Raw genomic sequence first — 53,823 nt, 5'->3', positions numbered from 1 at the left:
GTCAATCCTGTGCCAGAGCCAAGAAGGTGATTGTCTATCCTTACGGAGGCAGGACGGCAGAGGTTTGGTGGGACAAGATCAAAAACAGCACCACCCGTTTTGAAAATCTTGAGGTGACAAATCTTTCCGATAAAGCCACGAGCGACCTGGCAAAACTGGCAAGCCGCGCCATGAAGCTCCAGATCAATATTCAGGACGGCGATGTGATGGTCAGCGTCGGTGATGGTATCGTGAACTTTACCCCGCAAAAATGGAAAAGTGCTGCGTAATTCAAAAGCGCCGGCCTCAAAAGAAACCCACTCAGGGTGCTTCGTGGCGTCCTTCCTTCCTGGTCAGATGTAGACCGGGAAGCAGATATTTGCTGTGGTTCGGACCAAGGTCTACTATGCGGACCTTCGCGCCGTTGGCTGCGGATCGGTCAGTGTCAGCCTCGGAGTTCGACACGGCCGAGCGACCAGCCTGGAAGAACGGCCAGCTACAGCCCAAGTTGGCGTACCCCCACTTCAGGGGCGGGCACTTCAACTGACCTCGACATGTTGCAGGTATCTTGCATGCGCTGCCCGAGATGCAGCGCAAGACGCGGTCATGCGTTGCGCTTTGCCTGAAATGCGGATGTACGGGGCAGAACGGTCGTGGCCTCAGACACCTGAAATGCTGGATGCGCGATTGCTGCTGTGCCTCAGCGTTCACCCCGACGCTGCCGTCGGATCACGCTTCGGATCCACGTTGCCATCAGGAACAGGATATACCATGGCACTGCATAAGCCAAAGCGACCACCCACCCCATGAATGCCGCAAAGACAAGCGGGCCACTGTCCAAATATGCTTCTTCCAAGAGTTCCTGGCTTGGATTTTCCGTGCTCTCTACCAGCTCGTACAGCTCTTCGGCATGCTTGACGACGCCGAGAAAGTAAGTCGCCCAGCCCAGGATGATGATCAAGAGGATGATCACCCACCATGGCGGCCTTCGCCAAAAAAAGCGCGACGCCAGAAGCACCACGGGCAGCAGTGTGAACGTTCCGCCGTACAACAGGCTTTCAAACGACATCATGCTTTCTTCCATCCGCGGCCGCACATGCACTGGGGCGGTCTTTGCCTGATCCCGGCGGCTGTCGTCGCAGGGCCCGCAAGAACCGTGCTGTTTCTCTTCGCCAAGAAAATCACTCGGCAATCAGCGCTCCGCTCCCTCCCGACCTTTCAGGCATGTCGCGGTATTTCGGCAAACCGTCAGACAGCGCCATAACGCGTTCAGCATAGTTGATGTGGATCGTCGGCTGAAAGTCAAAGGCCGTCAGGACACCTGCGAAAATGTCGAACAATCTGGCACCAGGTATAAACGTGCAGACCGCGCCGCCACACACGGCACAGCTGAACTTCCCTCCCTCCGGATGATCCGTGATGGAAAAACGATGAAGTTTCTCTTTGCCTTTTACAAAGCGAACCCGGTCTTCTGGCCACAAGATGCAGGCGGTCACAGGCTGTCCAGACCACCTGCGGCAACTGGTGCAATGACAAAAACACTGAATGACCGGATCACCCTCGGCGACAAGTGAAATCTGCCCGCAATAACACCGCGCATGATGTTCCATGTGTCGACCCTTCTTTGATTTGGACTTTGGAAATCGAGGCATGTCCTGTGAGGGAAACAGATGCGTTTCAAGTTCCCCAAGAGTTTATCGTCAATAGTTTAGCAGAGATTCCAGCGTGACGCAGCATTCAACAAGATGGCCTTGGCCCCGTCGTTCGCCGCGCGCTCGATGAACGTCCGCCCAGGGCAAGGGTGAGCGTGTTGCGCGGAATGTGGGGCCAAAGGGGCGAGCAACGCGGTTGCGCCCCCCCGCCCGGCCAGGGCAGTCGTGCGGCAAGGCTGACGGTCATCCCTGACAAGACAGGATGGGCTGCAAAGGCCCGAAATGATCCATGTCAAAGATATTTTGCGCGCACTGCGGCCGACTTCGAAGCGGCGCTGCCTGAGCGCGGCGTCAGGATGAAATGCATATCTAAGGGAGTTGGGCACATGGCGATTACCGCATGGGGCAAAGCTGTAGGAATGGGGTTTGTGATTGTCTTGGCCGGTTGTGCACAGCCGGCGCAACAAACCGAAATGGTGCCAGGGGCAATTGCACCCGTATCCGGCTCCAGCAAATATCAGCGCTCTGTACGCGATGTGATCGGCTTTGGGGGTGAGGAAACAAATCCGATGTGGACATCGGAGATTTCGAAAGAGGATTTTCAGGCAGCCTTGGAAATGTCTCTTCGTCAGGCCGGGATCTTCTCGGAGACGGGCCGCTATACGCTCAGGGCCGATATCTTGACCGTGGAACAACCGCTTGTCGGCATAGACCTGAAGGTTGTGATGACGGTTCGCTACAACCTCATTGATCGCGCTGGTCAGATCCGTTTCGACAAGACGATCAAGTCGGAATACACGGCGAAATTTTCCGAAGCCTTTGTCGCAATTGAAAGGCTGCAAAAGGCCAATGAAGGCGCGGCGCGGGCAAACATCGGGCTGCTTCTGCAATCGCTTGGGGCTGCGTCTTCCGGCGGTCGGATCGGGGCGGTTTCCTGACCGGGTATTGCGGTTTGCGTTCTGCTGTGACGGCATCCATCCTGTTCTGCCCCGGCGTGATCCGGCAGGGCGGCCATTGCAGCGGCACACGGGAGATGAACGCGCGGTCACCAACCAGGTTGCCCCCTGCCGAGCAAGGCAAATCCACTTTGGCCCCGGTATTGGGCCATTCCGGACAGGGCTGCTTGATGCAAGTCAATGTGTGCGCAAATCGGCGGCGTTAGCCTTGTCGCAGAAGCCAGACGACACCGGCTTCCAAGGGTGGAGGGTATTGCAATGAAAACGACTGTTCATATCGCGGCTGTTCTTGCCAGCATGGTGGGGGTGCATTCCGTCGCAGCGGATGACGCCGGCCAGAACGAGTACATGATCGCCTGCGCGGGATGCCATGGCGAAACGGCGAAAGGTGATGGGCCATTGGCCGGTCTTCTGAAGATCGCCACCCCGGACCTGACGGGTCTTGCGGCGCGCAATGGTGGGACGTTTCCACTGGAAAGCACGCTTTTCATGATCGACGGGCGCGACTTGCGGCCCGCGCATGGAAATGAAATGCCGGTCTGGGGCGAGCGGTATACGGCCTCGGCAACCAGTCAGCGCGGAGAGACGCCGGATATGGTGGCGCGTGGACGCATCCTGTCGCTTGTCTACTATCTGGAATCCATCCAGGAGTAGCCGCGAAAGGGCATTTTACGAAAGGACCGGCCGCGCGATCTGCCTGCCGGTCGCCCGGCCCATTCGGTTGGAACACGCCTGCCCGTCAGGGCGTGTGACGATCCGGGTTCAGGAGAAAAACCGGCCCTGCGCGCAAGTGTCGTGATGTCATGCGGGAATGTTGGAGCGGCGAACCGGGTTCGAACCGGCGACCTTCGGACTGGAAAACCGATGCTCTACCACCTGAGCTATCGCCGCCCATGGTGCTTCCGGCAGTTTTCGAACCTGCGATACCCGGGTAGAAACCGGATGCTCTGTCCACTGAGCCACGGAAGCTGACGTTAGCCCCGTCCTCGTCCTCGATATGATTGCGTCATCGCCATGTGCATGATCCGGACTGCATCCCCAGGATAGAGAATACCATCATAGGGCGAAATCCGGACGCCTGCAACGGAATTGTGCCAAGGCGCAGATGCCTGCGCCCCGGCCCTATGTGCCCTGGCCTTCCACCCTGTCAGGGGATCAGATCCGCGATCTGGTCCCGGCAATAGGTGTGGATCTTGCCCGCCGCGGTCAGCCATATGTCGTCGCGCCGCGCAGTGATATGCGCCAGCGCGCGCCGCAGGTGACGCAAGCGGTAGGGTTGGCCCACCAGGTAGGGATGCAGGGCGATCCCCATGACCAGCGGCTGGCTGCGGGACTGTTCAAGCATCTCGTCGAAATTGTCGATGATCATGTCCGCGAAATACCCGGCCCCATCCTTGCGCGCCACGATCGAGGGGATGTCGTTCACCTCTTGCGGATAGGGGATCGACAGGATGCGGCCGGTCCGCGTACGCATCCAGACGGGTTGATCGTCCATGCACCAGTTCAGCGTATAGCCATACCCCGCCTCGGCCAGAAGATCGGGGGTCACCCGGCTTTCCGCGATCCAGGGCGAAAGCCAGCCTTGCGGCGCGACCCCTTCAGCGCGGGTGATCGCATCCGTCGCCTCGGCGATCAGCGCGGCCTCGGCGGTCTCGTCCAGAATGCTTTGGCGTTCGGAATTGGTGCGCCCATGCCCCGCCACCTCGTCACCGCGCGCGCGGAAGGCCGCCATCAGTTCGGGCGCGTAATCATACATCGCCGCATTCGCCAGAACGCTGACGGGCATATCCAGCGCATCGAACATGTCGCGCATCCGCCAGGCGCCGACACGGTTGCCGTAATCGCGCCATGCGTAATTCAGCACATCAGGCTGCGGCCCGCCCGGCGCAAGCTCTGCCCCCAGCCCCTCGCCAAAGGCGAAATGTTCCAGGTTCAGCCCGATATAGACAGCCAGCCGCGCGCCACCCGGCCAGGTGTAATCGGCGCGCCGCGTGATCGGGACATAGTCGTAACGGCCATGATCCTTCAGCATGTGCTTAAAGCTCCGCCTCGGCCAGACCCGCCTTTGCCAGCAGGATTTCGGCGCTGTCATTCCAGACGTCGGTGCGGATCAGCTTGCCGTCGCGCACGATGAACTTGTCCATGTAGCGGTTCGTCTCGAAGGCGGTGCCGTCATGCCATTCGCCGTAAAGATAGCCGGTGTTGTAGACATGCACATCCCCGGTTTCAGGGTCCAGCGCGGCATCTGTGCGCAGAAAGCGCTTCTTGACCCAGGCATAGCGTTTCGCGTTGAAGGCCGCACTTTCGGCCGGGCCGGCAAAGCGGCGCGCGCCGGTAAAGACCAGTTCGAAATCGGGGGCCAGATAGGCGGATGCGCCTTCGGGATCGGGCACCATCGAGCGTTCGAGATAGGCCTCGACAATGGCTTTGGCGGCGGTGAGCGGATCGGTTCTCTGGTCCATGGTGGTCCTCCTTCAGGAACGGGATGCGGATGTGCAGGCCGCGTGACAAAAACTGCGCACGATGGTGGCGGCGGCCTCGGCCATCACGCGGGTCTCGGTGTTCGCGGCATCAAGCCATGCGGCGGCGGCGCGGGCGCGGGACGCCAGCGCGGCTTCGTCCAGCGTCAGCACGCGATTGTCCGAAAACACCATGCGGCCCGCGATCATCACCTCGCGCAGGGCGGCGCCGTTTTCGGCAAAGACGACCTGCGTCAGCACATCGCGCAGCGGGACATAGTGGCAATAGTCGCGGTCCAGAAACAACAGATCCGCCGCCCAGCCTGGTGCGATGCGACCGACGCGGGTCAGCCCGAGGATGCGCGCGCTGCCTTCGGTCGCCATGCGGAACGCCTCAAGCGCGGTGATCCATGTGCCGGGGTCATCGGCCTTGGCGCGGCTGAGGGTGCAGGCCAGGCGCAGCGCCTCGAACATGTTCTGCCCGTCCGACGTGTTGGAGGCATCGGTCCCCACGCCCAAGGTGACCCCCGCATCGGCCAGCGCCCGCAGGGGCGCGGTCCCGGACCCCAGGCGCAGGTTGCTCAGCGGGTTATGCACGATCCCGGCCCCCTGCCCGGCCAGACATGCGGCCTCATCCGCCGACAGCCAGACACCATGCGCCCCGCTGAAGCGCGCGGACAGCACGCCCAGACTGTCCAGATGCGCCGTCAGCGTGGTGCCATAGCGTTGCATCGCGGCCACCTGCTGCATCCGGGTTTCCGCCAGATGGGTTTGCAGCCGCAGATCCGACGCCTCGGCCAGTTGCGCGCAGGCTGTCAGGAAATCATCCGAGCAATGCAGCGGAATGGCCGGGCCGATGCCCGGCCTGACCCGGTCCATGGGCACCGGCCACGCGTCAAAGGCCGCCTTGCAGATCGCAAGGGTTTCGCGCCAGGGCGGCAGGGTCATCGCGGCCAGCGCACTGCGCGTATCGGGGGGAAACGCCGCAAGCAGGCCCGGCAGCGCCTGGTAGATCGTGCGATCCGAGATCATCGGCGCCACGACCGCCCGCATGCCTGCCGCATGATAGGCCTCGGCCACGGCATGTATGCCTGCAACGGACGGCCCCGGCAGTTCCACGCTGAGGTCGAAACAGGCGGTACAGCCCTTGCGGATCATCTCGGCCGCGGACAGTTCCGCCGACAGCCGCAGATCATCCGCGCTGCGCTGGCCGTTCAGCGCCGGGGAACCGGCCAGAAAGGTTTCAAGCGTCGCATCATCCGGCACCCCGCCCCGCCCCAGCGCACCATGGGAATGGGTGTGCCCGTTGACCAGACCGGGGATGATGATGCGGCCCGTGGCGTCGATCACCTGCACGCCCTCTGGGCCGTCGTCACCGTCAACAAGCTCTGTGATCCGCCCGTCCTGGATCAGCAACGACACAGGCGCGAAACGCGCATTGTCGACCAGGACAAGGCCACCGCTGATCAGGGTCCGAGGCGCGTTCATCGACATATCCGGGGTTGGTCATGCAGGTCAGACAGGAAAATGCGCCGGACGGATAAAGCCGCCCGGCGCATGGTGATCGCAGCCTGGATCAGTTCATGATCTCGACGGCAAAGGCACGCTCTGTCACCGGCGGCAGGAACGACCGGTCGAAGATCTCGGAGGCTTCGGGCAGACGCTCAAGCCCGTAACCCTTGGCCACGATCCCGATCGACCGGGTCAGACGCTCGTCCACCAGATCGCCCATGCCGATGGTGTCGACCTCGGGCGCGTTCATCAGGTTGGTCAGGGCAAAGTTCAGGCGCGCGCGTTCCAGTTCGGGGTTCACCAGGTTGTCGAAGGCCATGATCGCCTCCATCGCGGCATCCTGGTCCTTGGCGATTTCCAGCGTTGCGCGGTTCACGGCGCGGACCATGCCGGCAACCACCTCGGGCTTGTCGGTCAGCAATGCGCGCGACACCATCATGCCGTTGGAATAAAGGTCCATGCCGTATTCTTCGAACTGGAACCAGTTGTAGTCCTTGGCCGGGTCCTGGCGGTTGGCGATCAGGTTGAACCAGCTTGTGATCGTGAACACGAAGGCCCCGTCGATATCACCGCGGATCAGCATCGGCTCTTGCAGGTTGGGGGCCATGTTTTCCTGCTTGACGCTGGCCAGATCGATCCCGTTCAGCTCTGCGAAGACCGGAAACAGGCGCGTGGTCGGCGTGCCCTGTGCGCCACCCAGCGTACGGCCCGCGAAATCGGCGGGTGTCTCGATGCCGGATGTCTTGGGCGTCACGATGGCAAAGGGCGGGCGGTTCCACAGCTGATAGACCATCACCGGGGCTTCGCCGGGGCGCTGCGCCGCGTTCTGGATGATCGCGTTGATATCGCCGAAACCGGCATCATAGGCGCCACCCATGATCCGCGTCACGGTCGCGGCCGAACCTTCGCCCTGGTCGATGGTCACGTTCAGACCTTCCTCGGCGAAATATCCCTTGCTCAGCGCCAGCAGAAAGGGCGCGTCAGAGCCTTGGGTCTTCCAGCCAAGGGTAAAGCGGATATCGGTCATTTCGGCCCAGGCCGGGGACAGCCCGGCCGCAAGGGCAAGCACGGCACCAAAGACAGCGTTCTTCATTCTGTTGTTCCTTCTATCGCGGGTTTCAGGTGAGGGTTCAGGAGACGTCGTGACACAGGTATGTTTCAGGTGATGGCGATGTCGTTGCCGCGCGTGGCCCAGCCGGTCACGCGGGCCTCCAGGAAAGAGAAGAAGGCGTAAAGCGCGACCCCCATCAGCGCGAGGACGAACAACCCCGCAAAGACAAGTGACACCTGGAAGTTGGATGAGGCGGTCATCATCACATTGCCGATGCCCCGGTTGGACGCGACGGTTTCCGACAGCACCGCACCCACGAAGGACAGGGTGATCGCCACCTTCAGCGAGGCAAAGAAATAGGGCATGGTGCGCGGCAGACCGACATTCCACAGGATCTCTTTCTTCGACGCGCCCAGCGTTTTCAGCACGTCTTCCAGATCCGGTTCCGTCGTGGCCAGGCCCGTGGCGATGTTCACAACGATGGGGAAGACGCAGATCACCATGGCCGTCAGGATGGCGGGTGTCGTGCCCGATCCGAACCACAGCACGAAGATCGGCACCACGGCGACCTTGGGGATGGACGAAAAACCCACCAGCAGCGGATAGGCCACGCCATAAGCCACCCGCGAGGTGCCGATCAGCACGCCGATCGACACGCCGATGATCACCCCCAGCGTAAAGCCCGTCAGCGTCGCGTAGAGTGTCTGCAGGATATGCGGCCAGAGCACCGGGAACCGGGTCCAGAGCGTCACCGCGATTTCAGAGGGGCGCGGCAGGATCAGGTCCGACACGTTCAGCACGATGCACAGGACCTCCCACAACAGGAAGAACCCCAGGATGAACGAAAAGGACATGACCCTGATCCGGGTTGCGTCAGTCATGGCGGGATCTCCTTTGGGAAACCGGGGTCATTTACGCACCTGCGCGATCAATTCGCGCAGGCCTTGGGTCATCTCGACGAAGGCAGGCTCGTAGATGACGCCGATGTCACGCGGTTGCGGCAGGTTGACTTCGCGGTCCGAGATGACACGGCCGGGACGCGCGCTCATCACGCAGATGCGGCGCGCGAGGAAACCGGCCTCGCGCAGGTCATGCGTGACCAGCAGCACGGTCGGCTTGCGATCAAGGTAGAGATCCTGAAGGATCTGCCACAGCTCCTCGCGGGTGAACTGGTCCAGCGCGCCGAAAGGTTCGTCCAGCAGCAACAGGTCGGGGTCGTGGATCAGCGCGCGGCACAGGTTCGCACGCTGCAACATGCCCCCCGACAGCTGCCAGGGGTAATGGTTTGCGAAATCCTTCAGCCCCACCTGCGCCAGCAGCGCATGGACCCGGTCGCGATAGGCACCCTTGCGGTCCTGCTGAAACGTCCGCTTGAACGGCTCGACGATCTTGAGAGGCAGCATCACGTTCTTTTCGATGGTCAGCCAGGGCAGCATCGTCGGGTTCTGGAACGCCATCCCGATCCGCAGCTCCTTGGCGGCCACCTCGCGTCCGCCCAGCAGCACCAGCCCCGAGGAGGGCTGGATCAGGTTACTGGCCAGGCGCAGGATCGTCGATTTTCCGCAGCCGGACGGGCCGACCAGCGCCAGAAAGTCGCCCCGCTCCATACGCAGGGTCGTGGGCGACAGGGCCGTGACGCTTTGCGGCCCCTTGCCGAAGACGACCGAGGCTTCCTGCAGCTCGATCGCCGGGCGCGGATGCACCGGGTTGGTCCGTGAGGCCGGTTGCGTCGCGGGCACCGGCATCGCTGGGGCGGGGATGTCTGATGTCATGTTCATGCCGCCACGTGACAGCCAGCGCCGGAAACTGGGAAGTGGTCTAAGTAAGTATTTTATGAATTAACATCGAAAGCGATGAATTATTGGGCAGTCAGGCGGGCATGCGCGCGCAATAATGGCAGCTTTCGGAAAGAGTCCCGCAGCATCGGGCGGCTGAAAACCCCGGTTGCACCCCATGGACCAGGGTTGATCCCGGCGATGCGGGACCGGATCGCGGGGGAATCAGATCAGGATCAGCCGCGGGGCGATTCGTCGCCCGTCAGGGCGTTCAGCACCAGATCGACGGTATGCGCCCGTCTTGCACCACGCCAATCCCGGCTCAGCAGGTCGATCCCGAAGATCGCCGACAGCGTGTGCCCGTTGTTCAGGTGATGCGCGCTTAGCGCCACGATGGTGACATAGATCTGCAACGGATCGTAACGATGCCCGAAGACGCCCTGCGCCTGACCACGCGCCATGATCGCGCTGATCGCCTCAAGCAGGGGCTGCGAGCTTGTACGGATCGCCGCGATCTGCGCGATGAACCGCCCCTCCAGCAGGTTCTCGTTGCGCGTCAGCTTGACGAAAAGCGGATTGCCATCGAAGAAATCGAAGGTGAATTCCACCAGCCGGCGCATGGCCTGCAAGGGTTCCTGGCGGTCGAGGTCCAGTTCACGTTCCTGCGCGCGGATATCGGCGAAGATATGCTCCAGCGCGGCGATGTAGAGTTTTTCCTTGCTGCCGAAGTAATGATACAGAAGCCGCGGATTGCAGCCGACCGCGCGGGTGATCCGGTCAACCCGCGCACCGTGAAACCCGTGGTCGGCAAATTCATGCAGCGCCGCCTCGAGCAGTTGCGCCCTGGTGCGTTCCGGGTCGCGCCGACGCGACTTTTTCTGTTCTGCGGCCTCCGTCATCACCCGATCGCCCTGCCCTGTGTCCGGCCGTTGCTTATACGCCCGCCGCCCGCGTTGCCAGTCGGCTTGCACGCCCCGACTGCCTAAAAAAGCATCACTTGACCCTCACGGCACAGGCGCGGAGGTAAGTGAATATTTACTTGTATTCCCTGCCCGCCTAGCAGGTTTCAAGCCTTATTGTGGAACATTTTCCCAAGCCGGGCGCGAAACACCACCTGGGACGGCCCTGGAAGGAGACCTCATGTTCTTGATCAGCCCCTGCTGCACCGCCTGCTGCAACGCCGGGCGCGCGTCATGACCGGTGCGCTGACAACCCCGCATCCCCTGGCGACAGCGGCCGGCATGGCTGTGCTGCGCGCGGGCGGCACCGCCCCCGAGGCGCTGATTGCGGCCGGTGCGGCGCTTTGCGTGGTGATGCCGCATTTCTGCGGGCTTGGGGGCGACGCGGTCTGGCTGCTGGCGGATCGACAGGGGCGGCAACGCTGCGATCTGGCCATTGGACAGGGCATCGACCGCCCCATGCCGCGCGGCCCGATCCCCACCCGTGGCCCCGGTTCGATCCTGACCACTGCCGCCGTTGTCAGCGGCTGGCAGCAGGCTTTCGCGACGGCCCGGGACGATCTGGGCGGCCAGGCCAGATGGGACGCGTTGCTGGCCCCCGCCATCGCCCTGGCCGAGGAGGGTTTCGCCGTCTCGCCCTCGCAGGCATTCTGGGGCGCCTTTCGCAAGGACGAATGCCAGGACTGGCCCGGATTTGCAGCACTTTATACCCAAGGTAATCAGCCCCTGACCGCCGGTCAGATGCTGCGACAGCCACAACTGGCCCGCTCGCTGCGCCTGATCGCAGAGAAAGGCGGCGATGAATTCTACACCGGCGCACTGTCCCGCAGCATCCTTGCCGGATTGCGCGATGCAGGCGTGGTGATCGGGGCCGCGGACCTGTCCGCCACCCGCACCCGCCAGGTGCGCCCCCTCGCGCTGCCCTATCGCGGCCTGACATTGCTGGCCCCGCCACCGCCGACACAGGGCGTGACCACGTTGCAGATCATGGGCATCCTGTCACGGCTGGACCTGTCGGGGGTGCAACCCGGCAGCACCGACCACATCCATCTTTGCGTGGAAGCGGTCAAACGCGCCTTTCTGGGGCGCGACAGGCTGGCCGATCCGGATTTCGGACCGCCAGTCACGGATGACTGGTTGCAGCAAGACCGCCTGGCCGCCATGGCAGACGACATTTCGCACCAGAAGGCGCTGCCCTGGCCGCATCAATGGCAGCATGGCGATACGGTCTTTCTGGGCGCGATCGACGCGCAGGGGAATGCGGCCAGCGTCCTGCAAAGCACCTATTTCGACTGGGGCAGCGGCGTTGTGGCCGGGGATACCGGGATCATCTGGCAGAACCGCGGGGCCGCTTTCCGCGCCGATCCGGACCATCCGAACGCCTTCGCGCCGGGCAAGCTGCCGTTCTATACGTTGAACCCCGGCATCGCCCTGAAGGACGGACGCCCGCAAATCGTTTATGGCACGCAAGGGGCCGACGGGCAGCCGCAGACCCTGGCCATGCTGCTGACCCGCCTGATCGATTTCGGCCAATCCCCGCAAGAGGCGCTGGCCGGTCCGCGCTTCCTGCTGGGGCGCACATTTTCCGACAGCCGCGACAGCCTGAAGATCGAATCGAACGCCGGCGCGGAGGTTCTGCGCGATCTGGCCGCGCGCGGTCACGAGGTCAGCCCGATCCCCGCGCAAAGCCCGCTGGCCGGTCAGGCCGGGCTGGTTCTGGCGGCACCGGGTGGCGCAATCGCGCTGCACGATCCGCGCGGCTAGACCCGCCAGGCCAGGCAAGGGCCGCCCGTTGCCCGGGGGCATTGCCGCGATGACCGGATTGCTGGAACCTGTGGGCGGCGTGATCCGCGCGGCTGCCCCCCCTGGCACGGCCGATGGTGCCCTGGGGCCTGGCCTGCGCGCGCACGAAGGCGCGCGCCTTCAGACAAGCAGGCGCGACAGCACCCAGACAAGCGCGCCCTGCCCCAGCAGCAGCGCCAGATATTGCGCTGCACGATACCGGTCCTTGCGCCCGCCCAGCGCCCCGGCATAATCGAAACGCTCGTAGACGACATTGGCCATCGGCAGGCCCAGTGACAAAAGCTGATCCGACACGGCGCTGATCATCGGACCGGGGCCGCAGATCATGGCGACGCAGGTCCGGGGCGCCAACCCCTTGATCAGCCGGGCAAGGCGCGGCCGGTCCAGCAGGCCGATGTCCTGCTGCCAGTCTGGTGAAGCGGTCTCGCTGATCAGCATGACCTGAAGGTCCAGCACCGTCGCAGCCTGCGCGATCTCGTCCAGGCAGGCGAAATTCTCGGGGCGGCCCACCGCATAGGCCAATCGCACCGGGCGCGGGTCGCGCCGCGCCACAAGGTCGCGCAACAGCCCCATGATCGGCGCGATCCCGACACCGCCCGCGATCAGCACCACGCTGTCGCCAGGATGATCCGACAGGGTGAAGGTGCCAAAGGGTCCGTCGATCCCGACCGGTGTGCCGGGCGCCAGCGCGCCGACCGTCCGGGTAAAATCGCCCGCCTCCTTGATGATCAGCCGCAGGGTTGGCCGGGTCGGGCTGTCCGCGATCGAGAACGGGTGATCAAACAGCGGAAACCGGCGCGCGCCTGCGGTCATCCAGACGAACTGCCCGGCGCGATAGTTCAGGGCCGGGATATCAGCGGCAGGCGTGTCCGTTGCCGGGGCAACAGGACCGGGGGCGATATCCATCTCCCATATGCGGTCGGCCATTCGCTGCACATGGCGCAGAACGAAAGGGCGGCGATGCAGCCGCCACCACCGCCAGCCGTAAAGCACGCCGATCACCACGACCACCAGCACCGCATCCACCAGCCACATCGCGCGCAACGGCCCCATGGCGCTCAGCCGTCCGGCTGTCAGCGCATGGTGCAAGCCACCGCCCAGCGCCACCAGCGACAGGATCAGGTGCATGGCGCGCCAGGTCTCGTAATGCATCCAGTCGCGCAGAACCCCTGTCACCACCAGCAACAGCAACGCAACCAGCGCCACAACGCCGCTGCGATAGGCCGGCAGCAGGCCGTAGGCTATCAGCCGCTCTGCACCGCGCGCGGGGTCGTCCAGAAACGTGGGCAGGACATAGGCCAAAGGATGCACCAGCAGCGCCAGCAGCACCGCCATGGCCGCGATCTTGTGAAAGGCCATGATCCGGTCGATACCCATGCGCCCCGACACCAGCCGGAACCGCCCCGAGGTCAGCAGCTGCAAGACCAGGCTCGCCAGCCCCGACAGCCCCAGGCCCGCGCCAAACGCCTCCCACCCGTCCAGTGGGGCGGCCTGCGAAAACCCGGCCAGGACGATCGGAAACAGGCACAAGCCCAGGTAGATCACCGCCAGCCCACGCCCCGGAAGACGCAGGCTGACATGACGGCCCTTGCGGTCTGGTGTGCCTGACATGGCGGCAATCCCTTGTTGCTGCAGGCCGAAGGTGCCACCGGCACCAGGCGCCCCGCCTTGATCAGGCTCAAGGAACCTTCGGAAATTCTGGGGCAGAATGCCAGTGATTACGCCTCTCGATGATCTGAAGGATCCAGACATGCCCCACGCTTTCGCCGTTCCCGCGCGCATCACCGTTCTGGCCATGGCCATGCTGTTCGGCATCGCCTGCACGCAGGCTGTCGCGCAGCAGGGCCTTGCACAATATGACCGCGACGCGCTGGCGCGCCTTGTGCAGGACTGGCTGGACGCACCGCATGCCGATCATGACAGCCTGTCCTTCACCTACTGGAACAAGCAGGGCAGCGTGCCTGTGGAATGCGCCGCCTGTCATTCCCAGCCGGGCTTTCTGGATTACCTTGGCGCGGATGGCACCCCGGCCGGTGTTGTGGACCATCCCGCCGCCATCGGCGCGCCGATCGGTTGCGCCTCCTGCCACACGGACACCGCACATGCGCTGGATGCCGTGACCTATCCGTCAGGCATCACCGAAACTGGCCTTGGCGCCGCGGCGGTCTGTGTTGCCTGTCACCTCGGCCGGATGTCAGGCGACGATGTCGCGCAGGCCGCGGCAGGTCTGCCGGATGATGTGGTCGCCCCCGACCTAGGCTTCATGAACATCCACTACAGCGTGGCAGCCGCCACCCTGGGGGGCCGGGACACCGCCGGCGGGTATCAGTATCCCGGCCTGTCCTATGCCCGGCGCTTTGCCCATGTGCCCAGCGCCAGCACCTGCACCGCCTGCCACGATGCCCATACCACGGCCGTGGCCCCCGACAGTTGCGTCAGCTGCCACCGCGGCGTCGAGGACCTGCGCGACATCCGCATGCAGCATGGCGACTTCGACGGCGACGGCGCCATCGCCGGGGGCATCAGCGCCGAGATCGCGGGGCTTGAACAGCAACTTCTGGCGGCAATCCGCAGCTATGCCCTGCAGGTCTCGGGCCAGCCGATAGCCTATGCGCCGGGCCAGTACCCCTATTTCTTCAACGATCCCGATGCCGACGGCACGATCACCCCTGCCGAGGGCGGCTTTCCCAACCGCTACCAATCCTGGACGCCACGCCTGCTGAAGGCTGCCTACAATTATCAGATGTCCCGCAAGGACAGCGGCAATTACGCCCATAACCCGCGCTATGTGCTGCAACTGCTGCATGACAGCCTGGCCGATTTGGCGGGTGTGATTGATCTGGACCTTGGCCGGCGTCCGCGCCCCTAGACGGGCAGGATGCGATCAGGCAGCGATGGCGCGGTATCCGTCACCATCCACCCTGAGCCGGGCAAATTTCAACGGATCAACCGCGTGACCGCCGGTGAACACCAGATCGCGCGCCGCGATTTCGGCCAGTGCCGCCTTGCGGGTCCGGGTCGCGGTCTCGGGGTCGGTATCATAGATCGTCGCAGTGTCCGGCGCCGGCAGTTGCAAGGCCGCGGAATGGAAAATGTCGCCCACGATCACCAGCCTCGCCCCGACCCGCAACCCGATATGGCCGGGTGTATGCCCGGGCAGGTCCCAGACCGAGATGCCGGGTGCGACCGCGTCACCACCGGACACGGTCTCGATCCGCCCGGCACAGGCCAGGATCACCCGTGCGGCAGGCCCATCGCGATCCTGCCAATGGGCGCGCTCGGCCGCATGCATCAGAACGCGTGCCGCCGGATAGGCCGGAGTGTCACCGGCAAGCGCGCCACCGCAATGATCGCCATGCAGATGGGTGAAGACCAGGGTGCCGATCTGTGCAGGCATCACGCCAAGCGCTGCAAGCCGCGCGGGCAAGGCGCCACCCTTGTCACCCGCCAAGGCGCCATAGCCTGTGTCGACCAGCGTCAGCGCCTGCCCCTGCCGGATCAGGAACGCGTTGAAGGCGGTGCGGATCGTGCTGTCACCCGCCGCCGAAAGCCGCAGGGACAAGGTATCGGCATCAACCGAGGGAAAGACCTGGGCCCCGAAATCGGATGCGCCATCGGCAATGCAGAAGACCTCGGCCACATCCGTCTGGAAACGCGCGATCCCTTCCATCAGCCAACCCGGTAATTCGGGCTTTCGCGGGTGATCTGGACATCATGCACATGGCTTTCCTTCAGCCCGGCCCCGGTGATCTTGACGAAAGTGCAGTTCTTGCGCATCTCCTCGACCGTGGCGCAACCGGTATAGCCCATGGCGGCGCGCAGACCGCCCACCAGCTGATGCACCACCGCCGAGGCGGAGCCCTTGTAGGGCACCTGCCCCTCGACGCCCTCGGGCACCAGCTTGTCGCTGGCCGCATCCTTCTGGAAATACCGGTCGGCCGATCCGCGCGCCATGGCGCCCAGGCTGCCCATGCCACGATAGCTCTTGAAGCTGCGCCCCTGATACAGGATCACCTCGCCGGGGCTTTCATCGGTGCCCGCGATCATGCTGCCCACCATCGCGCAGGACGCGCCCGCCGCGATCGCCTTGGCGAAATCGCCCGAAAACTTGATGCCGCCATCGGCAATCACCGGAATGTCACCCGCCGCCGCCGCGCAATCCATGATAGCGGTCAGCTGCGGCACGCCCACGCCCGCCACCATCCGCGTGGTGCAGATCGAACCAGGCCCGATCCCCACCTTTACCGCATCGGCGCCGGCGCCGATCAGGGCGCGCGTGGCCTCGGCCGTGGCGATATTGCCGGCCACCACCTGCACTTCATTGGACAACGCCTTGATCCGCTCGACGGCGATGGCCACGCCCTCGGAATGCCCATGCGCGGTGTCGATCACCACCATGTCCACGCCCGCGTCGATCAGCGCCTGGCTCCGCTCGAACCCGGCATCCCCCACGGTCGAGGCTGCGGCCACCCGCAACCGGCCCAGCTGGTCCTTGCAGGCCGTGGGGTTCAGCACGGCGGTTTCGGTATCCTTCAGCGTCAGCAGACCGGTCAGGCGGCCCTTGCCGTCAGTGACCAGCAGCTTTTCGATCCGGCGCGCCTTCATCAGGCTTTTGGCCTCTTCCAGCTCGGCCGGTTCGGTCAGCATGGCCAGGTTGTCCGAGGTCATCATCACCTTGACGGGCGTGTCATCGGATGTGGCAAACCGCATGTCGCGGTTGGTCACTATCCCCACGACCAGACCCTTTTCGTTGACGACCGGGAAACCCGTCACGTTGTAGCGCGCCTGCAGCGCCTTGGCATCGGCCAGGGTCTGATCGGGGCGCAGCGTGATCGGGTTATAGACGATGCCGCTTTCGAAACGTTTCACGCGGCGCACCTCGTTGGCCTGTTCCTCGACCGTAAGGTTGCGATGGATCACCCCCATGCCGCCCGATTGCGCCATGGCGATGGCCATGCGCGATTCGGTCACCGTATCCATGGCCGAACTCAGCAGCGGGATATTCAGCGCGATCGACCGGGTCACACGTGTGCGTGTATCCGCTGTCGACGGCAGAACCGAGGACGCGGCGGGAACGAGCAGAACATCATCGAAGGTCAGGGCCTCACGAATCTCCATCGGGCATCTCCATGCTGGGATCGTTTGGCGCTTCCCTATTGCACGTCTGCCCTGCGGGGGAAACCCCCCTTTGTCCGCTTGACCGCGCAGCCGGGGTTTCTTCTTGCCGCAAATATCCCCGCCGGAGGCATCCGCCCGCGCAGCCCCTCGCGACAGCCGCAAAATGACGCAGCGGACCAACTTTCTGCCGCATCACGCCTTTCCCTTTCGCCCGCGCAGCATATGCTTGGCACCAACAGGCAACAGGACATGATCACCCCATGAGCAGCGCGACCACAGCTTCCGCAGCGACACCACAGACCGCGGCATCCCAGGACCCCCTCGTCGTCTTCACCCCATCCGGCAAGCGGGGACGCTTTCCGGTGGGCACGCCGGTCCTGACCGCCGCACGCCAGCTTGGCGTCGATCTGGACAGCGTCTGCGGCGGGCGCGGGATCTGTTCGAAATGCCAGATCACGCCGTCCTACGGTGAATTCTCCAAGTTCGGCGTCGTCTCGGAACCCGAAGCCCTGTCCGACTGGAACAGCGTCGAACAGCGCTACAAGGACAAGCGCGGGCTGATCGATGGCCGCCGTCTGGGCTGCCAGGCGACCGTGCAGGCCGATATCGTGATCGACGTGCCCCCCGAAAGCCAGGTGCACAAGCAGGTCGTGCGCAAGGCCGCCACGGCCCGTACCATCATCATGGATCCCGCCACCCGGCTCTATTTCATCGAGGTGGAAGAGCCCGACATGCACGAACCCACCGGCGATCTGGAACGCCTCGCCCGCGCGCTGCGCGAGCAATGGCAGATCGCCGACATCAGGGCGGATCTGTCGGTGCTGACAAAGCTGCAACCGGTGCTGCGCAAGGGCAACTGGCAGGTCACCGTGGCGCTGTACCGCGACCACCATGAAGGCCCGGCGCGTCTGCTGGACATCTGGCCAGGGCTCTATGAGGGCGGGCTTTACGGCCTGGCGATCGACCTTGGGTCGACCACGATCGCGGCGCATCTGTGCGACCTGGTCTCTGGCCAGGTGCTGTGCTCCTCGGGCGTGATGAACCCGCAGATCCGCTTTGGCGAGGATCTGATGAGCCGCGTGTCCTATGCGATGATGAACCCCGGCGGCGACAAGGACATGACCCGCGCCGTACGCACCGCGATCAACGGGCTGACCCAGAGCCTGAGCACCGAGGCCGGGATTGATCCCGCCACGATCTTCGAGGCGGTGATCGTGTGCAACCCGGTCATGCATCACCTGCTGCTGGGCATCGACCCGGTCGAACTGGGCCAGGCGCCTTTCGCACTGGCCACCTCCTCGTCGTTGTCGCTGCGCGCGAAGGATCTGGAGTTCACCACGCTCAATGACCGCGCGCAGGTCTATCTGCTGCCCTGCATCGCGGGCCACGTGGGGGCCGATGCCGCCGCCGTCGCCCTGTCCGAGGAGCCGGGCAAGTCCAAGGATCTGGTCCTGGTCGTCGATGTCGGCACCAATGCCGAGATCCTGCTGGGCAATACGACGCGCGTGCTGGCCTGCTCCTCGCCCACCGGCCCGGCCTTCGAGGGCGCGCAGATCAGCGCGGGCCAGCGCGCCGCCCCCGGCGCCATCGAACGGGTCGAGATCGATCCGGTGACGAAAGAGCCGCGCTTCCGCATCATCGGCACCGATCTGTGGTCGGACGAGCCCGGCTTCGCCGCCGCCGCCGCCGGTTCCGGCATCACCGGCATCTGCGGCTCCGGCATCATCGAGGCCGTGGCCGAGATGCGGATGGCGGGCCTGCTGGACGACTCGGGCCTGATCGGATCGGCCGACCAGACCGGCACCCCCCGCTGCATCCCCGAAGGGCGCACCCATGCCTATGTGATCCATGACGCCCGCGCCGACGGTGGCCCCTTGATCAGCGTGACCCAGGGCGACATCCGCGCCATCCAGCTGGCGAAATCCGCGCTTTACGCAGGCGCCCGGCTGCTGATGGACGAAATGGGCGTGGACAAGGTGGACCGCGTGGTACTGGCGGGGGCCTTCGGCGCCCATATCAGCCCCAAGCACGCCATGGTGCTGGGCATGATCCCCGATGTGCCGTTGGACAAGGTTTTCAGCGCGGGCAATGCCGCCGGCACCGGCGCGCGGATCGCGCTGTGCAACATCGCCAGCCGCGCCGAGATCGAGACGACCGTGGGCCAGATCACCAAGATCGAAACCGCGATCGAGCCGAAATTCCAGGAACATTTCGTCGCCGCCAACGCCATCCCGCACAAGACCGATCCCTTCCCGGAACTGGCCAAGGTGGTCAGCCTGCCCTCGCCCTCGTTCAACACGCGCGGCGAAGGCGGCAACGGCGACGACGGCGGACGGCGGCGGCGCAGAAGGGCTTGACGGTCGGCACGGCCTCACTTACCTGTCATGGCGTCGCGGGTGTAGCTCAATGGTAGAGCAGCAGCTTCCCAAGCTGAATACGAGGGTTCGATTCCCTTCACCCGCTCCATCCCGACCTGCACGGAAATACCAGGCAACCCGCCTTGCGGGTTGAGACCCTGTCGGTCTGCGCCTAGGCTTGCTGTCACAGACGGACACAACCCAAGGAAAGGACAGTCATGACATGGAACGTGTATCTCTCGGGTGAAATCCACACCGATTGGCGCGAACAGATCATCCGGGGCGCAAAAGGTCTTGATATTGCGTTCAATTCCCCGGTCACCGATCATGCGGCCAGCGACGATTGCGGCGTCACGATCCTTGGGGCGGAGCCGGACAAGTATTGGCACGACCACAAGGGCGCGATGGTCAACGCCATCCGCACACGCAAGGGCATCGCGGATGCCGATGTGGTCGTGGTCCGGTTCGGCGATCAGTACAAGCAATGGAACGCCGCCTTCGACGCAGGCTATGCGGCGGCCCTTGGCAAATCGCTGATCATCCTGCACGGGCCGGATCACCAGCATGCCCTCAAGGAAGTGGATGCCGCAGCCCTTGCCGTGGCGCAGACCCCCGATCAGGTCGTGGCCATCCTGCGCTATGTGATCGAGGGAAAGCTCTGACCCCATGCCCGCACCCGACCTTGCCTCGGCCAGCGCGTCCGAGATCATCGAACGCCTGCGCCTGATCCCGCATCCCGAAGGCGGCCATTATCGCCAGACCTGGATCGACGGTGCTGACGGTGCTGCGCGCGCCAGCGGCACCTGCATCTATTTCCTGCTGGCCGCGGGCGAGCGCAGCCATTGGCACAAGGTCGACGCGACCGAGATCTGGCATTTCTACGCAGGCGCGCCGCTGATCCTGTCGCTGGCCGCAACCGAAGCAGGCCCCGCGCGCGATCACCGTCTTGGCCCGGATCTTTTCGCGGGCGAGGCCCCCCAGATCATCGTGCCGCCCGAACACTGGCAGGCCGCACGCAGCACGGGCGACTGGACACTGGTCGGCTGCACCGTCAGCCCTGCCTTCAGCTTCGAGGGCTTCACCCTGGCCCCCGCGGGTTTCGACATCCCGCGCGCGGATTGATACGGATTGATGCGGATTGATGCGGATTGTTCCTGCGGCTCAACCCGACCCGGCTTGCGCGCGCAGATGCTCCAACGTCACCGCGCATGGTAGTCCGTCATAGAATGTCGTCAATATCGCGTCGAAGACCGCGCGCGTCTCGGGATCCTGCGCCGCTGCGCGAAACAGCGTTGCCGAGGATCTCAGCTTGAGCGCATCGACAGGCCCCATGATCTGCTCTGCGCTGCGATCGGGATGTGACAGCACGGCCCTGGCCGCCGCGATCAGCCCCGGCCCCAGATCGGCATCGGCCAGATAGGCGCGCGCCTCGTCCAGGTCCGCGATCCCGAAATGCCGCGCCGTGGCCGAACGCCCGAGCACCTTGAGCTGGGGAAAGATGAACCACATCCAGTGGCTTTGCTTGCGGCCCTCGATCAGCTCGGCCAGGGCCGTGTCATAGGTATCGAACTGGGCGATGTCGAAACGTGTCAGATCGCTCATGATCCCGCCCCTCGCTGTCGCTGTGCCGGCCATTGCGGGCGTGCCACCGCAGCTTGCCCAAGGGCCAGCATAGCCGCCAAGGACCCGCATCGGCAATGCACCCGTCACGCTGGCCGCGCCCGCCCTTGGCATCCCCGTTCGCCCGGCCTAAGAAGGGGCATCCCGACGCAGCGACGCAAGGCCCGAACCCTGACCCGCGCATTCATCCTGACCACGATCCTCGTGCTGGCCACCGGTGCCGCGGGCGGGCTGCTGGCCAGCTATACCCTGCTGCCCCTGCCCTACATGCTGGGCAGCCTGATCGCCACCGCGGTTCTGTCCAGCGTGACAGGGCGCCGCTTTCCCGAAGGCTACAAGTTCCCGCAAAGCATCCGCCTGATCTTTCTGGCCGTCATCGGTGTGATGATCGGCGCGCAGGTCACGCCCGACATGGTGGCGATGCTGCCCTCGCTCAGCGTCAGCTTCGCGGCGCTGACGCTATTCGTCGGATTGGCCCATGCGGGGAATTACGCGATATTCCGGCGGCTTGGCGGTTATGACCGCGCCACCGCCTTTTACAGCGGCACACCGGGCGGGCTGATGGAAAGCATCGCCATGGGCGAGGAGGCCGGCGCGAACCTGGCCATCCTGACGATGCAGCAATTCCTGCGGATCGTGCTGGTCATCACGGTCCTGCCGATCGGCCTGTCGCTTTGGCTGGGCGCGCCGGTGGGCAGCGCGGGTGGCATGACCCTGGCGCGCGCCGATGTCGATCTGACGCAACTGCCCGTGGTGATCGCGGTGGGCGCCCTTGGCCTGGGGGTCGGCAAATGGCTGCACCTGCCGGCCGGGCAACTGACCGGGCCGCTGTTCGTCGCGGCGGCTGTCAGCCTCAGCGGAATCGTGCCGCTGGACATGCCGCAATGGCTGATCAACGAGGCGCAGATCGTGATCGGCGCCAGCCTGGGGATGCGGTTTGGCGGGCTGAAAGGGCGCGCCCTGGCGCGGGGGATCGGGCTGGGCCTGATCTCGGTCTGCCTGATGATGGCGATCGCCGTCGTGCTGGTGGTGCTGGTTCATGACATCACCGGCGCGCCCTTCGACATGCTGCTGATCAGCTTCGCCCCCGGCGGCGTGACCGAGATGGCGCTGATCGCATTGAGCTTGCAGGCCAATCCCGCACTGGTGACAGCGCATCATATCTATCGCATCATCCTGACCGTGATCGAGATGTCGGTCATCGCCCGATGGAACCGGCGCCACGGCTAGGCTGGGCCGATGCGCTTTGACAAATACCGCAAGCTGGCAGTAACTGAACTGACGTTCAATTCAAAGGGAAGAGGGATCACATGCAGATGCAAGATACGGCTGCCGTCATCACGGGCGGCGCGTCTGGCCTGGGAGAGGCCACAGCGCGCCTGTTTCGCGCCTCGGGCGCACAGGTCACCATTCTGGATCGCGATGCCACGCGCGGTCAGGCCGTGGCCGAAGAGATCGGGGCGCATTTTGTCCAGACCGATGTGACAAGCGAGGATTCGGTCAAGGCCGCGATTGCCCATGCGATGGAAAAGATGGGCAAGATCAACGCCGCGATCAATTGCGCGGGCGTCGGCACCGCCGAAAAGACGCTGGGCCGTGACGGCCCGCACAGCCTTGACCATTACAACCGCGTGATCGGCATCAACCTTGTCGGCACCTTCAACGTGGCCCGCCTGGCCGCCGCCGAAATGGCCAGGAACGCGCCCACCGAAGACGGCCAGCGCGGCGTGATCGTCAACACCGCCTCGGTCGCGGCCTTCGACGGGCAGAAGGGTCAGGTGGCCTATGCCTCGTCCAAGGCGGGCATCGCGGGCATGTCCCTGCCGATGGCGCGCGATCTCTCGCGTGAGGGGATCCGCGTCATGGCAATCGCACCGGGTATCTTCCTGACGCCGATGCTGATGGGCCTGCCGCAAGAGGTGCAGGATCAGCTTGCCGCCGATGTGATCTGCCCGCGCCGCCTGGGACGCCCCGAGGAATACGCGTCGCTGGCCCGGTTCATCGTCGAAAACGGCTATCTGAACGGCGAGACGATCCGCATCGACGGTGCGCTCCGCATGCGTTGAGCTTTGGCGCGCAAGCCATTGCGACAAAAGGAAACGGCGGGCCGCAACCCGCCGTTTTTCATTCGTCCGACCGGGTATTGCGCCGCATCCGGGCGGCCATGGCATCAAGCCCGCGCGCCTCGAAGGACTGCACCACGCCCGCATGATCGACCGCCTCGCGGTTCTGGCTCAGCTTCGACTTGGCGGCGATCCCGGCGATGTCGATGCGGAAGGCCACGATGGCGGCCAGCATCCCGTCCATGAAATCGCGCGGCGCATCCGCCATGCGCCAGGCCGCGTCCCCGTTCATCCGGGTTTCGTGATCGCGCGTCAGGCGGCCAACCATGGCGCGCTTGGTCTTGTCGTCATGCTGAAAGCTGATCTGCCCCGCGACATGCACCACCTGGTAGTTCCAGGTCGGAACGTGCCGGTGATGGTCTTTCTTGGTCGGGTAAAGGTTGGGCGAGACATAGCCATCCTGCCCCCTGAAAATCGCCAGGACCGGCGTGTGATCCGTGATCACCCGGTGCATGTCATTGTTCAGCGCAATATGGCCGACAAGGGCGGTATCGCCCTCGCGCATCACGGGGATATGGTTGGCCACAAGCCCCTGGGCGGTCTGTGCCACGATACAGGCCAGCGGAAAGGCCGCGATCAGACCGGCCACTTCAGACGGGTCTGTTTCGTGAAAATGTTCAGGCATATACATCACGTTGCACGCCTTTCCTGATGTGTTGCGTCAGCCGGCGGCCCTGGCTTCCAGGGTCAGCCATTCCTCCTCGGCGGCGGCCAGCGCCTGCTGCCGTTCGACCAGCGCCTCGGTCCCCTTGCGGAATTTCACCGGGTCCTTGGTGAACAGATCGGGCGCGGACAGAAACGTTTCCAGCTTGGCGATCTCGGCCTCCAGCGTTTCGATAACGCCGGGCAGCGCGTCAAGGCGGTGCTTTTCGGTAAAGGAAAGCTTTGATTTCGCAGCGGTTTTGGCCGGGGTCGCGGATGCGGCCGTTGCGGCCGTTGCGGCCGTTGCAGCGGACGCATCCGGCGCCTTGCGCTTGCCGTCATAGCTGACCGAGTTCCAGCCCTGCGTCCCGCCCCCTTCGCCGCGCTGCGCCTGGTAGTCGGTCCAGCCGCCCGCATAGACCGTGGCGCGCCCGTCGCCTTCCATCGCGATGGTGGTGGCGGCGACCCGGTCCAGAAAATCGCGATCGTGGCTGACCAGCAGCACGGTGCCGTCGTAATCGTCCAGCAGTTCCTGCAACAGATCCAGCGTCTCGATATCCAGATCGTTGGTCGGTTCGTCCAGCACCAGCAGGTTGCTTTCCTTCGCCATCAGCTTGGCCAGCAGCAGACGCGCCTTTTCGCCCCCCGACAGGCTGCGCACCGGCGCGCGCGCCTGGCGTTCGTCGAACAGGAAATCCTTGAGATAGCCCACCACATGGCGGGGCTGGCCACGCACCAGCACCTGGTCCGCCTTGCCCGATACCCGCATTTCAGGATCGCCGGTCAGGCTGTCCCACAGGCTCATCTCGGGGTCCAGCTGCGCGCGGGACTGATCGAAGATCGCAGGCATCAGGTTGGTGCCCAGCCGGATCGTACCACTGTCCGGCGATTCCTGTCCCATCAACATCTTCAGCAGCGTGGTCTTGCCCACGCCATTGGGGCCGACAAAGGCCACGCGGTCGCCGCGCAGGATCTTGACCGAAAAATCGCGCAAGATCACCTTTCCATCATAAGCCTTTGAAATATTGTCAGCTTCCACGACCAGCTTGCCCGACTTGGCACCCGATTCCAGCGACATCGCCGCAGTGCCCTGGCGCCGGATCTGGCTGGAGCGTTCTTCGCGCAGGGCCGCCAGCGCCCTCAGACGCCCCTGGTTGCGCTTGCGCCGCGCACTGATGCCCTCGACCGCCCAACGCCCTTCGGCCTTGATCTTGCGGTCCATCTTGTGGCGCTGCATGTCCTCTTCATCCCAGACCTTGTCGCGCCATGCCTCGAACCCGTCGAAACCTGTTTCCTGCCGCCGCACCATGCCCCGGTCGATCCAGAAGGTCGCCCGCGTCAGCGCCCGCAGAAAGGCGCGGTCGTGGCTGATCAGCACGAAAGCCGCGCGTGTCGTCGACAGCTCGGCCTCAAGCCATGCGATTGCCTCGATGTCCAGATGGTTGGTCGGCTCGTCCAGCAGCATCAGCTCGGGCGCCTCGGCCATCAGCTTGGCCAGCGCCGCGCGGCGCCGTTCGCCGCCCGATGCGGTGCTGACGGGGCGCGCGGGATCGAATTTCAACCCTTCGCCCGCGATCTCGACCTTGTAGGCTTCGGACGGATCCAGCCCGCTGGCGGCATAATCGCCCAGCGTTGTGAAACCCTCCATCAGCGGGTCCTGCTCCATGTAGCCCACCGTCACGCCAGGGGTCACGACCCGGGTGCCCTGATCGGCCTCGACCAGCCCGGCCATCACCTTCATGAGGGTGGATTTTCCCGATCCGTTGCGCCCCACCAGCGCCAGCCGGTCACCCGGTTGCACCACAAGGGACAGATCTGCAAAGACAGGATCCCCGCCAAAGGTCAGGGAAATGTCGGATAGCTGAAGAAGGGGTGCGCGTGCCATGCCCGCCTGCTATCCGGGCCGCGCCGCGCCGTCAAGCGTCGCCAAAAACCGGCAGGTTCGGGCCAAAGTCCCGGCAAGACGCTTTGCAGGGCCGGGTCCGGCGGGGGCGGCGCGTTCAGGCCATGACCGCGCGCAGCAGTTTCTTGCGCGCCTCGGGGATCGCGCGGATTTCCAGCCCGGTGAACACATGCAGCGTGTCCATCTGCGGGTCGATCACAGCATGGTCGCTGACCCAGCCCCCCATCATCAGGTAGCTGCGCAGCAATGGCGGCATGGACAGCAGGGCGCGGCGCCTGTCGGGCGCGGGCTGGACCTGCGCGCCGAACGGAAAAACCAGCGGCGCCTTGATCCGCGGCGCAAGGTCGGGCGGGGCCAGGTGATTGTCCCTGAGCATGGCAAAGGCATCAAGGTAGCGGCTTTGATCGGTGCCGCGAAAAGATGAACAGCCGAACATCATCTCGATCCCGCGCGCATCCACATGGCAGGTCAGCGCGGCCCAGGCCAGGCGCAGGATGTCCGGGTCATGATGGTCGGGATGGATGCAGAAGCGGCCGATCTCGATCATCGGTCCGGCAAACCGCATCAGGGCGGACAGATCGTAGTACTGCGCGGAATAGCTTTGGCCGATCTGGCCCGCATCAGGCAGGTCCAGCGTGCGAAAGCAGCACACAAGCTGGCCATCACGCAGATCCTCGATCAGGACATGGGTGCAGATCGCATCGAAACGGTCACGGTCCAGCCCCGTGTCCCGCGACGCATCGGCACCGGCGTGAAAGGCCAGGTGGCGCAGGCGTTGCGCGGCGGCCACATCTGCTTGGGATCGGGCCGGCCGCAGCCGGTAACATCCTTTGGTGACTGGCTGCATCAGGCCTCTCCGCCGCCGGTTTTTCGCAAGGCTGTCGCAAGGCTACGGGCAGCCCCAGCGCCGCGCAAGATGTCTCGGGCCGTGGATGTGGCCCGATCCGGGCCGCCACCGCGCATGGCCGTGCGGCCTTATCCCAGGAAGTCGGACGCGCTGAAGCCGCCGATGCTGCCGATCAGGCGGCGGATGATCGACTCATTCGTGCCGCTTGTGCCGGTGATCCGGCGCGAGATCGGGACAACCTGCCCGTCTTCCAGCCCGAAGCGTTCGATATTCGTCACAACGCCGGCGCTGTCATAGCTGATCGCCAGCACCTGCCGTTCGATCACCTCGGGGGCGCGCCAGGCGAAGTTGCGTACCCGGCTCTGCACGTAATAGGCGGCGCTGTCCGTCGCCATTCCCGATGTCGCCGGAGCGCCGATCAATTCCTCGACCGAGGCGCGCGTATCCACGCCCACGGTCACCTGGGCCAGGTCGAACTCGGTCGGCACATAGCCGTGGTTGCGGAATTGCGGTGCGCAGGCCGACAGTGCCAGGATGCACAGGACCGCAATGGATTTGCCGAACCGGAAACTCTCGCCTGACATCGCTGCCCTCTTGCCTTGGCCCCTTGTGCCTTCTATCCCGCTTACAGAAGGAATGCCCCCGGTTCAAGAATGGAAGCGTCAGACCGCATGTCCCAACCCAGCGAATCCGACACCGCCCTCAGGGTCGCCGACCTGCCGCAGAGCCGCGTCACCGCCTTTGATCTGCGCCCGGACGCGGCCGCGCTGCGCGTGATCGCCGATGAGCTTGGCCTTCTGGGGCTGCGCAAGCTGTCCTTCAAGGGCACGATCCGGGCCGAGGGCCGCGCCGACTGGCTGTTGCAGGGCACATTGGGCGCCACGGTCATCCAGGCCTGCGTGGTCACGCTGGAGCCGGTCACGACGCGTCTGGATGTGCCGGTGCGCCGGCTGTATCTTGCCGATCCCGCGCCCCTGCTGCCCGAGGGCGAAGAGATCGAGATGCCCGATGATGACACCGCCGAACCGCTGGGCGCGACCATCGACCCCCATGCCGTGATGATCGAGGCGCTGGCCCTGGCCGTGCCTGACTGGCCACGCGCCGAAGGGGCCGAACTGGGCAGTCTGACGGTGACGGAGCCCGGCAAGACCGCGATCACGGATGAAGCGCTGAAGCCCTTTGCGGGCCTTGCCGGATTGCGCGACAAGCTGGGCAACAGCCCCGAGGGCGAAGACTGAAAACCGCGGCCTTGGCGGCCGGTCCCGCCCGGTCCCGCCAGCTTGGGCGCATGGGGCAAAAAACCGCTTGCACCCTGACCGATTCACAGTATTTTCCGCCGCTCAATCGAATTTTGGGTTGGACACTTGGTCGCCAAGCGAATATGTGCCCCCAGACCCATATGAAACAGGGCCGCAAGGCCCACAGGAAATCGAGGTGGCACGATGGCCGTCCAGCAAAACAAAGTCTCCAAGTCGCGCCGCAACAACCGTCGGGCGCATGACGCACTGGTTGCAGCAAACCCGAACGAATGCACCAACTGCGGCGAGCTGAAGCGCCCGCACCACGTCTGCGCCGCTTGCGGCCATTATGGCGAGCGTGAAATCGTCGCCATGACCGAAGAAGTGGATCTGGACGAAGACGCAGCCTGAGCGTCAGAACCAGGGGGCGCCCATGTCCACGTTGTCGGATCAGTCCACGACGCGACGCGGGCGCACCATAATTTCGGTTGACGCCATGGGTGGTGATATGGGGCCGGCAGCCGTGGTTGCCGGCATTGCCTTGTCCGCCAAGATCAACCCTGACATCGCCTTCATCCTGCATGGACCGCGCGATCAGCTGGAACGGCTGGTGGCCAAGCGCAAGCATCTGACCGGGCGTTGCGAGATTCGCGATGCCCAGGGCGTGGTGTCCATGTCCGACAAGCCCAGCCACATCATGCGCCACGGCAAGGACACTTCGATGTGGTCCACGCTCGATTCGGTGCGCGAGGGTGAAGCGACGGTCGCTGTCTCCTGCGGGAATACCGGCGCGCTGATGGCGCTGTCGATGGTGCGCCTTCGCAAGCTGCCGGGCGTGAACCGCCCGGCCATCGCCGTGCTCTGGCCTTCGCGCAATCCGCAGGGGTTCAACGTGATGCTGGACGTGGGCGCGGATGTACGCGCCGATGAACAGGATCTTCTGCAATATGCGCTGATGGGCGTATCCTATGCGCGCAACGGCCTGAACCTGTCCCACCCCCGCGTCGGTCTGCTGAACGTCGGCACCGAGGAAAACAAGGGCCGGGCCGAACTGAAGGCCGCGCATGAGCTGATCGGCAACATGGCGCCGCGCGCCAATTTCGAATTCGTGGGTTTCGTCGAAGGCGGCGATATTCCCGGCGATGTCTGCGATGTGATCGTGACCGACGGCTTCACCGGCAACGTGGCTCTGAAAACCGGCGAGGGTACGGCCAAGCTGATCGGCGACCTGCTGAAGGAAGCCTTCAAGCATTCGCCCCTGTCGCGGTTGGCCTCGCTTCTGGCGCTGACCTCGCTGCGGCGGCTCAAGCACCGGATCGACCCGCGCCGCGTCAATGGCGGCGTGTTTCTGGGCCTGAACGGTACGGTGGTGAAGTCACACGGATCGGCCGATGCAACGGGCGTGTCCGCAGCCGTCAAACTGGCGTTCAAACTGGCGCAATCGGAGTTTTCCGAAAAACTGGCGGCGCGGGTTGCATCTGCCACGGCGCTCGCTCACGATACAAAGACGCAACAGGAAGACAGTCAATGACCATTCGCGCCGTCGTCAAGGGCATCGGGCATTACCTGCCCGAAAGGATCGTGGAAAACGCGGAATTCGAAGAACGGCTGAACACATCCGATGAATGGATCAAGGCACGCTCGGGCATCGAGCGGCGCCATGTCGCGGCCGAGGGGCAGACGACCTCGGATCTTGCCACCCGCGCCGCGCAGGCGGCCCTGGCTGATGCGGGACTGCGGCCGGATGACCTGGACGCGATCATCCTGGCGACATCCACCGCCGATCTGACCTTTCCGGCCGCCGCCACAATGGTGCAGGCCAATCTGGGCATGACACGTGGCTTTGCCTTCGACGTGCAGGCGGTCTGCGCCGGATTCGTCTTTGCCCTGGCCAATGCCAACGGGATGATCCTGTCGGGCCAGGCCAGGCGCGTGCTGGTCATTGGCGCCGAAACCTTCAGCCGCCTGATGGACTGGGCCGATCGTTCGACCTGCGTCCTCTTTGGTGATGGCGCGGGCGCGCTGATCCTCGAGGCCGAGGAAGGCACGGGCGCCAATACCGATCGCGGCGTTCTGTCCAGCGATCTGAACTCGGACGGGCGACACCGCGACCTGCTTTATGTCGATGGCGGTGTCTCGACCGGTACGACCGGGCATCTCAGGATGCAGGGGCGTGAAGTGTTCCGCCATGCCGTCGAAAAACTGGCCGAGACCGCGCATGCCGCGCTGGACAAGGTCGGGCTGACCGGCGGCGATGTGAACTGGATCGTGCCGCATCAGGCCAATCTGCGGATCATCACCGCCACAGCGCAGCGCATGCAGGTCCCGATGGACCGTGTCGTTGTCACCGTGCAGGACCATGGCAACACCTCGGCGGCCTCGATCCCGCTGGCGCTTTCCGTGGGGTACCAGCGCGGGCAGATCAAGCAGGGCGATCTGATCGTGACCGAGGCGATCGGCGGCGGGCTGGCCTGGGGCGCCGTCGTGCTGCGCTGGTGACGCGGCGCGCCGCACTCTGCCGAATGGAACGACTGTTTTTAAGCAGATAAAGCACAGCTGAAAAGCCGTGCGGCAAGCCGTTGATATTGACTCGAAAATAGCCCTGCCCCTATGGTTGTGGAAATGCTGATGGGGGGATGCAGGATGAGTGACAAGACCTTGACCCGGATGGACCTGAGCGAAGCGATCTTTCGCGAGGTGGGGCTGTCACGCAACGACAGCAGCCAATTGGTCGAAAGCGTGCTGCAGCACATGTCGGATGCCCTTGTGGCTGGCGAGCAAGTCAAGATCTCGTCCTTCGGCACATTCTCGGTGCGCGAGAAATCGGCCCGCGTGGGACGCAACCCCAAGACCGGCGAGGAAGTACCGATCAATCCGCGCCGCGTGCTGACCTTCCGCCCCTCGCATCTGATGAAGGATCGCGTCGCATCCGGTCCCGAGGGCTGAGAAGGAACCTGACGCATGGCAGCCAAATCCCCGGACGCCTTTCGCACGATCAGCGAAGTGGCAGACTGGCTGGATCGTCCTGCCCATGTCCTTCGCTTCTGGGAAAGCAAGTTCCCGCAGGTAAAGCCCGTCAAGCGCGCGGGCGGGCGGCGCTATTACCGCCCCGATGACATGCTGCTGCTGGGCGGCATCAAGAAACTGCTCCACGATGACGGCATGACCATCAAGGGCGTGCAGAAATTGTTGCGCGAACAAGGCGTTCGACATGTCTGCGAGATGTCTCAGCCGCTGGATGACGTGATGGGTGACGCGATGGCGGCCAGCGATGTGCTGGATGCGGCTGCCAGCGATGCGCCGGATACGGTGGCCGCCGCCACACCGCCCCATGTGACACCTGTCCCGCCGACACCACAGGCCGAGGATAGCCCGGCAACCGTGGCCGCGACGCCCCCAACAACGGCATCCCCGATCCAGCTTGTGCCCACCGCAACGGCCAACCTGTCAGAGGCCCCTGCGTCGGCGGAAACCCCGCCGGCTGCCCCCGTGGACCAGGACAGCACCGCCGCTGATGCGCCGCAACCACCCATCGCCCCCGCGGCAGATGCGCCGCCGCCCAAAACGCCCGCCGTGGCGCCCCCGGTCGCAACGCCTGCCGCGATGGACGCGCCCCCCATCCTGCCCATCCCGCCGGAGGCCCCCGCGCCCGTCGATGCGCCCGCCCCGCTGGGCGCCGACCTGCCACCGCCACCCGATCTGGACGCGATCCGGATCGAACCCGGCCTGCTGGCACTGATCGCCGGGCGCCGGCGTCAGATTGCCGCCGCGGACCGTGACGCGCTGACACCGATTCTCGCGCGGATCGACGCGCTGACCACCCGCCTGGTCGCCACCCGAAAGGGTTGAGGTGAAAAGTGGGAATTACCCCTTGCCCCTACGGTGAAATGCAGTATTACAGCCAAACCGTCGGGCTATGGCGCAGCCTGGTAGCGCGTCCGTCTGGGGGACGGAAGGTCGCAGGTTCGAGTCCTGCTAGCCCGACCAAAACAATTCGACGGTTCCGCAATCGCTCGTGTGCCGAAAGGCTCCGGGCGATTTGCATATCCGGCCACAGGAAAGGCGTGACATGACCGGCGTGATCCCCAGCCAGCAGATCGAGGCGATGATCGCCGCGGGCCAGATCGCCGCCTCTCCCGCGCCCCTGCCCGACCAGATCCAGCCCGCCAGCCTCGACCTGCGATTGGGCAACGTGGCCTACCGCGTGCGGGCCTCTTTCCTGGCGGGGCATGGCCGCAGCGTGGCGGATCGTCTGGCCGAGTTCGAAATGCACCGCGTCGACCTGACCGAGGGCGCCGTTCTGGAAAAGGGCTGCGTCTATGTCGTGCCGCTGATGGAACGGCTGGACCTGCCCGCCTCGATCCAGGCGGTGGCCAATGCCAAATCATCGACCGGGCGGCTGGATCTGCTGACCCGCACCATCACCGATGGCGGCACGGAATTCGACCGCATCCCGCAGGGCTACAGCGGACCGCTTTATGCCGAGATCTGCCCCCGCTCGTTTTCCGTACTGGTGCGCCCCGGCATGCGGCTGAACCAGATCCGGTTTCGCGAAGGCCAGGCCGTGCTGAACGATGCGGAACTGGCCAGCCTTCATGCCGTCACCCCGCTGGTCAACGGGCAGGCCGTGATCGACGACGGCCTTGGCTTTTCCGTCGATCTGCGCCCGACCGACGGCAATCTTGTGGGCTACCGCGCGAAACCGCATACCGGGGTCATCGACCTTGACCGCATCGGCCAGTACGATCCCGCCGACTACTGGGAGGACGTGCGCTCCGACAGCGGCCAGATCATCCTTGATCCCGGCGCCTTCTATATCCTTGTCAGCCGCGAGGCGGTTTGCATCCCTCCCGCCTATGCGGCGGAAATGGCGCCCTACCTGGCGATGGTGGGGGAATTCCGTGTCCATTACGCGGGCTTCTTCGATCCGGGCTTCGGCCATGATGCCGCCGGCGGCGCCGGATCGCGCGGCGTGCTTGAGGTGCGCTGCCACGAGGCGCCTTTCGTTCTGGAACATGGCCAGATCGTCGGCCGCCTGGTCTATGAACGCATGAGCGCCGCGCCGACACAGCTTTACGGTCGCGGGATCGCCTCGAACTACCAGGGCCAGGGGCTGAAACTCAGCAAGCATTTCCGCATGGGCTGAGGCGCAGGGCCGAAGCCCCCTGTTTCTTCTTGCTTCAAATATCCACTGCCGAACCTGTCCTGCGCGCATCACGCGCGGGGAATGTCACATCTTGCCGATGCGACGTGCGGCGCGCGCCGCCTGACGGGCCTTGCGAACGGCCTGCTGGCCCTGCTGGGCTGCATCCGGGTTGCCCTGACCGCCGCCGCTCTTGCCGCCACCTGCGAACCGCTTCATCCCGGCATTGATGCCACCGTTGACGGCCTTTCGGACGAAAAGACGAATGACCATGTTGATCAGTTGATTGACGTTCATCCTGCACTCCTTACACGCACGCGGACATTTTCCGGCCTGTCCCTATGCGAAAGCTATCACGAAATTGAGGAATTTTAAGGGTCGGCGCGGAAAATCCCGGCCTCAATCCTCGAAAAGTTCGCTCTGCCCTTCGCTTGCCTCGTCCTCGGGCTCCTCGCCGTCACCAAGTTGCGGCATGGCGGCGGGCGAGGGTCGGTTGTCCAGAAGGCCCGCGGCGCGCAATTCCTTCAGCCCCGGCAGATCGCGCGCGCTTTCCAGGCCGAAATGATCCAGGAAGCCTTCGGTCACCACGAAGGTCACGGGCCGGCCCGGCGTCATCTTGCGGCGCCCGAAGCGGATCCATTCCATCTCCAGCAACTGGTCCACGGTGCCCCGGCTGACGGATACGCCGCGGATCTCTTCGATCTCGGCACGCGTGACAGGCTGATGATAGGCGATGATCGCCAGCGTCTCGATCGCGGCACGGCTCAGCTTGCGGGTCTCGACCGTTTCCTTCTGCATCAGAAAGCCCAGGTCAGGCGCCGTACGCATTGCCCAGGCATCGCCCACCTTGACCAGATGCACCCCGCGCCCGGAATAGCGCTTGCGCAGATGCACCAGCGCCTCGGCGGCGTCGCAGCCATGCGGCATCCGGGCTTCCAGTTCGCGCACGGTGACGGGTTCGGCGGTGGCGAAGAGAATCGCCTCGACCATGCGTTCCTGCTCGCCCATGGGCGGGGCCTCGAACAGGCTTTGCTCTTTGGCCTCGGCCGCATCGCCACGGCGCGGATCATCCTCGGGGGCGGTCATGTCGTCAGGCTCAGACATCGCGCCCCTCGCGCTTGCGCAACTGGATCGGCGCGAACGTGTCTGACTGGCGCAGTTCGGCGCGCCCTTCCTTCACCAGCTCCAGCGAGGCGGCGAAGGTGGCCGCCGTGGCCGAACGGCGCCGCACAGGGTCATCTTGCCAGCCCTCTGGCAGATAGCTGGAAATATCGGTCCAGGCGCCGGCAAAGCCGATCAGCCCGCGCAGCCGATCCAGCGCCTGTTCCATGGTAAAGACCGAATCCCGGTCCATCACGAAGGGGCGAAACTCGTCGCGGGTGCGAATACGGGCATAGCCCTGCATCAGGTCCAGCAAGGTGGCGCTATAGCGCACGGTGCGAATACGCATCACATCCTCGGGCACACCACGGGCGAAGAAATCGCGCCCCTTCTGGTCGCGCGCCATCAGGCGCGCCGCCACATCCCGCATCGCGGCCAACCGTTCCAGCTGAAAGGCCAGATGTGCCGCCAGATCCTCGCCCGAGGGTCCCTCTTCCAGCGGATCGGGCGGCAACAGCAGCCGCGACTTGAGAAAAGCCAGCCATGCCGCCATCACCAGGTAATCCGCAGCCAGTTCCAGCCGCAGCGCCTTGGCGCGTTCGACGAAAGCCAGGTATTGACGGGCCAGTTGCAGAACGCTGATCTTGCGCAGATCGACCTTCTGCGTACGGCTGAGCGTCAGCAGCAGGTCCAGCGGGCCTTCGAAACCCTCGACATCGACGATCAGCGCCTCGGCGGCCAGCCGTTCGGCCACGCTGCCTGCCGCACCCATGGGACCATCGCGATGTCCCTGATCCTCGAAGATGTTGTCAGCCATGCAAGCGCCCGTCCAGAAGCGCCTCAAGCTGCGCGTCCAAGGCCGCGATGTCAACCAAATCCGGTGCATGTCGCGCCGCCAGTGCCTGTTCGGCGCGCCGCTGCGCCGCCGGGGTCATGCGACCCGCGGCATCGGCCACCCTGCGCCGGTCCTGCAGCGTGCCATTGCACAGCAGCACGACATCGCAACCCGCCGCCAGCGCGTCCCGGCTGATCTGGCCCAGATCGCCCTGAAGCGCCTTCATCGAGATGTCATCGGTCATGATCAAACCGTCATAGCCGATCTCGTCCCGGATCAGGTGCATCACCCGCGGCGACAGCGTTGCGGGGGCGTCATCCAGCGCCGCGTAGACCAGGTGTGCGGTCATCGCCATCGGCAGATCATTGAGCGCCGCGAAGGGCGCGAAATCGGTGGCGCGCAGATCGTCGAGCGATGCGGCGACGCGCGGCAGGTCAAGATGGCTGTCGGCGGTGGCGCGGCCATGGCCGGGGATGTGCTTGAGCACGGGCAATACGCCACCGTCCAGAAGACCATCCGCTACCGCACGGCCCATGGCCGCCACCTGGGCCGGGTCGGTGCCGTAACACCGGTTATACAGAAACGGATGGGTCGCGGGCCCGGCCACATCAGCCAGCGGCGCGCAATTGCTGTCGATCCCCAGCGCGCGCAGTTCCGCGGCGATGATGCGAAAGCGCAGGTACATCGCCTGCGCGGCATTGTCCCCCGCCGCATTCACATGATCCAGCGCCGGCAGCCATTCCCGCCAGAGCGGCGCCCGCAGACGCTGCACGCGCCCGCCTTCCTGGTCGATGGTGATGACGGCATCGCGGCCAACCGCCTCGCGCATCTCGTCGCAAAGCGCGCGCACCTGATCGGGCGCGTCGATGTTGCGGGCGAAAAGGATGAAGCCGAAAGGGTCGGCATCGCGGAAGAACGCTTTTTCGTCCTGCGTCAGGCGCAGCCCTTCGGCGTCAAGGATCGTGGCCCCGAAACGGTTCACTTTGCGCTGACCGGGATGCATTCGGCACGTTCCGCCACAAGGGCCGAACAGAACCGCCGCGCGTCATTGATATCGGCAAAGCCCATCGCCCGCAGGCGGTAGAAATTGCGCCCGCCGCTTTCAGCCAGCTGGATGACCCGGCTCTTGCCTTCCAGATAGTCACCGAAACGCAGCGCGATACGGTCCCATTCGCGCTTTGCCACCTCGGGGCTGTCATAGGCGCCCAGTTGTACAAGGCGTGTGCCGGCGGGGATCTTGTCGGGGTCCACATCCAGAACGGCAGGAACCGGGGCCGCGACGGCAGCCGCCTGCACGGCGGCCTGGCGCACCATCGACGCGGGCCGCGCCTGCGGGCGCAGCGATTGGCCGATACCGCCTTCGACCTTGGGCAAATCGATCGCGGCCAGGGCAGTGTCGGCATCAACCGGGGCCGCCTCGCCCTGCAAGACCTGTGCCAGAATCTGATCGACCATGACCGACATGGATTGCGGCTCGGTCAGGGTCATGGCGACCGTTTCGATCCGCGCCTCGCCGTTCACGCTGTCGGCAACCGGTCCGGCTTCGGCCAGGGATCCGGTCGGGCCGCCGGGGACTGCGGCCAGGGCCGACGCCTCTGCGGTATCCGGGACTGCGGCCGGGGGCTGCGGCATGGGAAATATCTGCGCCACGGCCATCAGCTCGGCCGTTGCCACATCTTCGGCGTCCAGCGTGACAGGGCGCGGCGCCAGCACGATCCGATCCGGCGGAGGCGCTGCGGTTCCGTTTGCAGCCACCTCGTTGACCGCAAGGCCGATATGCTCGGCCATGCTGCCGCCCGGTGTTTCAGGCTGGATCCGCATGGGGCCTTCCATGGCCCGCACCACGGGAACGCCGTTCACGTCGCGCATCACCAGCCGGTAGCCCCAAACCGCCACGCCAATGATCAGCGCGATCGAAACGCCTGCCCCGGCCAGGTTGGCCATCTTGCCGATGGATCGGCCCGATCCACGCGCCGGGGCGCGCCCTTCTGCAAAGGTGTCTGCCATGTCCGCCTTTCCGACACGGGGGATACATCGCCCCCCGCGTTTCGTTGCTCTGCCTCGGACCGCGGACCTTTCGTGCGCTTTTTTCCTGCGGGATTTCGAACCGAACTCCCTGCCGTCAGCGCATCTCGTCCACAGCCTCGACGCCAAGAATACCAAGGCCTGCGGAAATGACAACGGCCACGGCCTTGGCAAGGGCGATTTTCGCCTGTGATGTGGCGCTGTCACCCTCCTGCACGAAGCGCAGGGCGGGTTCATCGTTCCCGCGGTTCCACAGCGAATGGAAATCGCTGGCCAGTTCGTAAAGATAGAAGGCCACGCGATGCGGCTCATTGGTGCGCGCGGCAATTTCGACCAGACGCGGCCATTCGGCCAGCTTGCGCGCCACGTTCAGTTCCGCCTCATGGGTCAGCCCCGAAAGGTCGGCCGCCTGCAAGGCCGCATCCGACACGTCAATCCCCGCCTCTGCCGCCTTGCGCAGCACCGATGCCACGCGCGCATGGGCGTATTGGACGTAGAAGACCGGGTTGTCCTTGGACTGTTCCAGCACCTTGTCGAAATCGAAATCCAGCGGCGCGTCATTCTTGCGCGTCAGCATGTGAAAGCGGGTGACGCCGGGGCCGACCTGTTCGACCACATCGCGCAGGGTGACGAAATTGCCCGCGCGTTTCGACATCTTGAAGGGCTCGCCGTTCTTCCACAGCTTGACCAGCTGGCACAGCTTGATGTCCAGCGACACACGCCCGTCCGACAGGGCCGACACGGCCGCCTTCATGCGCTTGACGTAACCGCCGTGATCCGCGCCGAAGACGTCGATCAGCATGTCAAAGCCGCGTTCCACCTTGTCATAGTGATAGGCGATATCGGGGGCGAAATAAGTCCAGCCGCCGTCGGATTTCTTGACCGGGCGGTCCACGTCGTCACCATGCGCGGTGGACCGGAACAGCGTCTGTTCGCGCGGCTCCCAATCCTCGGGCGTCTTGCCTTTCGGCGGCTCCAGCACGCCTTCGTAGATCAGCCCCTTGTCGTCGAGCGCTTTCAGCGCGGCCTCGATCCGGCCTGTACCGTAAAGGGACTTCTCGCTGAAGAACACGTCCATCTCGACACCCAGCGAGGCCAGATCCTCGCGGATCAGGTGCATCATCGCATCGGTTGCAAAATCGCGGATTTCCTCAAGCCATTCGGATTCAGGCTTGCCGACCAGATCATCGCCATGCACCTCGGCCAGGGCCTGGCCCACGGGGATCAGATAATCGCCGGGATAGGTGCCATCGACAAAGGCCACGTCCTGTCCGCGCGCCTCGAGATAGCGCAGATAGACGGACCGGGCCAGAACATCGACCTGCGCGCCACCGTCGTTGATGTAATATTCGCGCGTCACGTCATAGCCCGCATAGGCCAGCAGGCTGGCCAGCGCATCGCCAAAGACCGCACCCCGCGTATGGCCCACATGCAGCGGACCTGTGGGGTTGGCGCTGACATATTCCACGTTCACCCGCTTGCCCTGCCCCATGGTCGAGCGGCCAAAGCCCTCGCCCTCGGAGAGGATATCGCCCACGACACCCTGCCACAGCCTGTCGGACAGGCGCAGGTTGATAAAGCCGGGCCCGGCCACATCGGCGGTCTGGATGCGCGGATCGGTCGCCAGACGGCGGGCCAGTTCGGTTGCGATCTCGCGCGGGTTCTGGCCCGCGGGCTTGGCCAGCACCATCGCGGCATTGGTGGCCATGTCGCCATGGGCGGCATCGCGTGGCGGCTCGACCGTGATGGCGGCGGTGTCCAGCCCTGCCGGCAGCAGCCCTTCGGCGGTCATGTCTGCCAGCGTGTCCAGCACATGGCCGCGCATCTGCGTGAATAGGTTCATCACTTCATCCTTTCGACCCGAGCATGCCGCGTTCATGTGGCGTCAGGCAACCCGCTCCGGCTTTACGACAACGCATGTTCGATGGCGCAAGAAAGGTTCCCCCCTTGCGCCACATGCTTTGGCCAGCGGTTTACCACCGCCAGCGCCCGCGTCAATCCGCAGCAGCCCTGGCGGCGGGCCCCGCGGGCAGGTCATCCACCCCCGGTCGCGAGGGCGCCGTATCCCCGCCGCGCCCCGCACCCTGAGGCGCCATGTAGACAAGGCGCACCCCCTCGCCGCCTTTCAGGGTGTCACCCTTGAAGGGCAGGCGCAGATCGCCCGAGGGCTGGATCACCAGGACAAGCAGGGCGTCACCCATCTCGGCGCGCCAATCCTCAAGCCTGTATGCGGCGGTCAGCCGCGTCAGGCGAAACGCCCATCCGTCGCGGATCATCCCCTCAAGCTCGGCATAGGTCTTGCCCTGCGCGAAGGCGCGCCCGCCCAGCGTGGACGGCAGCGCATGCCGTGCGCGGCTTTCTTTCTCGCGGGTCAGTTGATAGACGTTTTCGCGCCCGAATTCCGGCGCAAGGTCGGTAGCCACCAGCGTGTTGTAAGGGTCATTGTCCGTCACCGCCACCAGCGTGGCATAGCTGACCAGCTCGATGTTATGCTCGGCCGCCTCGGACAGGACATCGCCATAGAAGGTCGAAATGCCCAGGCTGCGCGCCGCGCGCAGGTGGCCATGGTTGGGATCGGTCATCAACACCGGCACGTCGGCCTGTTTGAGGATCGTGGCGAAGGCCGTGCTCCAGCGTGATCCGCCCACCAGCAGCAGGCCCGGCTTTTCGCCCCCGGTCAGCCCCAGGAAACGGGCAAAGGGCGTCAGGGTAAAGCCATGCAGCACCACCGTGGCCACCACCAGCGCAAAGGCCAGCGGGCCGATCAGGGCGCCGTCCTCGATCCCCAGCGCGCTCAGACGTTCGCCGAACAGGCCCGCCACCGCCACCAGGACCACACCGCGCGGCCCGGTCAGCGCGATCAGCCAGCGCTCGGCCCAGGGCAGACCGGTTCCCACCAGCGAGACCATCACCGTCAGCGGCCGCACCACCAGCACCACCGCCAGCACGAAGATCACCGCCCGCCAGTCCAGCCGCGCCAGTTCCGAAAAATCCAAGCCCGCCGCCAGCAGGATGAACACCCCCGAGACCAGCAGCACGGTGGCATGTTCCTTGAAGCGGCGCAGTTCCTCGTAGCTGGGCAGGTTGGCATTGGCGATCACGATCCCCATGATCGTCACCGCCAGCAGCCCGCTCTCGTGCAGGACACTGTCGGACAGGGCAAAGATACCCAATAGCGTCACGAACAGCACCGGCACCTTCATGAATTCCGGCACCTTGCCGCGCCGGAATGCATAGGCCAGCCCAAAACCACCCGCCGCCCCCAGGGCGCTGGCCACCAGAACACCAAGTGCAAGATGTTGCGCCGCGGCCAGGGCCGTGGCCCCGGTCTGCGCCACCATCACCACCTGAAAGGCCAGCACGGCCGCCAGCGCACCGATGGGATCGTTCACGATCGCCTCCCATTGCAGCAGCGCCGCAGGGCGACGCGACAGCCGTGCCGACCGCAGCAAGGGGGCGATCACCGTGGGGCCGGTGACGATCATGATGCCGCCGAACACGGTCGCGGCCTCCCAGCTCAGCCCGGCACCGTGGCGCAGCGCCAGCGTCGACAGCAGCCATCCCAGGGGCGCGCCGATCACCACAAGCCGCATCACCCCCTGCGCCGCGTCGCGCAGGGTATGGATGTTCAGGGTCAGACCGCCCTCGAACAGGATGATCGCCACCGCGATCGAGATCAACGGCCCCTTCAGCACCTCGATATCGCGCGCCGGGTCGAAAATGCCAAAAACAGGCCCCGCCAGCACCCCCGCCAGCAGCATGAAGACGATGGCCGGCATGTTCAGCCGCCAGGCCAGTTGCTGCGCGCCCACGCCAAGCGCGCCGACCAGTGCAAAGGCGGTCACGGGATCAAGGGCGGCGCCTTCGGGTCCGGTCATGGATGGATGTCCTTCATACGCCCGACGGGCGATCTGCCGGGTCCGATCCCAGCAAACGGTGATGTTCCTGCAGCGCGAAACGGTCGGTCATGCCTGCGATGTAATCGGCCACGATCCGCGCCAGCGCCTGCTGATCGCGGGCCTCTTCGACATCCTTGCGCCATTGCTTGGGCAGCAGATGCGGCTCTCGCATGAACAGCGGGAACAGGTCATTGACCACCTGGGTCACGTATTTTCGCATCGTGACCACGGCGGGCGCGCGATACATGCGATGGAACAGGAAGGTGCGGATCACCTTGAGGTCGGTCCAGACATGGGGCGAGAATTGCACCATCATCCGCCCCGCATCGCGGATGTCCTGCGCGCAGGACGGGTTCAGCGCAGCCAGGTTGGCGCGACTGACGTCGATCACGTCAGAGACAAGGATGCCGAAGAACCGGCGCAGCGCCTCGTGACGGCGGCGATAGTAGTTGAGGCCGGGATAGAGCCTGTCCACCTCGGCGAAGCAGCCCTTGAGGATCGGCAACTCGGCCAGTTCGTCGGTTGAAAACAGCTCGGCCCGCAAACCGTCATGCAGGTCGTGGTTGTTATAGGCGATGTCATCGGCCAGGGCCGCCACCTGCGCCTCGGCGCTGGCATGGGTGTGCAGTTCCAGATCGTGGCGCGCGTTGTAATCGGCCAGCGCATACGGGATCGCGCCCACAACAGGCCCGTTATGCTTGGCGATGCCTTCCAGCGTCTCCCATGTCAGGTTCAGCCCGTCCCATTCGGCATAGTGCCGTTCCAGCGATGTGACGATGCGGATGGCCTGCGCGTTGTGATCGAACCCGCCATAGGGCGCCATCAGCGCCTGAAGCGCATCCTCGCCCGTGTGGCCGAAAGGGGGATGGCCAAGATCATGGGCCAGGGCCACCGCCTCGGTCAGTTCCGCGTTCAGCCCCAGCGCGCCTGCCACGGTGCGCGCCACCTGCGCCACCTCGATCGAATGGGTCAGGCGCGTGCGGAAATAATCGCCCTCGTGTTCGATGAACACCTGCGTCTTGTGCTTGAGGCGCCGGAAGGCGCTGGAATGGATGATCCTGTCGCGATCGCGTTGAAACGGCGTGCGAAAGGCGCTTTCCTCTTCGGGCACCAGCCGGCCGCGCGTCCGCGCGGGGTCCGATGCAAAGGATGCTGTCATGCGGTTGTGGTCCTTGTCCCCTGTCCTGCGGCCCCATATATTCGTTTTCGGATGGATGCGAAACCGTCGAGGAGCCCTGCCATGCAACTGCCCCCCAAAGTGACCCCGCGCGCCTTTGCCCGGCTGGCCGAAATCGGCGCCGCAGGACAGGGCCATGCCCTGCGCGTGGCCGTGGAAGGCGGAGGTTGTTCCGGCTTTCAATACGAGATCAAGCTGGATGCGCCCGCGCCCGACGATCTGGTGCTGGAAGGCGAAGGCCAGCGCGTGGTCGTCGATTCCGTGTCGCTGCCGTTCCTGGCCGGCGCCACCATCGACTTTACCGAGGAACTGATCGGCGCGCGTTTCGTTATCGACAATCCCAACGCCTCGTCCTCTTGCGGATGCGGCATTTCTTTTTCAATGTAATCAGTCATTTGTCGGCAGCAATTGAAGCGTTACATCAGGAACGCGACGCCCATGCCCCGTCAGGGTGGCCTTGCATGATCCATCCCTCTGCGGAATAGACAGGGCAAGACAGACCAGAACCGGGGACGCGCCGCCATGAAGATCGCCACATTCAACATCAACGGCATCAAGGCGCGGATCGACGCGCTGCCGCAATGGCTGGACGAAGAACAGCCCGACATCGCGCTCCTGCAAGAGATCAAGTCGGTCGACGAGGGCTTCCCGCGCGAGATCTTCGAAGAACGCGGCTACAACGTCGAAACCCATGGGCAGAAATCCTTCAACGGGGTGGCGATCCTGTCGAAACTGCCGCTCGAGGATGTGACGCGCGGCCTTCCCGGTGACGATGACGACGAACAGGCCCGCTATATCGAGGCCACCGTGGTGGGCCGCCAGGCGATCCGCATCTGCGGGCTGTACCTGCCCAACGGCAACCCCGCGCCGGGGCCGAAATACGATTACAAACTGGCCTGGATGGAACGCCTGAAAGCCCGCGCCAAGGTGCTGCTGGCCGAGGAAATGCCGTTTCTGATGGCGGGCGATTACAACATCATCCCGCAGGACGAGGATGCGGCAAAACCCGAAGCCTGGCGCGACGATGCCCTTGCCCTGCCCGAAAGCCGCGCGGCCTTTCGCCGGATCGTCAACCTGGGCCTGACCGACGCGTTCCGCGCCCGCGTTCTTGGGCCGGGGCACTATTCCTTCTGGGATTATCAGGCGGGCGCCTGGGAACGGAACAACGGCATCAGGATCGACCACTTGCTGCTCAGCCCATCCTGCGCCGACATGCTGACCGGGGTCGGCATCGACAAGCACGTGCGCGGGCGCGAAAAGCCGTCGGACCATGTGCCCGTCTGGATCACGCTGGACAATTGAAGCGGCGAATGGGCTGCGTCACTCTGCCGTGACATCGTGATCGTAGAGCCAGGAAAACTGTCGCATCATGCGATCTGGCGCGACCGCGCCGCCCAACCGCATCACGGCATGGGCCGCCAGCCGCAGCGGTGCAAAACCGATATGGTATTTCCAGGCATTGCCATTGGCCGCCGCGATCACCCGGCGCGCCCTTGCCTCGCGCCGCGCCTGATAGCTGGCAAGCCCCGCCGCCACGCTGTCGCAGCGCGCCAGCTCATCCGCCAGCACCCAGGCATCCTCCAGCGCCATGGAGGCGCCTTGCGCCAGGAAGGGCAAGGTCGGATGGGCCGCATCGCCCAGAAGCGCCAGCCCCCCGCCCTGCCAGATCCGCGCGACAGGATGCCGGAACAGACCCCATAGCCGGGCCTCGGTCACCTGGGCCAGCATCGCGCGCGGGGCGCTGCCGAAATCGGCGAAGGCGGCGCGCAGGTTGTCGGGATCATCGGCCTGCTGCCAGCCTTCCTCGGCCCAGGCCTTGCGTTCCTGCACTGCCACGATGTTCAGCAGGCTGCCCCCCCGCAGGGGATAGCTGACGATATGGCGGCCAGGCCCCATGTGCACCCAGGCCTCGGGGCCGCGCGCGTCGGTGTTCGGCACGATAGCCCGCCAGGCTACCTGGCCGGTGAAGAACGGTGTCTGCGCGCCGTTCAGGACCGGTCGCAGCACGGAATGCAGCCCATCCGCCCCCAGAACCAGGTCGGACGCGATCCGGTCGCCGGTCGCCAGATGCACGACAGGTTCCACGCCTGTGTTGACGGCTGTCACGTGATGCGACAGCCGGATCGTCACACCGGCTTCGCGCGCGCCATCGGCCAGCAGGTCGATCAGATCGGCGCGATGCACGAAATGATAGGACGAATCGGCCAGACGCCCCAGATCCAGCCGCACCACCTGGCGGTCGCGATGATCCTTCAGACAGACCGCGCGCGCCTGGACCGAGGCGGCGCGCAAGCCCCCCTCAAGACCAAGGGCCCGCAGCACCGCCATGCCATTGGGGCTGATCTGCAGCCCCGCCCCCACCTCGGCAATCTCTGGGGCCTGCTCCAGCACAGTCACATCCGCACCGCGCAGCGCCAGCGCGCGCGCCGCCGCCAGACCGCCGATCCCGGCGCCGATCACCACGGCCCGCATCCCCAGAAGGCTCATGAGGTTCCTTTCAAACGACAACGCCGAAGCGTCACCGCTTCGGCGTCTTGGTCTTGATCCTGGTCAGGCCCGGCCATCAATCGTCGCGATGCACCTTTTCGCGACGCTCGTGACGCTCCTGCGCCTCAAGTGTCATGGTGGCGATCGGACGCGCGATCAGGCGCTTTAGGCTGATCGGCTCGCCCGTCATCTCGCAATAGCCGTATTCGCCGTCATCGATCCGGCGCAGGGCCGCATCAATCTTGGCAACCAGCTTGCGCTGACGGTCACGGGTCCGAAGTTCCAGCGCGCGGTCCGTTTCCTCGCTGGCGCGGTCTGCCACGTCTGGAATGTTGCGCGTGCCGTCCTGAAGACCCTCGATCGTGTCGCGGCTGTCTTCAAGTATCTCCGATTTCCACCTCAACAGCGCATTGCGGAAATATTCCAGCTGGCGCTCGTTCATGAAGGGTTCGTCTTCGGCTGGTGTGTAATCCGTGGAATGAAAGGATTCGGCTTTCATGTCTGCTCCCTCATAAAGGCCCACATCTGTCATTACGTCTTCCTTTGACATCTGGTGCCTCCCCCTGGCGGTGCAAATAGCCCAGCACCAAGGGATTGTCACTACCCCTTTGTGGCCGCATTGCAGGGAATGGGGCTTCGCGGTAGTGTGCCGCAACAAAACTGTTCATCAGGTTGGAGATACGATGAAATTCGAAGGCACCGAAGCCTATGTGGCCACCGAAGACCTGACCGTCGCGGTCAATGCCGCCGTCACGCTGGAGCGGCCTTTGCTGGTCAAGGGCGAACCCGGCACGGGCAAGACCGAACTGGCCCGGCAGGTGGCGGCCGCACTGGGCCTGCGGATGATCGAATGGAACATCAAATCCACCACCCGCGCCCAGCAGGGGCTTTATGAATATGACGCGGTCAGCCGGTTGCGCGACAGCCAGTTGGGCGATGCGCGCGTCAATGACGTCAAGAACTACATCCGCAAGGGCAAGCTGTGGCAGGCGTTCGAGGCCGACGAAAAGGTCGTGCTGCTGATCGACGAGGTCGACAAGGCCGATATCGAGTTTCCCAACGACCTGTTGCAGGAACTCGACCGGATGGAATTCTTCGTCTACGAGACCGGCGAGACGATCCGCGCGCGCCAGCGTCCGATCGTGATCATCACCTCGAACAACGAAAAGGAACTGCCCGACGCCTTCCTGCGGCGCTGTTTCTTCCACTACATCCGCTTCCCGGACGAAGACACCATGCGCCGCATCGTCGCCGTGCATCACCCCGGCATCAAGGAAAAGCTGCTGACCACGGCGCTGACGCAATTCTATGAACTGCGCGAGACGCCGGGGCTGAAGAAGAAACCCTCCACCTCCGAGGTGCTGGACTGGCTCAAGCTGCTGCTGGCCGAGGATCTGGCGCCCGAGGATCTAAAGCGCGATGGCGCCAATGCCCTGCCCAAGCTGCACGGCGCGCTGCTGAAGAACGAACAGGACGTGCATCTGTTCGAACGGCTTGCCTTCATGGCCCGCGCGCAGCGCTGAAGCGCTGACAGGTGGCGGCACCAGTTCCGCCGCGCGATGACACACAGCGCCCCCGCTTGCCGGACCGGCATGCGGGGGCTAATCTGGCAAAAAGCCACAAACTTGCCGCACGTCGTCCTTAGCCCGGTCAGGAAGGGTGGCGACAGTCCAGCCGAACACATTAACGAAGGGCAGGACATGACAGACACGACACCGCGCCGCACCCATTGGGTGCAGCTTGCCACGCTTGTTTTGCGCAGCCTTGACCGCTTGCTGCCCCAACCGGCGCAAGTCGGCCTGCAGCCTGCCGGGATCACCGCCGGCGGCACGGCGCGCGATCGGCAGTTCAACGATCGTTTCGGGGGCAAACGCGGGGTGTACCAGGAATGAAAGGGCTGTTTCCTCGTTTCTTTTTTCCAGTGTTTCTCTTGCTGGGGGCCTGCATGCCCGGCGCCCAGACCGAGATGCCCAGCCGCGCCATGGCCATGATCGACAACGACCTGCCACCGATGCGCGTTTTTGCGGCACCGCAGCCCGAAACCTTCGCAATCTCCAACAGCGATCTGCTGCGCGATGTGATCGACCTCGCGTTCGAACTGGAATCGGGCCGATCGCTGCCCGTCCTGACCCGGTTCGAGGGGCCGGTGACGGTCCGCGTCACGGGCAATCCGCCGCCCACGCTGAATTCCGATCTCAACCGGCTTTTGTTCCGCCTGCGTACCGAGGCCGGGATCGACATCGCCCATACCGGCCAGGCCGACGCCCATATCACCATCGAGGCTGTCAGCCGCGCGGATATCCGCAGCCACCTGCCGCAGGCCGCCTGTTTCGTCGTGCCCAACATCTCGCGCCTGTCCGAATTCCGTCTGGCGCGGCGCAGCCCGCGCACCGACTGGGCCCGCCTGACCCGGCGCGATCGCATGGCGATTTTCCTGCCCAATGATGCCAGCCCGCAAGAGGTACGCGATTGCCTGCACGAGGAACTGGCACAGGCGCTGGGGCCGCTCAACGATCTTTACCGGCTGCCGCAATCGGTCTTCAACGATGACAACGTCCATGCCGTACTGACCGGCTATGACATGATGATCCTGCGCGCGATCTATGCGCCGGAACTGCAATCCGGCATGACACGCGCCGAGGTCGCCACGCGGCTGCCCACGATCCTTGCGCGCATCAATCCCGCCGGACAGGGTCTTGCCCCGCGCCGCGATGCCGATACGCCGCGCCCCTGGTCGGCCGCGATGCAGACGGCGCTGGGTCCGGGCGCCACGCCCGCGGCGCGCCGCGCCGCAGGTGAACGCGCGCTTGATATCGCGCGGGTCATGCGGCTTCAGGATCATCGACTGGGCTTTTCCCATTACGTGATGGGCCGGCTGGTCCTGCCGCTTGATCCTGTGGCAGCGGTCGAACACTTCCGCCAGGCCGATGCGATCTTTGCGCGGCGGCCCGAATACGCGATGTACCGCGGCCTGGTCAGCGCCCAGCTGGCCGCCTATCTGGTGGCGCAGGGCAACGGGCCCGAGGCTGTCGAACTTGTCAGCGCGATCCTGCCCGTCGTCATCCGCCACGAGAACGCGGCCCTTGTCGCCACCCTCAACATGCTGCGCGCCGAGGGGCTGGACCTGTCGGGACGCGGCGTCGAGGCGCAGGCCGTGCGGCTGGACAGTCTGGGCTGGGCGCGTTACGGGTTCGGGGCGGAAGGGGCCATTCGCGCCAAGATGCGCGAGATCGGCGCCCTCAGTCCGCTGTACAGGAGAAACGGGCGAATATGATCGTACTTGGCGCGGCGCTACTGGGGGCCATCATCGGCGGCATGACAGCCGCAAGACGCAAGGGCAACAAGATGGACATCGGCCAATATGCGGCCGCCTATGCCATCGCCTTTGCGCTGCTGGGGCTGTTCATCACCCTCTTCGTGCATCGCGCGGCGCTGTAAATCCGATGTTCCTGCCCTTCTTCGACAATCTCAGGAAAGGCGGCGTCCCGGTCAGCCTGCGCGAATACCTGTCCTTCCTTGAAGGCATGTCGCGCGGTCTTGTGACCTATGACGTGGAAGGGTTCTACTATCTTGCCCGCACCGCGATGGTGAAGGACGAGCGCAACATCGACAAGTTCGACCGCGCCTTCGCCGCAACCTTCAAGGGGCTGGAAGAGATCCGTCTGGACGATGTGCTGAAGGCCGTGAACATTCCCGCCGAATGGCTGGAAAAGCTGGCCGAAAAGCACCTAAGCCCCGAAGAGATGGAAGAGATCAAGGCCCTTGGCGGTTTCGACAAGCTGATGGAGACGCTGAAACAGCGGCTCGAGGAACAGAAAGGCCGCCACCAGGGCGGCAGCAAATGGGTCGGCACCGCCGGCACCTCGCCGTTCGGGGCGCATGGCTACAACCCCGAGGGCGTTCGCATCGGCCAGGACAAGTCGCGCCATCAGCGCGCGGTCAAGGTCTGGGACAAGCGCGAGTTCAAGAACCTCGACGATACGGTCGAGCTGGGCACGCGCAACATCAAGGTGGCGCTGAAACGTCTGCGCCGCTGGGCGCGCGACGGCGCCGCCGAAGAGCTGGACCTGGATGGCACGATCCGCTCGACCGCCGAACAGGGCTATCTGGATGTGAAAACCCGCCCCGAACGGCGCAACGCCGTGAAGGTGCTGTTGTTTCTGGATGCGGGCGGGTCCATGGACCCGCATGTCAAGGTGGTGGAAGAACTGTTTTCCGCCGCGCGGACCGAGTTCAAGCACCTGGAATATTACTATTTCCACAATTGCCTTTACGAGGGCGTGTGGCGCGACAACCGCCGCCGCTGGGACCAGCAAACCCCCACATGGGAGGTGCTGCGTACATACGGATCCGATTACAAATGCATCTTCGTGGGTGACGCCAGCATGTCTCCCTACGAAATCGCCTATCCCGGCGGCGCCAACGAACACTGGAACGCCGAAGCGGGCCAGGTCTGGCTGCAACGCGCCCGCGAACAGTGGCCCAGCCATGTCTGGATCAATCCCGTGCCGGAAAAATACTGGTCCTATACCCAGTCCATCAAGATGATCCGCGAGATATTCGAGGATCGCATGGTGCCCATGACGCTTGCGGGAATCGAACGCGGCATGAAGGAAATGGCCCGCTGACCCTGCCTTGACCGGCGGTTTCTTGCCCCTTGCGTCAACCTCACGATGCCGTGATCTGCAGGAATATTCTGCCCGCCCTCCCGTTATGTCATGAAGGGGCGCAACCTGCGCCGCCGCTGCCGGAGAATCCACCATGACAACCGACGACACCCCGAACCTGTCACGCCGCCGCCTGCTGACCCGGATCGGCCTGGCTGCGGGCACCGCCTATGTCGCCCCGACACTGCTGCACCTGACCCCGGCACGCGCATCGGATGGCAGCCGTGGATCGGGCCGGGCGCGCGCGTCCTATTCACGCCCCTCCTATTCGCGGCCCTCGTTCTCACGGCCCTCACGCCGCGACCGCGACCGGAAGGATCGGCAGCGCTATTATGAACGCGGCGGTTATGAAGGCCCCTACCGCGACCGGCTGACCCGCGAAGAGCGTGCGCTGGACTACCTGCTGGAGACGCTGACAACGCGCTGAAGCGGCCGCCAGGGCTTGCGCGACGGCGGGTGGCGGATCAGACTGCGGGCAACGCCCAAAGCAAGGCCCCACCATGTCCGACGCCCCCGTCACCCATATCGACCCTGCCGCCTTTCGCGCCGATCCCTACCCGGTACTGGCGCGCATGCGGGCCGAGGCCCCCGTGACCTTCGTGCCGGAACTGGGCGCCACGCTCTTTACCCGGCGCGATGACATCTTCACCCAGGAAAAACGGATCGAGGTGTTTTCAAGCCTGCAGCCTGACGGGCTCATGACGCGGCTGATGGGCGAAAACATGATGCGCAAGGACGGTGCGGACCATCAGGCGGAACGCCGCGCGCTCTTTCCCGCGCTCAGCCCGCGCACGGTGCGTGACCACTGGCTGGCGGAATTCAGCGCCGCCGCCGAAACCATTCTGGCCGATCTGAAACCAAAAGGCCGCTGCGACCTGGTGCGCGACTACGCCATGCCCGTCTCGGCCGAGGCGCTCAAGGCGATCACCGGCCTGCGCCGGATGCCCGCCCCCGAGATGGACCGCGTGAGCCAGGGCATGATCGACGGCTGCGCCAATTACGCGGGCGATCCCGCGATCGAGGCGCATTGCCATGACTGCACCGCCTCGATCGACGCGCATATCGACATGATGCTGCCCGAGGTGACGGCGCGGCCCGATCATTCCGCCCTGTCGGTGATGCGCGTGGCGGGCCTGCCGATGGGCAGCATCCGCGCCAATATCAAGCTGATCATCTCGGGCGGGCAGAACGAACCGCGCGACGCCATCGCCGGCACGATCTGGGCGCTGCTGCGCCACCCCGACCAGCTGGCAAGGATCCATGCGGGTCATGCCACATGGGCGCAGGCCTTCGACGAATATGCCCGCTGGATGTCGCCCATCGGGATGTCTCCGCGCCGTGTCGCACGGGTCGACACGACCTGTGGCGTCACCTTTCAGCCCGAGGATCGCGTCTTCTTCATGTTCTCCTCCGCCGGGCGGGACGAGGCGCATTTCGACGCCCCCGACCGTTTCGACATCTCCCGCGATACCGGCCCCGCCATCAGCTTCGGCGCGGGTCCGCATTTCTGCGCCGGCGCCGCCGCCGCGCGCGCGCTCATCGCCGATGTGGCCCTGCCCGCCTTTGCACATCTGCCCGACCTGGCGCTTGACGGGCCCGCCCCCTTTGCCGGATGGGCCTTTCGCGGCCCCCTTTCGGTGCCTGTCCGCTGGAAAGCCTGACCGCAGGCTTCATCTTTCCCCAAATACTCATCAGCGCGCCCCTCTGCCGCACATCCCGCCCTTGCCGCAGCGCCTCGCCCGGACCATATCAAGATCATGCTCAAGTTTACCCCGATCCTTCTGGCCATCCTGTACGGCGTCGCCATGTACCGCTTCTCGGCCTGGCGCACGGCCAAGGAACTGGACAGCCGTTCGACCGAACTGGCCGACCCCGACCTGCGCCGGATGACGGATCGTCTGGCCGCGGCGCTCGATCTGCCACGGATCCGCGTGCATATCTATGAAATCGAACCGGTCAACGGTCTGGCGGCCCCCGACGGGCGCATCTTCATCACACGCGGCTTTTACAACCGGTTCCGCGAAGGCGCCGTCACGGCCGAAGAAATGGCAAGCGTCATCGCCCATGAACTGGGCCATGTTGCCCTGGGCCACGCCCGCCGCCGGATGATCGACTTTTCCGGCCAGAATGCCCTGCGTACCGCGCTGGCCATGGTGCTGTCGCGTTTCCTGCCCGGGATCGGTATCTGGATCGCCAACACGCTGACGACGATGCTGGCGGCACGGCTGTCGCGGTCGGACGAATACGAGGCGGATGAATATGCCTCGGCGCTGCTGACCAAGGCCGGGATCGGCACAGGTCCGCAAAAATCGCTTTTCACCAAGCTGGAGGCGCTGACAAACAGCCGTGGCGGTGTGGTTCCGGCCTGGCTGATGAGCCACCCCAAGACCCCCGACCGCATCGCCGCCATCGAAAGGAACGAGGCCCGCTGGAGCGGCATCACCTGAGCCCTGACCATTGGCCGGGGTTTATCCCTGCCCCGCCAGTGTCTTGCCAAGGCGCGGCAGATGCGCCTTCTTCATCAGCCGCCGGATATCCCAGGGCGCGCCCGACAACCGCTCGGCCTCCTGCCGCACGACCTCGGCGGCATGGGCCACGGCCTGCGGGTAATCGTCATGCAGCGCCATCAGGAACTGGTCCGCGTCCAGCCGTTCCAGCCCTTCCTCGGCCAGGATGTTGCGCGGAAAATCCCGCGCGTTCAGCGTCACGATCAGATCGGCATGGCCCGCGATGGCCGCGGCCAGCACATGGGTATCGGCCGGATCGGGCAGCCAGAGCCGCGCCTCCAGCGAAGGGGCATAGCTGACCTCGGCCCCCGGCCAGCGCGCGCGCAGCATCGCCACCTCGCCGCGCGCCTGCGCCTCGGCCCCCGGACCCAGCTTGATGGCGGCACGGGCCCATTCCTCGAGAATGCGGGCCGACCAGAGCGGCTGGAACAGCCCTTCGGCGGCGACACCCAGCAGAACTTCGCGCATCACCGTCGGGTAAAGCACGCAAGTATCCAGCAAGACCTTCATAGACGGAAGAACAGCGCCTTGAGGTATCCGCTTTCCGCCAGTTGCGGCAACAGCGGGTGATCGGGCCCGGCAAAGCCCGTGTGGATCTGTTGTCCCTGCCGCCCGGCGCGCCCGATCCCGCGGAGACACGCCCCGTGGAACCTGTCGAGATCGGCGGCATGCGAACAGGAACACAGCACAAGAAACCCGCCCTCGGCCACCAGCGACGCACCCAGGCGCGCCACGCGCTCATAGGCCCGCAGACCCGTCTCCAGCGCCTGTTTTGATGGCGCAAAGGCCGGCGGATCGCAAACCACGACGTCGAATTGCGCGCCCTCTGCGGCCAATGCCGTCATCACGTCGAAAGCATCGCCCTTGCGCGTGTCGAAGCGCGCCGCCACACCCGTGGCCGCGGCCCCCTCGCGGGCCAGCGCCAGGGCCGGGTCGGACCCGTCCACCGCCAGCGCATGTTCAGCCCCCGCCGCAAGCGCGGCCAGGGCAAAACCGCCCACATGGGAAAACACATCCAGAACCCGCGCACCCTTGGCCAGCCGCGCGGCAAAGGCATGGTTGGGACGCTGATCGAAAAACAGCCCTGTCTTCTGCCCGCCGGTCAGATCGGCCATATAGATGGCGCCGTTCATCGGCACCTGCACCGGCGCGTCAGGCGCCTGCCCCAGCAGCACGCCGCTGACATCGTCCAGCCCTTCAAGGCCGCGCGCCCGCCCCGAGGCGCTTTTGATCACGCATCTCACGCCGGTCACGGCCACCAATGCGGCGACAAGATCATCCAGCATCATCTCGGCCCAGGCCGCGTTGGGCTGGATCACGGCCGTGTCGCCGAAACGGTCGATGATCACGCCGGGCAATCCATCCGCCTCGGCATGAACAAGCCGGTAGAAGGGCTGATCGTGCAGCCGGCTCCGCAGCGCCAGTGCGCGGGTCAGCCGCGCCTCCAGCCAGGCGCGATCCACTGTTGCTGCGGGATCGCGGTCCATCACGCGGGCGATGATGCGCGAATTAGGGTTCACCGTCACCAGCGCCAGGGGCGCGCGTTCGGCATCCTCCAGCACGGCAAGGCTGCCCGGAGCAAGCCCGCGCGAGCGCCGGTCAGTGACCAGTTCATTGTCATAAATCCACGGAAAGCCGTGGCGGATGGCGCGCGGCTGGGCTTTGGGGCGCAGGCGCACAACGGGATAAGAGGACGGTGTCATACCGCCCTCTTACGCCTGTTTCGCAATGCTGGAAAGGTCAGATCGGCTTGCCGGTTTCCAGGCCCGCCACCAGCTGCGTGGTGCCGCGCTTGCCGCTCATGCTGCCGGGCTGTTCCAGTTCCGACCGGAACACATTGGCCAGGTGCCGGGTCACGCGCAGCTTCTGGGTCAGACCCTGACGCTCGGCTTCCATGGCGCGATCGCCGCCGTATTCCTTCAGATCGGCACGGATCTCGCGGGTCGGCGCCAGCGGCGCGCCGGTCTTGGGGTCCCGCAGCGTCAGAT

At 64.9% G+C, this 53,823-nt stretch carries 57 protein-coding genes and 4 tRNA genes (2 of these 61 cut by a window edge); 29 read left to right on the top strand and 32 right to left on the bottom strand.

Annotated features, from left to right (window positions below; genetic code table 11):
- Nucleotides 1-269, top strand: the final stretch of a protein-coding gene (locus ACFQ3C_RS03785; protein WP_380789085.1) for a YaeQ family protein. The gene continues 277 nt to the left of window position 1, outside the view; 269 of the gene's 546 nt are visible here — the last part of the coding sequence; its start codon lies off the left edge, out of view; the stop codon is at nucleotides 267-269.
- Between the two features lie 410 nt (nucleotides 270-679).
- Here the strand turns inward: ACFQ3C_RS03785 and ACFQ3C_RS03780 are convergent, their stop codons facing one another.
- Nucleotides 680-1,063, bottom strand: a complete 384-nt coding sequence (locus ACFQ3C_RS03780) for a hypothetical protein (RefSeq protein ID WP_380789084.1) — start codon at nucleotides 1,061-1,063, stop codon at nucleotides 680-682.
- 97 nt (nucleotides 1,064-1,160) lie between these two features.
- Complete coding sequence (locus ACFQ3C_RS03775) at nucleotides 1,161-1,589, bottom strand: GFA family protein (protein WP_380789083.1); 429 nt, start codon at nucleotides 1,587-1,589, stop codon at nucleotides 1,161-1,163.
- A gap of 428 nt (nucleotides 1,590-2,017) precedes the next feature.
- On the opposite strand from ACFQ3C_RS03775, the gene ACFQ3C_RS03770 reads away from it, so the two are divergent.
- On the top strand, nucleotides 2,018-2,569 hold the full coding sequence (locus ACFQ3C_RS03770) for a hypothetical protein (RefSeq protein ID WP_380789082.1): 552 nt from the start codon (nucleotides 2,018-2,020) through the stop codon (nucleotides 2,567-2,569).
- A gap of 276 nt (nucleotides 2,570-2,845) precedes the next feature.
- Nucleotides 2,846-3,241: a c-type cytochrome gene (locus tag ACFQ3C_RS03765; RefSeq protein WP_380789081.1), complete on the top strand. Its 396-nt coding sequence runs from the start codon at nucleotides 2,846-2,848 to the stop codon at nucleotides 3,239-3,241.
- 161 nt (nucleotides 3,242-3,402) lie between these two features.
- On the opposite strand, the gene ACFQ3C_RS03760 is transcribed toward ACFQ3C_RS03765, so the two are convergent.
- The 9 genes from ACFQ3C_RS03760 to ACFQ3C_RS03720 all read right to left on the bottom strand — a co-directional run bounded on the left by ACFQ3C_RS03760 (nucleotide 3,403) and on the right by ACFQ3C_RS03720 (nucleotide 10,283).
- Nucleotides 3,403-3,478: transfer RNA gene (locus ACFQ3C_RS03760), tRNA-Gly, on the bottom strand.
- Between the two features lie 3 nt (nucleotides 3,479-3,481).
- A tRNA-Arg gene (locus tag ACFQ3C_RS03755) sits at nucleotides 3,482-3,556 on the bottom strand.
- Between the two features lie 178 nt (nucleotides 3,557-3,734).
- Complete coding sequence (locus tag ACFQ3C_RS03750; RefSeq protein WP_380789080.1) at nucleotides 3,735-4,619, bottom strand: polysaccharide deacetylase family protein; 885 nt, start codon at nucleotides 4,617-4,619, stop codon at nucleotides 3,735-3,737.
- Between the two features lie 4 nt (nucleotides 4,620-4,623).
- Nucleotides 4,624-5,049 (bottom strand): nuclear transport factor 2 family protein, encoded by a 426-nt coding sequence (locus ACFQ3C_RS03745; protein WP_380789079.1) that lies wholly within the window; start codon nucleotides 5,047-5,049, stop codon nucleotides 4,624-4,626.
- Between the two features lie 12 nt (nucleotides 5,050-5,061).
- A complete protein-coding gene (locus tag ACFQ3C_RS03740) occupies nucleotides 5,062-6,540 on the bottom strand; it encodes an amidohydrolase family protein (RefSeq protein WP_380789078.1) in 1,479 nt (492 codons plus the stop codon).
- Between the two features lie 82 nt (nucleotides 6,541-6,622).
- A complete protein-coding gene (locus ACFQ3C_RS03735) occupies nucleotides 6,623-7,651 on the bottom strand; it encodes an ABC transporter substrate-binding protein (protein ID WP_380789077.1) in 1,029 nt (342 codons plus the stop codon).
- 65 nt (nucleotides 7,652-7,716) lie between these two features.
- A complete protein-coding gene (locus ACFQ3C_RS03730) occupies nucleotides 7,717-8,490 on the bottom strand; it encodes an ABC transporter permease (RefSeq protein ID WP_380789076.1) in 774 nt (257 codons plus the stop codon).
- Between the two features lie 27 nt (nucleotides 8,491-8,517).
- Complete coding sequence (locus ACFQ3C_RS03725; RefSeq protein WP_380789075.1) at nucleotides 8,518-9,387, bottom strand: ABC transporter ATP-binding protein; 870 nt, start codon at nucleotides 9,385-9,387, stop codon at nucleotides 8,518-8,520.
- A 233-nt stretch (nucleotides 9,388-9,620) separates the two neighbouring features.
- A complete protein-coding gene (locus ACFQ3C_RS03720) occupies nucleotides 9,621-10,283 on the bottom strand; it encodes a TetR family transcriptional regulator (RefSeq protein ID WP_380789074.1) in 663 nt (220 codons plus the stop codon).
- Nucleotides 10,284-10,577: 294 nt separating this feature from the next.
- Here ACFQ3C_RS03720 and ACFQ3C_RS03715 point away from each other — a divergent pair, with 294 nt between their 5' ends.
- Nucleotides 10,578-12,107: a gamma-glutamyltransferase family protein gene (locus tag ACFQ3C_RS03715; RefSeq protein WP_380789073.1), complete on the top strand. Its 1,530-nt coding sequence runs from the start codon at nucleotides 10,578-10,580 to the stop codon at nucleotides 12,105-12,107.
- Nucleotides 12,108-12,266: 159 nt separating this feature from the next.
- On the opposite strand, the gene ACFQ3C_RS03710 is transcribed toward ACFQ3C_RS03715, so the two are convergent.
- The gene (locus ACFQ3C_RS03710; protein ID WP_380789072.1) at nucleotides 12,267-13,757 is read right to left on the bottom strand and encodes a ferredoxin reductase family protein; all 1,491 of its coding nucleotides are present in this window, start codon (nucleotides 13,755-13,757) and stop codon (nucleotides 12,267-12,269) included.
- Between the two features lie 139 nt (nucleotides 13,758-13,896).
- Here ACFQ3C_RS03710 and ACFQ3C_RS03705 point away from each other — a divergent pair, with 139 nt between their 5' ends.
- On the top strand, nucleotides 13,897-15,015 hold the full coding sequence (locus ACFQ3C_RS03705; protein WP_380789071.1) for a polyheme membrane-associated cytochrome C: 1,119 nt from the start codon (nucleotides 13,897-13,899) through the stop codon (nucleotides 15,013-15,015).
- 15 nt (nucleotides 15,016-15,030) lie between these two features.
- On the opposite strand, the gene ACFQ3C_RS03700 is transcribed toward ACFQ3C_RS03705, so the two are convergent.
- Together ACFQ3C_RS03700 and guaB are read right to left on the bottom strand one after the other, a co-directional pair.
- The gene (locus ACFQ3C_RS03700; RefSeq protein WP_380789070.1) at nucleotides 15,031-15,816 is read right to left on the bottom strand and encodes an MBL fold metallo-hydrolase; all 786 of its coding nucleotides are present in this window, start codon (nucleotides 15,814-15,816) and stop codon (nucleotides 15,031-15,033) included.
- The gene (guaB, locus tag ACFQ3C_RS03695) at nucleotides 15,816-17,264 is read right to left on the bottom strand and encodes an IMP dehydrogenase (RefSeq protein ID WP_380789069.1); all 1,449 of its coding nucleotides are present in this window, start codon (nucleotides 17,262-17,264) and stop codon (nucleotides 15,816-15,818) included. Before guaB ends, ACFQ3C_RS03700 begins: the two co-directional genes overlap by 1 nt.
- A 260-nt stretch (nucleotides 17,265-17,524) precedes the next feature.
- On the opposite strand from guaB, the gene ACFQ3C_RS03690 reads away from it, so the two are divergent.
- The 4 genes from ACFQ3C_RS03690 to ACFQ3C_RS03675 all read left to right on the top strand — a co-directional run bounded on the left by ACFQ3C_RS03690 (nucleotide 17,525) and on the right by ACFQ3C_RS03675 (nucleotide 20,743).
- Nucleotides 17,525-19,621 carry an ASKHA domain-containing protein gene (locus ACFQ3C_RS03690; RefSeq protein WP_380789068.1) on the top strand — a complete coding sequence of 699 codons (2,097 nt, stop codon included), beginning with the start codon at nucleotides 17,525-17,527 and terminating at the stop codon, nucleotides 19,619-19,621.
- A 35-nt stretch (nucleotides 19,622-19,656) separates the two neighbouring features.
- Nucleotides 19,657-19,730, top strand: a tRNA-Gly gene (locus ACFQ3C_RS03685).
- Between the two features lie 109 nt (nucleotides 19,731-19,839).
- Complete coding sequence (locus tag ACFQ3C_RS03680; protein WP_380789067.1) at nucleotides 19,840-20,283, top strand: YtoQ family protein; 444 nt, start codon at nucleotides 19,840-19,842, stop codon at nucleotides 20,281-20,283.
- 4 nt (nucleotides 20,284-20,287) lie between these two features.
- Complete coding sequence (locus ACFQ3C_RS03675; protein WP_380789066.1) at nucleotides 20,288-20,743, top strand: cupin domain-containing protein; 456 nt, start codon at nucleotides 20,288-20,290, stop codon at nucleotides 20,741-20,743.
- Nucleotides 20,744-20,782: 39 nt separating this feature from the next.
- Here the strand turns inward: ACFQ3C_RS03675 and ACFQ3C_RS03670 are convergent, their stop codons facing one another.
- A complete protein-coding gene (locus tag ACFQ3C_RS03670; protein ID WP_380789065.1) occupies nucleotides 20,783-21,223 on the bottom strand; it encodes a DUF1810 domain-containing protein in 441 nt (146 codons plus the stop codon).
- Nucleotides 21,224-21,445: 222 nt separating this feature from the next.
- Between ACFQ3C_RS03670 and ACFQ3C_RS03665 the strand changes: the two genes are divergently transcribed.
- Nucleotides 21,446-22,471, top strand: coding sequence for an AbrB family transcriptional regulator (locus tag ACFQ3C_RS03665; RefSeq protein ID WP_380789064.1), 1,026 nt, complete (start codon nucleotides 21,446-21,448; stop codon nucleotides 22,469-22,471).
- An 80-nt stretch (nucleotides 22,472-22,551) separates the two neighbouring features.
- Nucleotides 22,552-23,307: a 3-hydroxyacyl-CoA dehydrogenase gene (locus ACFQ3C_RS03660; protein ID WP_380789063.1), complete on the top strand. Its 756-nt coding sequence runs from the start codon at nucleotides 22,552-22,554 to the stop codon at nucleotides 23,305-23,307.
- Between the two features lie 58 nt (nucleotides 23,308-23,365).
- Here ACFQ3C_RS03660 and ACFQ3C_RS03655 read toward each other — a convergent pair whose 3' ends face one another.
- The 4 genes from ACFQ3C_RS03655 to ACFQ3C_RS03640 all read right to left on the bottom strand — a co-directional run bounded on the left by ACFQ3C_RS03655 (nucleotide 23,366) and on the right by ACFQ3C_RS03640 (nucleotide 27,340).
- Nucleotides 23,366-23,995 (bottom strand): FMN-binding negative transcriptional regulator, encoded by a 630-nt coding sequence (locus ACFQ3C_RS03655; RefSeq protein WP_380789062.1) that lies wholly within the window; start codon nucleotides 23,993-23,995, stop codon nucleotides 23,366-23,368.
- Nucleotides 23,996-24,025: 30 nt separating this feature from the next.
- Nucleotides 24,026-25,891: an ABC-F family ATP-binding cassette domain-containing protein gene (locus ACFQ3C_RS03650; RefSeq protein ID WP_380789061.1), complete on the bottom strand. Its 1,866-nt coding sequence runs from the start codon at nucleotides 25,889-25,891 to the stop codon at nucleotides 24,026-24,028.
- 115 nt (nucleotides 25,892-26,006) lie between these two features.
- Nucleotides 26,007-26,756, bottom strand: a complete 750-nt coding sequence (locus ACFQ3C_RS03645; RefSeq protein ID WP_380789060.1) for a GNAT family N-acetyltransferase — start codon at nucleotides 26,754-26,756, stop codon at nucleotides 26,007-26,009.
- 128 nt (nucleotides 26,757-26,884) lie between these two features.
- On the bottom strand, nucleotides 26,885-27,340 hold the full coding sequence (locus ACFQ3C_RS03640) for an outer membrane protein assembly factor BamE (RefSeq protein ID WP_380789059.1): 456 nt from the start codon (nucleotides 27,338-27,340) through the stop codon (nucleotides 26,885-26,887).
- An 87-nt stretch (nucleotides 27,341-27,427) separates the two neighbouring features.
- Here ACFQ3C_RS03640 and ACFQ3C_RS03635 point away from each other — a divergent pair, with 87 nt between their 5' ends.
- From ACFQ3C_RS03635 to ACFQ3C_RS03600, 8 genes are all read left to right on the top strand, one after another.
- Nucleotides 27,428-27,994 carry a YceD family protein gene (locus ACFQ3C_RS03635; RefSeq protein ID WP_380789058.1) on the top strand — a complete coding sequence of 189 codons (567 nt, stop codon included), beginning with the start codon at nucleotides 27,428-27,430 and terminating at the stop codon, nucleotides 27,992-27,994.
- 204 nt (nucleotides 27,995-28,198) lie between these two features.
- On the top strand, nucleotides 28,199-28,405 hold the full coding sequence (gene rpmF, locus ACFQ3C_RS03630) for a 50S ribosomal protein L32 (RefSeq protein WP_380789057.1): 207 nt from the start codon (nucleotides 28,199-28,201) through the stop codon (nucleotides 28,403-28,405).
- Between the two features lie 22 nt (nucleotides 28,406-28,427).
- Entirely contained in the window at nucleotides 28,428-29,525 is a 1,098-nt protein-coding gene (gene plsX, locus ACFQ3C_RS03625; RefSeq protein WP_380789056.1) for a phosphate acyltransferase PlsX, read from the top strand.
- Nucleotides 29,522-30,493 carry a beta-ketoacyl-ACP synthase III gene (locus tag ACFQ3C_RS03620; RefSeq protein WP_380789055.1) on the top strand — a complete coding sequence of 324 codons (972 nt, stop codon included), beginning with the start codon at nucleotides 29,522-29,524 and terminating at the stop codon, nucleotides 30,491-30,493. Before plsX ends, ACFQ3C_RS03620 begins: the two co-directional genes overlap by 4 nt.
- 144 nt (nucleotides 30,494-30,637) lie before the next feature.
- Nucleotides 30,638-30,940, top strand: coding sequence for an integration host factor subunit alpha (gene ihfA, locus ACFQ3C_RS03615; protein WP_380789054.1), 303 nt, complete (start codon nucleotides 30,638-30,640; stop codon nucleotides 30,938-30,940).
- Between the two features lie 15 nt (nucleotides 30,941-30,955).
- Entirely contained in the window at nucleotides 30,956-31,843 is an 888-nt protein-coding gene (locus tag ACFQ3C_RS03610; protein ID WP_380789053.1) for a MerR family transcriptional regulator, read from the top strand.
- Between the two features lie 61 nt (nucleotides 31,844-31,904).
- Nucleotides 31,905-31,981: transfer RNA gene (locus ACFQ3C_RS03605), tRNA-Pro, on the top strand.
- Nucleotides 31,982-32,063: 82 nt separating this feature from the next.
- Entirely contained in the window at nucleotides 32,064-33,140 is a 1,077-nt protein-coding gene (locus ACFQ3C_RS03600) for a 2'-deoxycytidine 5'-triphosphate deaminase (protein ID WP_380789052.1), read from the top strand.
- 84 nt (nucleotides 33,141-33,224) lie between these two features.
- Here the strand turns inward: ACFQ3C_RS03600 and ACFQ3C_RS03595 are convergent, their stop codons facing one another.
- The 8 genes from ACFQ3C_RS03595 to ACFQ3C_RS03560 all read right to left on the bottom strand — a co-directional run bounded on the left by ACFQ3C_RS03595 (nucleotide 33,225) and on the right by ACFQ3C_RS03560 (nucleotide 42,156).
- On the bottom strand, nucleotides 33,225-33,434 hold the full coding sequence (locus ACFQ3C_RS03595) for a hypothetical protein (RefSeq protein WP_380789051.1): 210 nt from the start codon (nucleotides 33,432-33,434) through the stop codon (nucleotides 33,225-33,227).
- Nucleotides 33,435-33,536: 102 nt separating this feature from the next.
- Complete coding sequence (scpB, locus tag ACFQ3C_RS03590) at nucleotides 33,537-34,223, bottom strand: SMC-Scp complex subunit ScpB (RefSeq protein WP_380789119.1); 687 nt, start codon at nucleotides 34,221-34,223, stop codon at nucleotides 33,537-33,539.
- A gap of 10 nt (nucleotides 34,224-34,233) precedes the next feature.
- Complete coding sequence (locus ACFQ3C_RS03585) at nucleotides 34,234-35,055, bottom strand: segregation and condensation protein A (protein WP_380789050.1); 822 nt, start codon at nucleotides 35,053-35,055, stop codon at nucleotides 34,234-34,236.
- Nucleotides 35,048-36,076, bottom strand: a complete 1,029-nt coding sequence (gene nagZ, locus ACFQ3C_RS03580; protein ID WP_380789049.1) for a beta-N-acetylhexosaminidase — start codon at nucleotides 36,074-36,076, stop codon at nucleotides 35,048-35,050. Before nagZ ends, ACFQ3C_RS03585 begins: the two co-directional genes overlap by 8 nt.
- Complete coding sequence (locus ACFQ3C_RS03575) at nucleotides 36,052-37,080, bottom strand: SPOR domain-containing protein (RefSeq protein ID WP_380789048.1); 1,029 nt, start codon at nucleotides 37,078-37,080, stop codon at nucleotides 36,052-36,054. The genes nagZ and ACFQ3C_RS03575 overlap by 25 nt, the downstream gene beginning before the upstream one ends.
- A gap of 115 nt (nucleotides 37,081-37,195) precedes the next feature.
- Nucleotides 37,196-38,941, bottom strand: coding sequence for an arginine--tRNA ligase (argS, locus tag ACFQ3C_RS03570; RefSeq protein ID WP_380789047.1), 1,746 nt, complete (start codon nucleotides 38,939-38,941; stop codon nucleotides 37,196-37,198).
- A 151-nt stretch (nucleotides 38,942-39,092) separates the two neighbouring features.
- Nucleotides 39,093-40,976 carry a cation:proton antiporter gene (locus ACFQ3C_RS03565; protein WP_380789046.1) on the bottom strand — a complete coding sequence of 628 codons (1,884 nt, stop codon included), beginning with the start codon at nucleotides 40,974-40,976 and terminating at the stop codon, nucleotides 39,093-39,095.
- 13 nt (nucleotides 40,977-40,989) lie between these two features.
- Entirely contained in the window at nucleotides 40,990-42,156 is a 1,167-nt protein-coding gene (locus ACFQ3C_RS03560) for a deoxyguanosinetriphosphate triphosphohydrolase (RefSeq protein WP_380789045.1), read from the bottom strand.
- 81 nt (nucleotides 42,157-42,237) lie between these two features.
- Between ACFQ3C_RS03560 and ACFQ3C_RS03555 the strand changes: the two genes are divergently transcribed.
- Entirely contained in the window at nucleotides 42,238-42,561 is a 324-nt protein-coding gene (locus ACFQ3C_RS03555; RefSeq protein ID WP_380789044.1) for a HesB/IscA family protein, read from the top strand.
- Between the two features lie 135 nt (nucleotides 42,562-42,696).
- Nucleotides 42,697-43,476 carry an exodeoxyribonuclease III gene (xth, locus tag ACFQ3C_RS03550; protein WP_380789043.1) on the top strand — a complete coding sequence of 260 codons (780 nt, stop codon included), beginning with the start codon at nucleotides 42,697-42,699 and terminating at the stop codon, nucleotides 43,474-43,476.
- A gap of 18 nt (nucleotides 43,477-43,494) precedes the next feature.
- Here xth and ACFQ3C_RS03545 read toward each other — a convergent pair whose 3' ends face one another.
- Entirely contained in the window at nucleotides 43,495-44,661 is a 1,167-nt protein-coding gene (locus ACFQ3C_RS03545) for an FAD-dependent oxidoreductase (protein WP_380789042.1), read from the bottom strand.
- Between the two features lie 76 nt (nucleotides 44,662-44,737).
- Complete coding sequence (gene dksA, locus ACFQ3C_RS03540; protein ID WP_380789118.1) at nucleotides 44,738-45,160, bottom strand: RNA polymerase-binding protein DksA; 423 nt, start codon at nucleotides 45,158-45,160, stop codon at nucleotides 44,738-44,740.
- A gap of 184 nt (nucleotides 45,161-45,344) precedes the next feature.
- Here dksA and ACFQ3C_RS03535 point away from each other — a divergent pair, with 184 nt between their 5' ends.
- The 8 genes from ACFQ3C_RS03535 to ACFQ3C_RS03500 all read left to right on the top strand — a co-directional run bounded on the left by ACFQ3C_RS03535 (nucleotide 45,345) and on the right by ACFQ3C_RS03500 (nucleotide 51,775).
- The gene (locus ACFQ3C_RS03535; protein WP_380789041.1) at nucleotides 45,345-46,184 is read left to right on the top strand and encodes an AAA family ATPase; all 840 of its coding nucleotides are present in this window, start codon (nucleotides 45,345-45,347) and stop codon (nucleotides 46,182-46,184) included.
- Between the two features lie 177 nt (nucleotides 46,185-46,361).
- Nucleotides 46,362-46,553, top strand: a complete 192-nt coding sequence (locus tag ACFQ3C_RS03530) for a hypothetical protein (RefSeq protein ID WP_380789040.1) — start codon at nucleotides 46,362-46,364, stop codon at nucleotides 46,551-46,553.
- Nucleotides 46,550-47,935 carry a DUF2927 domain-containing protein gene (locus ACFQ3C_RS03525; protein ID WP_380789039.1) on the top strand — a complete coding sequence of 462 codons (1,386 nt, stop codon included), beginning with the start codon at nucleotides 46,550-46,552 and terminating at the stop codon, nucleotides 47,933-47,935. Before ACFQ3C_RS03530 ends, ACFQ3C_RS03525 begins: the two co-directional genes overlap by 4 nt.
- Nucleotides 47,932-48,099, top strand: coding sequence for an apolipoprotein acyltransferase (locus tag ACFQ3C_RS03520; protein ID WP_380789038.1), 168 nt, complete (start codon nucleotides 47,932-47,934; stop codon nucleotides 48,097-48,099). The genes ACFQ3C_RS03525 and ACFQ3C_RS03520 overlap by 4 nt, the downstream gene beginning before the upstream one ends.
- 5 nt (nucleotides 48,100-48,104) lie before the next feature.
- Entirely contained in the window at nucleotides 48,105-49,289 is a 1,185-nt protein-coding gene (locus tag ACFQ3C_RS03515; protein WP_380789037.1) for a vWA domain-containing protein, read from the top strand.
- Nucleotides 49,290-49,422: 133 nt separating this feature from the next.
- A complete protein-coding gene (locus ACFQ3C_RS03510) occupies nucleotides 49,423-49,755 on the top strand; it encodes a hypothetical protein (protein ID WP_380789036.1) in 333 nt (110 codons plus the stop codon).
- A 73-nt stretch (nucleotides 49,756-49,828) separates the two neighbouring features.
- Nucleotides 49,829-50,989, top strand: a complete 1,161-nt coding sequence (locus ACFQ3C_RS03505; protein WP_380789035.1) for a cytochrome P450 — start codon at nucleotides 49,829-49,831, stop codon at nucleotides 50,987-50,989.
- Nucleotides 50,990-51,085: 96 nt separating this feature from the next.
- Nucleotides 51,086-51,775, top strand: a complete 690-nt coding sequence (locus tag ACFQ3C_RS03500; protein WP_380789034.1) for a M48 family metallopeptidase — start codon at nucleotides 51,086-51,088, stop codon at nucleotides 51,773-51,775.
- A 21-nt stretch (nucleotides 51,776-51,796) separates the two neighbouring features.
- On the opposite strand, the gene ACFQ3C_RS03495 is transcribed toward ACFQ3C_RS03500, so the two are convergent.
- The 3 genes in view from ACFQ3C_RS03495 to ACFQ3C_RS03485 are tightly spaced (at most 37 nt apart) and all read right to left on the bottom strand, a layout consistent with a single transcriptional unit that may run on beyond the window.
- A complete protein-coding gene (locus ACFQ3C_RS03495; protein ID WP_380789033.1) occupies nucleotides 51,797-52,345 on the bottom strand; it encodes an RSP_2648 family PIN domain-containing protein in 549 nt (182 codons plus the stop codon).
- On the bottom strand, nucleotides 52,342-53,538 hold the full coding sequence (locus tag ACFQ3C_RS03490) for an RSP_2647 family RNA methyltransferase (protein ID WP_380789032.1): 1,197 nt from the start codon (nucleotides 53,536-53,538) through the stop codon (nucleotides 52,342-52,344). The genes ACFQ3C_RS03495 and ACFQ3C_RS03490 overlap by 4 nt, the downstream gene beginning before the upstream one ends.
- A 37-nt stretch (nucleotides 53,539-53,575) precedes the next feature.
- Nucleotides 53,576-53,823 carry the 3' end of a DUF6778 family protein gene (locus ACFQ3C_RS03485; RefSeq protein ID WP_380789031.1) on the bottom strand. The gene runs 412 nt beyond the window's last position, so the window shows 248 of its 660 coding nt (coding positions 413-660); its start codon lies off the right edge, out of view — the gene reads right to left on this strand; the stop codon is at nucleotides 53,576-53,578.

It is taken from the genome of Seohaeicola saemankumensis (genome assembly GCF_042678485.1).
GTDB lineage: Bacteria > Pseudomonadota > Alphaproteobacteria > Rhodobacterales > Rhodobacteraceae > Seohaeicola > Seohaeicola saemankumensis.
This window is presented reverse-complemented; position numbering and strand designations above follow the sequence as displayed.

Excerpts from the sequence above, each read along its gene's own strand:
- ACFQ3C_RS03780 (WP_380789084.1), bottom strand. The coding sequence starts at position 1,063 with ATGGAAGAAAGCATGATGTCGTTTGAAAGCCTGTTGTACGGCGGAACG.
- ACFQ3C_RS03775 (WP_380789083.1), bottom strand. The coding sequence starts at position 1,589 with ATGGAACATCATGCGCGGTGTTATTGCGGGCAGATTTCACTTGTCGCC.
- ACFQ3C_RS03770 (WP_380789082.1), top strand. The coding sequence starts at position 2,018 with ATGGCGATTACCGCATGGGGCAAAGCTGTAGGAATGGGGTTTGTGATT.
- ACFQ3C_RS03765 (WP_380789081.1), top strand. The coding sequence starts at position 2,846 with ATGAAAACGACTGTTCATATCGCGGCTGTTCTTGCCAGCATGGTGGGG.
- ACFQ3C_RS03750 (WP_380789080.1), bottom strand. The coding sequence starts at position 4,619 with ATGCTGAAGGATCATGGCCGTTACGACTATGTCCCGATCACGCGGCGC.
- ACFQ3C_RS03745 (WP_380789079.1), bottom strand. The coding sequence starts at position 5,049 with ATGGACCAGAGAACCGATCCGCTCACCGCCGCCAAAGCCATTGTCGAG.
- ACFQ3C_RS03740 (WP_380789078.1), bottom strand. The coding sequence starts at position 6,540 with ATGTCGATGAACGCGCCTCGGACCCTGATCAGCGGTGGCCTTGTCCTG.
- ACFQ3C_RS03735 (WP_380789077.1), bottom strand. The coding sequence starts at position 7,651 with ATGAAGAACGCTGTCTTTGGTGCCGTGCTTGCCCTTGCGGCCGGGCTG.
- ACFQ3C_RS03730 (WP_380789076.1), bottom strand. The coding sequence starts at position 8,490 with ATGACTGACGCAACCCGGATCAGGGTCATGTCCTTTTCGTTCATCCTG.
- ACFQ3C_RS03725 (WP_380789075.1), bottom strand. The coding sequence starts at position 9,387 with ATGAACATGACATCAGACATCCCCGCCCCAGCGATGCCGGTGCCCGCG.
- ACFQ3C_RS03720 (WP_380789074.1), bottom strand. The coding sequence starts at position 10,283 with ATGACGGAGGCCGCAGAACAGAAAAAGTCGCGTCGGCGCGACCCGGAA.
- ACFQ3C_RS03715 (WP_380789073.1), top strand. The coding sequence starts at position 10,578 with ATGACCGGTGCGCTGACAACCCCGCATCCCCTGGCGACAGCGGCCGGC.
- ACFQ3C_RS03710 (WP_380789072.1), bottom strand. The coding sequence starts at position 13,757 with ATGTCAGGCACACCAGACCGCAAGGGCCGTCATGTCAGCCTGCGTCTT.
- ACFQ3C_RS03705 (WP_380789071.1), top strand. The coding sequence starts at position 13,897 with ATGCCCCACGCTTTCGCCGTTCCCGCGCGCATCACCGTTCTGGCCATG.
- ACFQ3C_RS03700 (WP_380789070.1), bottom strand. The coding sequence starts at position 15,816 with ATGGAAGGGATCGCGCGTTTCCAGACGGATGTGGCCGAGGTCTTCTGC.
- guaB (WP_380789069.1), bottom strand. The coding sequence starts at position 17,264 with ATGGAGATTCGTGAGGCCCTGACCTTCGATGATGTTCTGCTCGTTCCC.
- ACFQ3C_RS03690 (WP_380789068.1), top strand. The coding sequence starts at position 17,525 with ATGAGCAGCGCGACCACAGCTTCCGCAGCGACACCACAGACCGCGGCA.
- ACFQ3C_RS03680 (WP_380789067.1), top strand. The coding sequence starts at position 19,840 with ATGACATGGAACGTGTATCTCTCGGGTGAAATCCACACCGATTGGCGC.
- ACFQ3C_RS03675 (WP_380789066.1), top strand. The coding sequence starts at position 20,288 with ATGCCCGCACCCGACCTTGCCTCGGCCAGCGCGTCCGAGATCATCGAA.
- ACFQ3C_RS03670 (WP_380789065.1), bottom strand. The coding sequence starts at position 21,223 with ATGAGCGATCTGACACGTTTCGACATCGCCCAGTTCGATACCTATGAC.
- ACFQ3C_RS03660 (WP_380789063.1), top strand. The coding sequence starts at position 22,552 with ATGCAGATGCAAGATACGGCTGCCGTCATCACGGGCGGCGCGTCTGGC.
- ACFQ3C_RS03655 (WP_380789062.1), bottom strand. The coding sequence starts at position 23,995 with ATGTATATGCCTGAACATTTTCACGAAACAGACCCGTCTGAAGTGGCC.
- ACFQ3C_RS03650 (WP_380789061.1), bottom strand. The coding sequence starts at position 25,891 with ATGGCACGCGCACCCCTTCTTCAGCTATCCGACATTTCCCTGACCTTT.
- ACFQ3C_RS03645 (WP_380789060.1), bottom strand. The coding sequence starts at position 26,756 with ATGCAGCCAGTCACCAAAGGATGTTACCGGCTGCGGCCGGCCCGATCC.
- ACFQ3C_RS03640 (WP_380789059.1), bottom strand. The coding sequence starts at position 27,340 with ATGTCAGGCGAGAGTTTCCGGTTCGGCAAATCCATTGCGGTCCTGTGC.
- ACFQ3C_RS03635 (WP_380789058.1), top strand. The coding sequence starts at position 27,428 with ATGTCCCAACCCAGCGAATCCGACACCGCCCTCAGGGTCGCCGACCTG.
- rpmF (WP_380789057.1), top strand. The coding sequence starts at position 28,199 with ATGGCCGTCCAGCAAAACAAAGTCTCCAAGTCGCGCCGCAACAACCGT.
- plsX (WP_380789056.1), top strand. The coding sequence starts at position 28,428 with ATGTCCACGTTGTCGGATCAGTCCACGACGCGACGCGGGCGCACCATA.
- ACFQ3C_RS03620 (WP_380789055.1), top strand. The coding sequence starts at position 29,522 with ATGACCATTCGCGCCGTCGTCAAGGGCATCGGGCATTACCTGCCCGAA.
- ihfA (WP_380789054.1), top strand. The coding sequence starts at position 30,638 with ATGAGTGACAAGACCTTGACCCGGATGGACCTGAGCGAAGCGATCTTT.
- ACFQ3C_RS03610 (WP_380789053.1), top strand. The coding sequence starts at position 30,956 with ATGGCAGCCAAATCCCCGGACGCCTTTCGCACGATCAGCGAAGTGGCA.
- ACFQ3C_RS03600 (WP_380789052.1), top strand. The coding sequence starts at position 32,064 with ATGACCGGCGTGATCCCCAGCCAGCAGATCGAGGCGATGATCGCCGCG.
- ACFQ3C_RS03595 (WP_380789051.1), bottom strand. The coding sequence starts at position 33,434 with ATGAACGTCAATCAACTGATCAACATGGTCATTCGTCTTTTCGTCCGA.
- scpB (WP_380789119.1), bottom strand. The coding sequence starts at position 34,223 with ATGACCGCCCCCGAGGATGATCCGCGCCGTGGCGATGCGGCCGAGGCC.
- ACFQ3C_RS03585 (WP_380789050.1), bottom strand. The coding sequence starts at position 35,055 with ATGGCTGACAACATCTTCGAGGATCAGGGACATCGCGATGGTCCCATG.
- nagZ (WP_380789049.1), bottom strand. The coding sequence starts at position 36,076 with ATGCATCCCGGTCAGCGCAAAGTGAACCGTTTCGGGGCCACGATCCTT.
- ACFQ3C_RS03575 (WP_380789048.1), bottom strand. The coding sequence starts at position 37,080 with ATGGCAGACACCTTTGCAGAAGGGCGCGCCCCGGCGCGTGGATCGGGC.
- argS (WP_380789047.1), bottom strand. The coding sequence starts at position 38,941 with ATGAACCTATTCACGCAGATGCGCGGCCATGTGCTGGACACGCTGGCA.
- ACFQ3C_RS03565 (WP_380789046.1), bottom strand. The coding sequence starts at position 40,976 with ATGACCGGACCCGAAGGCGCCGCCCTTGATCCCGTGACCGCCTTTGCA.
- ACFQ3C_RS03560 (WP_380789045.1), bottom strand. The coding sequence starts at position 42,156 with ATGACAGCATCCTTTGCATCGGACCCCGCGCGGACGCGCGGCCGGCTG.
- ACFQ3C_RS03555 (WP_380789044.1), top strand. The coding sequence starts at position 42,238 with ATGCAACTGCCCCCCAAAGTGACCCCGCGCGCCTTTGCCCGGCTGGCC.
- xth (WP_380789043.1), top strand. The coding sequence starts at position 42,697 with ATGAAGATCGCCACATTCAACATCAACGGCATCAAGGCGCGGATCGAC.
- ACFQ3C_RS03545 (WP_380789042.1), bottom strand. The coding sequence starts at position 44,661 with ATGAGCCTTCTGGGGATGCGGGCCGTGGTGATCGGCGCCGGGATCGGC.
- dksA (WP_380789118.1), bottom strand. The coding sequence starts at position 45,160 with ATGAAAGCCGAATCCTTTCATTCCACGGATTACACACCAGCCGAAGAC.
- ACFQ3C_RS03535 (WP_380789041.1), top strand. The coding sequence starts at position 45,345 with ATGAAATTCGAAGGCACCGAAGCCTATGTGGCCACCGAAGACCTGACC.
- ACFQ3C_RS03530 (WP_380789040.1), top strand. The coding sequence starts at position 46,362 with ATGACAGACACGACACCGCGCCGCACCCATTGGGTGCAGCTTGCCACG.
- ACFQ3C_RS03525 (WP_380789039.1), top strand. The coding sequence starts at position 46,550 with ATGAAAGGGCTGTTTCCTCGTTTCTTTTTTCCAGTGTTTCTCTTGCTG.
- ACFQ3C_RS03520 (WP_380789038.1), top strand. The coding sequence starts at position 47,932 with ATGATCGTACTTGGCGCGGCGCTACTGGGGGCCATCATCGGCGGCATG.
- ACFQ3C_RS03515 (WP_380789037.1), top strand. The coding sequence starts at position 48,105 with ATGTTCCTGCCCTTCTTCGACAATCTCAGGAAAGGCGGCGTCCCGGTC.
- ACFQ3C_RS03510 (WP_380789036.1), top strand. The coding sequence starts at position 49,423 with ATGACAACCGACGACACCCCGAACCTGTCACGCCGCCGCCTGCTGACC.
- ACFQ3C_RS03505 (WP_380789035.1), top strand. The coding sequence starts at position 49,829 with ATGTCCGACGCCCCCGTCACCCATATCGACCCTGCCGCCTTTCGCGCC.
- ACFQ3C_RS03500 (WP_380789034.1), top strand. The coding sequence starts at position 51,086 with ATGCTCAAGTTTACCCCGATCCTTCTGGCCATCCTGTACGGCGTCGCC.
- ACFQ3C_RS03495 (WP_380789033.1), bottom strand. The coding sequence starts at position 52,345 with ATGAAGGTCTTGCTGGATACTTGCGTGCTTTACCCGACGGTGATGCGC.
- ACFQ3C_RS03490 (WP_380789032.1), bottom strand. The coding sequence starts at position 53,538 with ATGACACCGTCCTCTTATCCCGTTGTGCGCCTGCGCCCCAAAGCCCAG.